51 protein-coding genes, 1 other RNA gene and 1 pseudogene (1 of these 53 running past the window's edge) are annotated in these 56,663 nt (G+C 64.0%); 33 read left to right on the plus strand and 20 right to left on the minus strand.

Annotated elements, in window-relative coordinates; genetic code table 11:
• Window positions 1–48 precede the first annotated feature (48 nt).
• The 3 genes and pseudogenes from G6N73_RS37920 to G6N73_RS12325 form a co-directional block, all read right to left on the minus strand.
• A pseudogene (locus tag G6N73_RS37920) lies at window positions 49–1,763 on the minus strand (SulP family inorganic anion transporter).
• Window positions 1,764–1,895: 132 nt separating this feature from the next.
• Window positions 1,896–2,168, minus strand: a complete 273-nt coding sequence (locus G6N73_RS12320; protein WP_165027911.1) for a helix-turn-helix domain-containing protein — start codon at window positions 2,166–2,168, stop codon at window positions 1,896–1,898.
• A gap of 109 nt (window positions 2,169–2,277) precedes the next feature.
• Complete coding sequence (locus G6N73_RS12325; RefSeq protein WP_165027913.1) at window positions 2,278–2,991, minus strand: phosphatase PAP2 family protein; 714 nt, start codon at window positions 2,989–2,991, stop codon at window positions 2,278–2,280.
• A gap of 163 nt (window positions 2,992–3,154) precedes the next feature.
• Between G6N73_RS12325 and G6N73_RS12330 the strand changes: the two genes are divergently transcribed.
• A complete protein-coding gene (locus tag G6N73_RS12330; RefSeq protein ID WP_165027916.1) occupies window positions 3,155–5,146 on the plus strand; it encodes a PhoX family protein in 1,992 nt (663 codons plus the stop codon).
• Between the two features lie 236 nt (window positions 5,147–5,382).
• Here the strand turns inward: G6N73_RS12330 and G6N73_RS12335 are convergent, their stop codons facing one another.
• On the minus strand, window positions 5,383–5,724 hold the full coding sequence (locus G6N73_RS12335; protein WP_165027918.1) for a hypothetical protein: 342 nt from the start codon (window positions 5,722–5,724) through the stop codon (window positions 5,383–5,385).
• A gap of 342 nt (window positions 5,725–6,066) precedes the next feature.
• Here G6N73_RS12335 and G6N73_RS12340 point away from each other — a divergent pair, with 342 nt between their 5' ends.
• The 4 genes from G6N73_RS12340 (at window position 6,067) to G6N73_RS12355 (ending at window position 10,788) form a co-directional block, all read left to right on the plus strand.
• Entirely contained in the window at window positions 6,067–6,771 is a 705-nt protein-coding gene (locus G6N73_RS12340) for an SDR family oxidoreductase (RefSeq protein ID WP_165027920.1), read from the plus strand.
• A 222-nt stretch (window positions 6,772–6,993) separates the two neighbouring features.
• Window positions 6,994–8,256, plus strand: coding sequence for a PQQ-dependent sugar dehydrogenase (locus G6N73_RS12345; protein ID WP_165028096.1), 1,263 nt, complete (start codon window positions 6,994–6,996; stop codon window positions 8,254–8,256).
• Window positions 8,257–8,407: 151 nt separating this feature from the next.
• Window positions 8,408–9,784 (plus strand): cytochrome ubiquinol oxidase subunit I, encoded by a 1,377-nt coding sequence (locus G6N73_RS12350; RefSeq protein WP_165027922.1) that lies wholly within the window; start codon window positions 8,408–8,410, stop codon window positions 9,782–9,784.
• Window positions 9,784–10,788, plus strand: a complete 1,005-nt coding sequence (locus G6N73_RS12355; protein WP_165027924.1) for a cytochrome d ubiquinol oxidase subunit II — start codon at window positions 9,784–9,786, stop codon at window positions 10,786–10,788. The genes G6N73_RS12350 and G6N73_RS12355 overlap by 1 nt, the downstream gene beginning before the upstream one ends.
• Window positions 10,789–10,940: 152 nt before the next feature.
• Here G6N73_RS12355 and G6N73_RS12360 read toward each other — a convergent pair whose 3' ends face one another.
• The gene (locus G6N73_RS12360) at window positions 10,941–11,888 is read right to left on the minus strand and encodes a homocysteine S-methyltransferase family protein (RefSeq protein ID WP_165027926.1); all 948 of its coding nucleotides are present in this window, start codon (window positions 11,886–11,888) and stop codon (window positions 10,941–10,943) included.
• 243 nt (window positions 11,889–12,131) lie between these two features.
• On the opposite strand from G6N73_RS12360, the gene G6N73_RS12365 reads away from it, so the two are divergent.
• Window positions 12,132–12,791, plus strand: a complete 660-nt coding sequence (locus G6N73_RS12365) for a TetR/AcrR family transcriptional regulator (RefSeq protein ID WP_165027928.1) — start codon at window positions 12,132–12,134, stop codon at window positions 12,789–12,791.
• Between the two features lie 931 nt (window positions 12,792–13,722).
• Here the strand turns inward: G6N73_RS12365 and G6N73_RS12370 are convergent.
• Window positions 13,723–15,696, minus strand: a complete 1,974-nt coding sequence (locus tag G6N73_RS12370) for a PatA/PatG family cyanobactin maturation protease (protein WP_165027930.1) — start codon at window positions 15,694–15,696, stop codon at window positions 13,723–13,725.
• Between the two features lie 208 nt (window positions 15,697–15,904).
• On the opposite strand from G6N73_RS12370, the gene lepA reads away from it, so the two are divergent.
• The 3 genes from lepA (at window position 15,905) to G6N73_RS12385 (ending at window position 18,769) form a co-directional block, all read left to right on the plus strand.
• Window positions 15,905–17,713: a translation elongation factor 4 gene (gene lepA, locus G6N73_RS12375; protein WP_165027932.1), complete on the plus strand. Its 1,809-nt coding sequence runs from the start codon at window positions 15,905–15,907 to the stop codon at window positions 17,711–17,713.
• A 415-nt stretch (window positions 17,714–18,128) separates the two neighbouring features.
• A complete protein-coding gene (locus tag G6N73_RS12380) occupies window positions 18,129–18,320 on the plus strand; it encodes a DUF2283 domain-containing protein (RefSeq protein ID WP_165027934.1) in 192 nt (63 codons plus the stop codon).
• Between the two features lie 305 nt (window positions 18,321–18,625).
• Window positions 18,626–18,769: a hypothetical protein gene (locus tag G6N73_RS12385; RefSeq protein ID WP_165027936.1), complete on the plus strand. Its 144-nt coding sequence runs from the start codon at window positions 18,626–18,628 to the stop codon at window positions 18,767–18,769.
• 132 nt (window positions 18,770–18,901) lie between these two features.
• Here the strand turns inward: G6N73_RS12385 and G6N73_RS12390 are convergent, their stop codons facing one another.
• The 3 genes from G6N73_RS12390 to G6N73_RS12400 form a co-directional block, all read right to left on the minus strand.
• Complete coding sequence (locus G6N73_RS12390; RefSeq protein WP_165027938.1) at window positions 18,902–19,225, minus strand: GIY-YIG nuclease family protein; 324 nt, start codon at window positions 19,223–19,225, stop codon at window positions 18,902–18,904.
• Window positions 19,226–19,686: 461 nt separating this feature from the next.
• Window positions 19,687–20,688 (minus strand): hypothetical protein, encoded by a 1,002-nt coding sequence (locus G6N73_RS36825; RefSeq protein ID WP_246251967.1) that lies wholly within the window; start codon window positions 20,686–20,688, stop codon window positions 19,687–19,689.
• A gap of 22 nt (window positions 20,689–20,710) precedes the next feature.
• Window positions 20,711–20,968, minus strand: coding sequence for a hypothetical protein (locus G6N73_RS12400; RefSeq protein ID WP_165027942.1), 258 nt, complete (start codon window positions 20,966–20,968; stop codon window positions 20,711–20,713).
• A 728-nt stretch (window positions 20,969–21,696) separates the two neighbouring features.
• Here G6N73_RS12400 and G6N73_RS12405 point away from each other — a divergent pair.
• The 10 genes from G6N73_RS12405 to G6N73_RS12450 all read left to right on the plus strand — a co-directional run bounded on the left by G6N73_RS12405 (window position 21,697) and on the right by G6N73_RS12450 (window position 33,155).
• A complete protein-coding gene (locus tag G6N73_RS12405; RefSeq protein ID WP_165027944.1) occupies window positions 21,697–22,296 on the plus strand; it encodes a hypothetical protein in 600 nt (199 codons plus the stop codon).
• An 85-nt stretch (window positions 22,297–22,381) separates the two neighbouring features.
• On the plus strand, window positions 22,382–24,403 hold the full coding sequence (locus tag G6N73_RS12410; RefSeq protein ID WP_165027946.1) for a hydantoinase/oxoprolinase N-terminal domain-containing protein: 2,022 nt from the start codon (window positions 22,382–22,384) through the stop codon (window positions 24,401–24,403).
• A 137-nt stretch (window positions 24,404–24,540) separates the two neighbouring features.
• A complete protein-coding gene (locus G6N73_RS12415) occupies window positions 24,541–26,754 on the plus strand; it encodes a malate synthase G (protein WP_165027948.1) in 2,214 nt (737 codons plus the stop codon).
• 255 nt (window positions 26,755–27,009) lie between these two features.
• A complete protein-coding gene (tsaB, locus tag G6N73_RS12420; protein WP_165027950.1) occupies window positions 27,010–27,693 on the plus strand; it encodes a tRNA (adenosine(37)-N6)-threonylcarbamoyltransferase complex dimerization subunit type 1 TsaB in 684 nt (227 codons plus the stop codon).
• 3 nt (window positions 27,694–27,696) lie between these two features.
• On the plus strand, window positions 27,697–28,179 hold the full coding sequence (gene rimI, locus G6N73_RS12425) for a ribosomal protein S18-alanine N-acetyltransferase (RefSeq protein ID WP_165027953.1): 483 nt from the start codon (window positions 27,697–27,699) through the stop codon (window positions 28,177–28,179).
• Window positions 28,180–28,205: 26 nt separating this feature from the next.
• Window positions 28,206–28,997, plus strand: coding sequence for a lyso-ornithine lipid O-acyltransferase (gene olsA, locus G6N73_RS12430; protein ID WP_165027955.1), 792 nt, complete (start codon window positions 28,206–28,208; stop codon window positions 28,995–28,997).
• Between the two features lie 55 nt (window positions 28,998–29,052).
• Window positions 29,053–30,462 carry a tRNA (N6-isopentenyl adenosine(37)-C2)-methylthiotransferase MiaB gene (gene miaB / locus G6N73_RS12435; RefSeq protein WP_425484078.1) on the plus strand — a complete coding sequence of 470 codons (1,410 nt, stop codon included), beginning with the start codon at window positions 29,053–29,055 and terminating at the stop codon, window positions 30,460–30,462.
• Window positions 30,463–30,536: 74 nt separating this feature from the next.
• Window positions 30,537–31,532 (plus strand): PhoH family protein, encoded by a 996-nt coding sequence (locus G6N73_RS12440; RefSeq protein WP_050898773.1) that lies wholly within the window; start codon window positions 30,537–30,539, stop codon window positions 31,530–31,532.
• Window positions 31,533–31,572: 40 nt separating this feature from the next.
• Window positions 31,573–32,058, plus strand: a complete 486-nt coding sequence (gene ybeY, locus G6N73_RS12445; RefSeq protein WP_165027957.1) for an rRNA maturation RNase YbeY — start codon at window positions 31,573–31,575, stop codon at window positions 32,056–32,058.
• A 26-nt stretch (window positions 32,059–32,084) separates the two neighbouring features.
• Window positions 32,085–33,155, plus strand: a complete 1,071-nt coding sequence (locus tag G6N73_RS12450) for a hemolysin family protein (protein ID WP_165027959.1) — start codon at window positions 32,085–32,087, stop codon at window positions 33,153–33,155.
• A 90-nt stretch (window positions 33,156–33,245) separates the two neighbouring features.
• Here G6N73_RS12450 and G6N73_RS12455 read toward each other — a convergent pair whose 3' ends face one another.
• Window positions 33,246–34,781: an MFS transporter gene (locus G6N73_RS12455; RefSeq protein ID WP_165027961.1), complete on the minus strand. Its 1,536-nt coding sequence runs from the start codon at window positions 34,779–34,781 to the stop codon at window positions 33,246–33,248.
• 329 nt (window positions 34,782–35,110) lie between these two features.
• Here G6N73_RS12455 and lnt point away from each other — a divergent pair, with 329 nt between their 5' ends.
• From lnt to trmB, 4 genes are all read left to right on the plus strand, one after another.
• Window positions 35,111–36,700 (plus strand): apolipoprotein N-acyltransferase, encoded by a 1,590-nt coding sequence (gene lnt / locus G6N73_RS12460; protein WP_165027964.1) that lies wholly within the window; start codon window positions 35,111–35,113, stop codon window positions 36,698–36,700.
• Between the two features lie 120 nt (window positions 36,701–36,820).
• Window positions 36,821–37,240: a helix-turn-helix domain-containing protein gene (locus G6N73_RS12465; protein WP_165027966.1), complete on the plus strand. Its 420-nt coding sequence runs from the start codon at window positions 36,821–36,823 to the stop codon at window positions 37,238–37,240.
• 186 nt (window positions 37,241–37,426) lie between these two features.
• On the plus strand, window positions 37,427–38,707 hold the full coding sequence (gene metK, locus G6N73_RS12470) for a methionine adenosyltransferase (RefSeq protein WP_165027968.1): 1,281 nt from the start codon (window positions 37,427–37,429) through the stop codon (window positions 38,705–38,707).
• A gap of 5 nt (window positions 38,708–38,712) precedes the next feature.
• A complete protein-coding gene (trmB, locus tag G6N73_RS12475) occupies window positions 38,713–39,411 on the plus strand; it encodes a tRNA (guanine(46)-N(7))-methyltransferase TrmB (protein WP_165027969.1) in 699 nt (232 codons plus the stop codon).
• A 59-nt stretch (window positions 39,412–39,470) separates the two neighbouring features.
• Here the strand turns inward: trmB and def are convergent, their stop codons facing one another.
• Window positions 39,471–40,001 (minus strand): peptide deformylase, encoded by a 531-nt coding sequence (def, locus tag G6N73_RS12480; protein WP_165028100.1) that lies wholly within the window; start codon window positions 39,999–40,001, stop codon window positions 39,471–39,473.
• Window positions 40,002–40,098: 97 nt separating this feature from the next.
• On the opposite strand from def, the gene G6N73_RS12485 reads away from it, so the two are divergent.
• The 3 genes from G6N73_RS12485 (at window position 40,099) to sugE (ending at window position 42,122) form a co-directional block, all read left to right on the plus strand.
• Entirely contained in the window at window positions 40,099–41,358 is a 1,260-nt protein-coding gene (locus G6N73_RS12485) for a DNA recombination protein RmuC (RefSeq protein WP_165027971.1), read from the plus strand.
• A gap of 88 nt (window positions 41,359–41,446) precedes the next feature.
• Window positions 41,447–41,575 (plus strand): hypothetical protein, encoded by a 129-nt coding sequence (locus G6N73_RS37925; RefSeq protein WP_281352871.1) that lies wholly within the window; start codon window positions 41,447–41,449, stop codon window positions 41,573–41,575.
• Window positions 41,576–41,807: 232 nt separating this feature from the next.
• Window positions 41,808–42,122, plus strand: coding sequence for a quaternary ammonium compound efflux SMR transporter SugE (sugE, locus tag G6N73_RS12490; RefSeq protein WP_165027973.1), 315 nt, complete (start codon window positions 41,808–41,810; stop codon window positions 42,120–42,122).
• A 15-nt stretch (window positions 42,123–42,137) separates the two neighbouring features.
• Here sugE and G6N73_RS12495 read toward each other — a convergent pair whose 3' ends face one another.
• Window positions 42,138–42,539: a DUF6481 family protein gene (locus G6N73_RS12495; RefSeq protein ID WP_165027975.1), complete on the minus strand. Its 402-nt coding sequence runs from the start codon at window positions 42,537–42,539 to the stop codon at window positions 42,138–42,140.
• A gap of 219 nt (window positions 42,540–42,758) precedes the next feature.
• On the opposite strand from G6N73_RS12495, the gene G6N73_RS12500 reads away from it, so the two are divergent.
• The 3 genes from G6N73_RS12500 (at window position 42,759) to G6N73_RS12510 (ending at window position 46,171) form a co-directional block, all read left to right on the plus strand.
• Window positions 42,759–43,817 carry an LLM class flavin-dependent oxidoreductase gene (locus G6N73_RS12500; protein WP_165027977.1) on the plus strand — a complete coding sequence of 353 codons (1,059 nt, stop codon included), beginning with the start codon at window positions 42,759–42,761 and terminating at the stop codon, window positions 43,815–43,817.
• Window positions 43,818–43,947: 130 nt separating this feature from the next.
• Window positions 43,948–45,093: an AI-2E family transporter gene (locus tag G6N73_RS12505; protein ID WP_165027979.1), complete on the plus strand. Its 1,146-nt coding sequence runs from the start codon at window positions 43,948–43,950 to the stop codon at window positions 45,091–45,093.
• A gap of 76 nt (window positions 45,094–45,169) precedes the next feature.
• On the plus strand, window positions 45,170–46,171 hold the full coding sequence (locus tag G6N73_RS12510) for an LLM class flavin-dependent oxidoreductase (protein ID WP_165027981.1): 1,002 nt from the start codon (window positions 45,170–45,172) through the stop codon (window positions 46,169–46,171).
• A gap of 105 nt (window positions 46,172–46,276) precedes the next feature.
• On the opposite strand, the gene G6N73_RS12515 is transcribed toward G6N73_RS12510, so the two are convergent.
• From G6N73_RS12515 to recR, 3 genes are all read right to left on the minus strand, one after another.
• Window positions 46,277–46,750 (minus strand): hypothetical protein, encoded by a 474-nt coding sequence (locus tag G6N73_RS12515; protein WP_165027983.1) that lies wholly within the window; start codon window positions 46,748–46,750, stop codon window positions 46,277–46,279.
• A 723-nt stretch (window positions 46,751–47,473) separates the two neighbouring features.
• Window positions 47,474–48,766 carry a lytic murein transglycosylase gene (locus G6N73_RS12520; RefSeq protein WP_343044604.1) on the minus strand — a complete coding sequence of 431 codons (1,293 nt, stop codon included), beginning with the start codon at window positions 48,764–48,766 and terminating at the stop codon, window positions 47,474–47,476.
• Between the two features lie 137 nt (window positions 48,767–48,903).
• Window positions 48,904–49,509 (minus strand): recombination mediator RecR, encoded by a 606-nt coding sequence (recR, locus tag G6N73_RS12525; protein WP_165027985.1) that lies wholly within the window; start codon window positions 49,507–49,509, stop codon window positions 48,904–48,906.
• Window positions 49,510–49,604: 95 nt separating this feature from the next.
• Between recR and G6N73_RS12530 the strand changes: the two genes are divergently transcribed.
• A complete protein-coding gene (locus G6N73_RS12530; protein ID WP_165027987.1) occupies window positions 49,605–50,114 on the plus strand; it encodes a GNAT family N-acetyltransferase in 510 nt (169 codons plus the stop codon).
• A gap of 139 nt (window positions 50,115–50,253) precedes the next feature.
• On the opposite strand, the gene G6N73_RS12535 is transcribed toward G6N73_RS12530, so the two are convergent.
• The 3 genes from G6N73_RS12535 to ffs all read right to left on the minus strand — a co-directional run bounded on the left by G6N73_RS12535 (window position 50,254) and on the right by ffs (window position 52,629).
• Entirely contained in the window at window positions 50,254–50,577 is a 324-nt protein-coding gene (locus G6N73_RS12535) for a YbaB/EbfC family nucleoid-associated protein (RefSeq protein WP_165027989.1), read from the minus strand.
• Window positions 50,578–50,592: 15 nt separating this feature from the next.
• On the minus strand, window positions 50,593–52,413 hold the full coding sequence (locus tag G6N73_RS12540; protein WP_165027991.1) for a DNA polymerase III subunit gamma/tau: 1,821 nt from the start codon (window positions 52,411–52,413) through the stop codon (window positions 50,593–50,595).
• Between the two features lie 119 nt (window positions 52,414–52,532).
• An RNA gene (ffs, locus tag G6N73_RS12545) (signal recognition particle sRNA small type) lies at window positions 52,533–52,629 on the minus strand.
• A 137-nt stretch (window positions 52,630–52,766) separates the two neighbouring features.
• Between ffs and G6N73_RS12550 the strand changes: the two genes are divergently transcribed.
• From G6N73_RS12550 to G6N73_RS12560, 3 genes are all read left to right on the plus strand, one after another.
• The gene (locus G6N73_RS12550; protein ID WP_165027992.1) at window positions 52,767–53,186 is read left to right on the plus strand and encodes an HIT domain-containing protein; all 420 of its coding nucleotides are present in this window, start codon (window positions 52,767–52,769) and stop codon (window positions 53,184–53,186) included.
• Between the two features lie 99 nt (window positions 53,187–53,285).
• Entirely contained in the window at window positions 53,286–54,233 is a 948-nt protein-coding gene (gene nudC / locus G6N73_RS12555; RefSeq protein WP_165027993.1) for an NAD(+) diphosphatase, read from the plus strand.
• 51 nt (window positions 54,234–54,284) lie between these two features.
• Complete coding sequence (locus G6N73_RS12560) at window positions 54,285–55,166, plus strand: bifunctional helix-turn-helix transcriptional regulator/GNAT family N-acetyltransferase (protein ID WP_165027994.1); 882 nt, start codon at window positions 54,285–54,287, stop codon at window positions 55,164–55,166.
• Between the two features lie 32 nt (window positions 55,167–55,198).
• Here the strand turns inward: G6N73_RS12560 and G6N73_RS12565 are convergent, their stop codons facing one another.
• A complete protein-coding gene (locus G6N73_RS12565) occupies window positions 55,199–56,065 on the minus strand; it encodes a prephenate dehydratase (RefSeq protein WP_165027995.1) in 867 nt (288 codons plus the stop codon).
• 12 nt (window positions 56,066–56,077) lie between these two features.
• A protein-coding gene (locus G6N73_RS12570) for a 3-deoxy-manno-octulosonate cytidylyltransferase (protein WP_165027996.1) crosses the window boundary here: on the minus strand, window positions 56,078–56,663 show its 3' portion. It continues 146 nt past the right edge of the window; the window shows 586 of its 732 coding nt (coding positions 147–732); the start codon falls outside the window, past its right edge — the gene reads right to left on this strand; it ends in the stop codon at window positions 56,078–56,080.

A 56,663-nucleotide genomic window follows, 5' to 3' on the forward strand; every position in this document is an offset into this window, starting at 1 on the left:
TAGGACGAACTATCAAACGGAAATCCGACAGCGCTGTGAATTTTTTTGTCAAACCCGCTCGTGGCGCAGCTGCTGCAGCGCGTTCTCGATCGTCGCCTTGTAGCGGACATGCGGCGGCTTCACCCCATGTGTAAACAGCATGCGCCGGACGTTGGGCGTCGCCCCGGTGATGAAGAAGCGCACGCCCGCCCTTTTCGCCTTGCGCACCGCGCCTTCCAGCACATTGGCCGCTGTCGAATCGAGGAACGGCACGCCGGAGCAGTCGAGGATGAAGCTCTTGCGCTGGTCGGCGATGCGATCAAGCACCGTGCCGACAGTCGTGGCCGCGCCAAAGAAGAACGCCCCCGATATCCGGTAAATCACTGTGTCCGGATCGCTCGCCTTCTCCGGATCGTAGCTCGTGCGGCGGCCATTGCGGTCGTCCGCGACATCGTCGCGCACCATCGGCACGTCCGTGTCGACCGCGATCGATTTCGACATGCGATCGATGAACAGCACCGAGCCGAGCGCGAAGCCGACCACTATGCCCTCGGTCAGGTCGCGGAATATCACCAGCGCGAAGGTCACCAGAAGCACCATGGCGTCGCCCCAGGACGAGCGGATGAGCGCGGCGAATGCGGTCTTCTCGACCATGTTCCAGGCCACCACCGCGAGCACGCCGGCAAGCGCGGCGAGCGGAATGTAGCTCGCCAGCGGCGCGGCGATCAGCATGAAGAGCAGCAGGAAGCCCGAGTGGAGCATGCCCGAAACAGGGCCGTGCGCGCCCGCCCGCACATTCGTGGCGGTCCGCGCGATCGTGCCGGTCACGCAGATGCCGCCGAACAGAGCCGAGCCTATATTGGCGAACCCCTGCGCCACCAGTTCGCAATTCGAGCGGTGCCGCCGCCCGGTCATGCCGTCGGCCACCACCGCCGACAATAGCGATTCGATCGCGCCGAGCAGCGCGAAGGCGACGGCGTCCGGAAACACCGCCTGCACTTTCTCAAGGCCGAATTCCGGCAGCGAAGGCAGCGGCAGCGAGCGCGGTATGCCGCCGAAGCGGGTGCCGATCGTTTCGACAGGCATGGCGAATGCAAATGCCGCGATGGAGGCCGCCGCAACGGCTATCAGCATGCCCGGCCAGGTCGGCCGCAGGCGCTTCAGCCCAAGGATGACGCCGATCGTCAGGGCAGCGACGCCGACCGCTGCCGGGTTCACCGTACCGGCGGCTTCGCCCAGCGCTACCAGCTTTTCAATCAGCTCGCCGGGCTCCTTGCCAGGCAGCGTCAGGCCGAACAATTCGCTGAGCTGGCTGGCGAAGATGATGACCGCGATTCCGGACGTGAAGCCGACCGTCACCGGATAGGGGATGAATTTGATGTAGGTGCCGAGCCTCAGATAGCCGGCGGCGACGAGAAATGCGCCAGACATCATCGTGGCCAGGATCAGCCCGTCCACGCCGTGCCGCGCCACGGTCGCGGCCACCAGCACGATGAAGGCTCCGGCCGGCCGCCGATCTGGAACCTGCTGCCGCCAAGCGCCGAGACCAGGAAGCCGCCGACGATCGCCGTATAGAGGCCGCGGTCAGGCGAAACCCCCGAGGCGATGGCGATGGCCATAGACAGCGGCAGCGCCACGATCGCCACCGTCAATCCCGCGAGCAGGTCGGCCTGGAACTGCGGCAGGCCGTAGCCTTCGCGCAGCACCGTCACCAGCTTGGGGGTGTAGAGCTCCCGGAATGTCGGCTGTCTCGTCGCCCGGCCGGAATTGAGATCTGCTTTCATGTCTGCCTTTCGCGGCGCGAAGGGCGGCGGGATCGTCGGCTGGGATGTGTCGGATCACCGGTCAGGCCGGCATCGCCCGATTCAACACCACCAAAATGTCGGCGTCGCCGTCGCGACTTTGGTCTGCCGGACTCAGCCGGATTGCCCGTTCTGCCCCGCGGGCTGGCGCAGGCGAACGCCCCTGCCGCCCTCGATGCTTGCCTGGTTGTCCGCGATCAGCTCCACGCCTGACATCTCCAGCGCGTGGATGACCTTGACCAGAGTGTCGACGACGCCCCTGACGACGCCGTCGCTCGCTTCCATCCGCTGGATGGTGGGAAGCGAAACGCCGGCGCGTTCGGCGAGCGTCTTCTGGTCTATGCCGGCCAGCGCCCGCGCGGCGCGCATCTGCGCTGCGGTGATCACGGACAGTGCTCCTGTCTGAGTCTGCGAGATGAATGTATCATACATCCATTATGATGTTTCAAGCATCATCTTTTGGCACCGCAGGAATGGAGCTCGGGAGAAAACCCCGTCAGGTGTCCGCCGGAGTAGAATTATCGATCTCTCCCGCCCGCCTGAGCATCAGCCGCGCGATCAGCCAGCAAAGCATTGCCCAGGCGGCTCCGGCGCACCAGCCGGCCAGCACGTCGGAAGGCCAGTGGACGCCGAGATAGACACGGCTGGCGCCGACCAGGAATGTCGCCAGCACGGCGACGCCGAGCACGTAAATCCTGAGAGCAGTGTTGGGCATTATCCGGGCCAGCAGCGCGCCGAGCGTCAGATAGGTCACGGCCGACATCATGGCGTGCCCGCTCGGAAAGCTCAGCGTGTGCACGTCGGCCAGATGCGACACGAGTTCCGGGCGAGGGCGGTCGACGCCGAGCTTGAGCACGCTGCTCAGCAACTGGCCGCCGGCGACGGAAACGAACACGAACAGGGCGGCCGCCGGTTTGCGGACGATCATCAGATAGAAGATGACGACTGCCGTGAAAAAAATAAGCACTGCGGCGCTTCCCAGGCTGGTCATGTCGCGCACCGCCTCCTCCATCCAGAACGGGCCGATCGGATTGTCGGGCTGGCCCGGCGTGCGGAAGGCGAGTAGGATGCGCGTGTCGAATGTGTGCGGTGTTGTCTCGCGCGCGATCTCCGCGAGTTCGACGAAACCATAGGCGCCGCCGGCAATGATCATCGCCGCCATCAGCACGGAAAACTCGATCCTCTTCAGGAAATCGGGAAAAAACGGCATGGGGTCTCTCGTTGAGGATGTGTGCGGGCGTGGTTCCAACCGCGCTAGACCTATAGGCCCCACGCCTTGGCCGGCAAGTCCGCCAGGCGCAAACTGTCATCCTCCTGTTATAGGGCGGCACTAGCCATCGCTCATCTCAAGCCGTCAGCCAGAGGTCAGTCCGATGAACGAATACGTCTCCCCCGAAACCAAATTCCGCACCAGCCTGCTCGAGGACAATGACGGTCCGGGCCACAATCCGACCGCCAACAGAACGATGGGCGAGATCATCGCCGCGCGCTTCTCGCGCCGCGGCTTTCTGAAGGGCTCGCTGGCTGTTTCGGCCATCGCGGCCACCGTCAGCCCGATCGCGCTGATAACCGCCGACAATGCCCGGGCCGCATCGGGTTCGGTCTTCAGCTTCGACGAAGTCGAAGCCGGCATCGACGACAAGCACCATGTCGCGGCCGGGTATGACGCCGACATCTTGCTGCGCTGGGGCGATCCGATCTTCGCCGATGCGCCGGAGTTCGATCCGGCCAACCAGACGCCGGAAGCCCAGGCCAAACAGTTTGGCTACAACAACGACTATGTCGGCTACATCCCGCTCGACGGTTCGTCAGAACACGGCCTGCTCGTGGTCAACCACGAATACACCAACGAGCATCTGATGTTCCCCGGCATCGTCACGATCTCCGAGGGCAAGATCAAGGTCAGCGACGCCGACCAGAAGCGCGTCGACATCGAGATGGCCGCCCATGGCGGCTCGATCGTCGAGATCAGGAAGGAAGGCGGCAAGTGGCAGGTCGTCAAGGACGGCAAGCTCAACCGCCGCATCACCGCCACCACGGAAATGCAGCTTTCCGGCCCGGTCGCCGGCCATGACCGTGTCAAGACGAATGCCGACGCCACAGGCACGAAGGTGTTCGGCACCGTCAACAACTGCGCCGGCGGTGTCACACCCTGGGGCACCTACATCCTGGCGGAGGAAAATTTCCACGGCTATTTCGCCGGCGAACTGCCGGCCGATCACAGCGAAGCCGCCAATTACGAACGTGTCGGCGTTCCGGACGGAACCTATCAGTGGGCGAATTTCTACGACCGCTTCGACGTGTCGAAGGAACCCAACGAGCCGAACCGTTTTGGCTGGATCGTTGAAGTCGACGTGCAGGATCCGAACTCGGTGCCGAAGAAGCGCACCGCGCTCGGCCGCTTCAAGCATGAGGGCGCCGAGTCGATCGTGGCGCCAGATGGCCGCGTTGTCTTCTATCTCGGCGACGACGAGCGCTTCGACTATGTCTACAAATTCGTCACCGCCGGCAAATTCAACCCCGACGACCGCGCCGCCAATATGGACCTGCTCGACGAAGGCACGCTCTATGTCGCCAAATTCGCCGAGGACGGCTCCTTTGAATGGCTGCCTCTGGTCCACGGCCAGGGTCCGCTGACCGCCGAGAACGGTTTTGCCAGCCAGGCCGACGTGCTGATCGAGACCCGCCGCGCCGGCGACCTGCTCGAAGCGACCAAGATGGACCGCCCCGAGGACATCCAGCCCAACGCCGCCAATGGCAAGGTCTATGTCATGCTGACCAACAACACCAAGCGCAAGGCCGAGCAGGTCGACGCCGCCAACCCGCGCGCCGAAAACGCCTTCGGCCACATCATCGAACTGATCGAGGACGGCGGCGACTTCGCTGCGACCAAGGGCAAGTGGGAGATCCTGCTGAAATGCGGCGATCCCGCGGTTGCCGACGTTGGCGCGTCGTTCTCGACCTCGACAACCGCCAATGGCTGGTTCGGCATGCCTGATAACTGCGCCATCGATGCCGCCGGCCGGCTCTGGGTCTCGACCGACGGCAACGGTCCGAAAGAAACAGGCCGCACCGATGGCCTGTGGGCGGTCGACACCGAGGGCGAAGCGCGCGCCACGTCGAAGCTGTTCTTCCGCGTGCCGATCGGCGCCGAGCTGTGCGGCCCGCTGTTCACGCCGGACGACCAGACGGCCTTTGTCGCCGTGCAGCACCCGGCCGATGGCGGCGAGGATTGGGAAGGCTTCGGCCGCCCATCCTACTACGAGGATCTCTCGACCCGCTGGCCCGACTTCAAGGACGACATGCCGGTCCGTCCCGCCGTCGTTGCCATTACCAAGCAGGGCGGCGGCAAGATCGGTGTATAGAGCAATCACCTAAGTCGGCGCCGCCTCTCACCCTTGCCCTCTCCCCGTGATCCTTCGACAAGCTCAGGACGGGGAGAGGGGTCGCCAGCGTTGCGGCCAGCCTCCTTCTCCCCGTCACTATACGGGGAGAAGTGCCCGGCAGGGCGATAAGGGGCAGCGCTAGCGTTAGATCGCCATCCTAAACTCAGCGCAGAAACTCCGTCCTGTGTCCGGCGAAGTAGAGTTTGCGAAGAGGCTCACCGCCCGCCGCTGATCGCCGGCCCGAGCGTAATCAACCCCACCGCCACGATCGCCAGCACGATGCCGCCGCTTTGCAGTGCGTTCAGCCGCTCGCTGAAATAGGCCAGCGCAATCACGTTAACCGCGACGAGCTGGATCACCGCCGAAAGGCTGAAGGCCGAGGCCATGCCGAATTCGCGCACCAGCCTGAGCATGATCAGGTTGCCGAGCGAATAGAGCGCCAGCGTCAAAAGCAGCTTGGGGATGCTCGGCGCCAGCGCCCAGTATTTCGCCACGGTCGCGGCAAGGAGGAAGATCACGGTCGAAAGGCCAAGCTGAAGCAAGCCGGATAAGGTCAAGGCAGTTTCTCCCCCGTCACGCGTTGCTGCCGGCAAGCGCAGGCGCGATCTCTCCGGCAAAGCGGCATTGCCGTCAAGATGGCGAGACGTTTCGACAGCCCCTTCTCCTCGTCCCGAGTTTGTCGAAATCCTGAGCTTGTCGAAGGATACGGGGAGAACTGCCCGGCAGGGCGATGAGGGGCAGCACCGACAGCGGTTGCCCGAACACTGCGGAGCAGTCGAGCTATGACTACCTGTTAGACCAGCGACTTGTCCTGCCGGGCCGGCGTGGCTAGTTCTCGTGATGGCTCGAATTATCGCGCAAGGTCCAGCGGGCGCTGACATGAGGAAAGGATCAAAAGAATGGCGGAACTCAAAACAGCAATCATCACCGCAGGCGGCAGCGGCATGGGCGCGGATGCGGCGCGCAAGCTTGCGGAAGACGGTTTTCAGGTCGCCATCCTGTCCTCCTCCGGCAAGGGCGAGGCGCTGGCCAAAAAGCTCGGCGGGATCGGCGTCACCGGCTCCAACCGCTCCAATGACGATCTGAAGCGCCTGGTCGACGCGACGATCGAGAAATGGGGCCGCATCGACGCGGTGGTCAACAGCGCCGCTCATGGCCCGCGCGCCCCGATCCTCGAAATCAGCGACGAGGACTGGCATCTCGGCATGGAGATCTATCTGCTCAACGCCATCCGCGTCGCCCGTCTGGTCACGCCTGTCATGCAGGCCCAGAAATCAGGCTCGATTGTCAACATCTCCACCTATGCCGCTTTCGAGCCCGAAGCGCTGTTCCCGACCTCCGGTGTGTTCCGCGCCGGGCTTGCTTCCTTCACGAAACTCTTCGCCGACAAATACGCGCCCGACAATGTCCGCATGAACAATGTCCTGCCCGGCTTCATCGACAGCCTGCCCGAAACCGGCGAGCGCCGCGAGCGCATCCCGATGGGCCGCTATGGCCGCGTCGAGGAGGTGTCGGAGCTCATCGCTTTTCTGGCCAGCGACCGCTCCAGCTACATCACTGGCCAGAACATCCGCATCGACGGCGGCATCACCAAATCGATGTAACAGGCGGTTGACGCTTCGCCGCCTGCAACAATGTTCCCTGCTCGCTGTTAGGCGAGAAGCGTGATCTCGAACCGAAGTCCCGCAGCGAAAAGTTACGAACCTTCCGGCCGGATCATGCGCCAGGACTTCATCGGATCGGAGCAGGCCGCCGTGAAACGAATCCTCATCGCCATCCTCATACTCGTCGTGCTTGCCATTCTGGCTGCCGTCGCCGTCTTCTTCATGTCGCGTGAGGAGGCCACAGTGCCGGTCGAGGAGGGCTACGGCGCCAATCCGACCCTGCCCGAGCCCAACCAGACACTCATCCCCACCATCAACATCGCTCCGGCCAGCCCTTGGCCGGAGGGCACGATGCCGACGCCGGCGCCTGGCTTCGCCGTCAACGAATATGCCGGCGATTTCGATCATCCGCGCTGGCTGCACGTCCTGCCCAATGGCGACGTGCTGGTCGCCGAAACCAACCGGCCGCCCAAGCCCGAGGAGGAATTCAGCCTGCGCGGCTGGATCATGGGCTTGGTCCTGACCCGCGCCGGCGCCGAGGTGCCGAGCGCCAACCGCATCACGCTTGTACGCGATGCGGACGGCGACGGCGTCGCCGAGACGCGCTCGACCTTTCTCGAAGGCCTGAACTCGCCCTTCGGCATGACACTGTTCGAAGACACATTCTACGTCGCCAACACCGACGCCATCGTCGCCTTCCCCTATACCGACGGCGCGACGAAGATCGACGCGCCCGGCGAAAAGATCGCCGACCTTCCGGCCGGGCCGATAAACCAGCACTGGACCAAGGACGTCATCGCCAGCCAGGACGGTTCGAAGCTCTATGCCACCGTCGGCTCCAACAGCAATGTTGGCGAAAACGGCATGGAGGCCGAGGAAAACCGCGCCGCCGTGCTCGAAATCGACCTGGCGACGCGCCAGACGCGCCTCTTCGCCTCTGGCCTGCGCAATCCCAACGGTCTGTCCTGGCACCCCGCTACCGACGAGCTCTGGGTCGTCGTCAACGAGCGCGACGAGATCGGCAGCGATCTGGTCCCCGACTACATGACGTCGGTCAGGGAGGGCGGCTTCTACGGCTGGCCCTACAGCTATTTCGGCCAGCATGTCGACGACCGCGCCCAGCCTCCGCGTCCCGACCTGGTCGAAAAGGCGATCGTGCCCGACTATGCGCTCGGCGCGCACACCGCCTCGCTCGGCCTCACCTTCTACGACGCCGATCTGTTCGGCCCGCAATTTGCCGGCGGCGCCTTCGTCGGCCAGCACGGCTCATGGAACCGACGCCCGCGCAGCGGCTACAAGGTCATCTTCGTGCCGTTCCAGAACGGCAGGCCGTCCGGTCCGCCGCAGGACATTCTCACCGGCTTCATCAGCGCCGACGACAAGGCGCTCGGCCGGCCGGTCGGCGTCGCCATCGACCGCCGCGGCGCGCTACTCGTCGCAGACGATGTCGGCAACAAGGTCTGGCGGGTGGTTCCGGCGCAATAACGGACTCCGCAACCGCAGGCTGCGACACTCCGCCGCTATCCTGAGCCTGCCGAAGGGCTGAGCCTGCCGAAGGGCTGCGCCATAGCGCCGCTTTGACCGCGCGCTCGCCGCCGCTTACCTTTCGGTTGCAACAGCCGGGAAGGCACAGGTCATGGAAGCAGACCCGCTCATCCTGTCGCGCGTCCAGTTTGCCGCGAACATCTCGTTCCACATCCTGTTTCCCGCGATCACCATCGCCCTCGGCTGGATGCTCCTCTTCTTCAAGCTTCGCTACAACTCCACTTCCGACCCTGCCTGGATGCGCGCCTATTTCACCTGGGTGAAGGTGTTCGCGTTGTCCTTCGCCTTGGGCGTGGTCTCCGGCGTCACCATGAGCTTTCAGTTCGGCACCAACTGGCCGGGCTACATGGAGCATGTCGGCAACATCGCCGGCCCGCTGCTCGCCTACGAGGTGCTCACCGCCTTCTTCCTCGAGGCGGTGTTCCTCGGCATAATGCTGTTCGGCTTCCGCCGCGTCTCCAACAAGGTCCACACCGCCGCGACCTTCCTGGTCGCCTTCGGCACCACCATGTCGGCCTTCTGGATTCTGGCGCTGAATTCCTGGATGCAGACGCCGGCCGGGTTCGAAATGCGCGACGGCGTCGCCCACGCCACGGATTGGTGGGCGGTCATCTTCAACCCGTCCTTCCCCTATCGCCTCGTCCATATGCTGCTGGCCTCCGGCCTGACGGTCTCCTTCTTCATCGCCGGGCTTTCCGCCCTGCGCTTCCTCGTCGGCGACCGCTCGGAATCGATGTGGAAGGCGCTGCGCACCGGCGTCTTCGCCGCCGCTATCCTGATCCCCATCCAGATCTTCGCCGGCGACCAGCACGGCCTGAACACGCTTGAACACCAGCCGCAGAAAATCGCGGCCATGGAGGCCAATTGGGAGACGCAGGCGAACATGCCGCTGATCCTGTTTGCATGGCCCGACGAGGCCGCCCGCGAAAACCGCTTCGAGATATCCATCCCCAATGCCGGCAGCCTTATCCTGACCCATCACTCCGCTGGCGTCGTTCCCGGGCTCAACGATTTTGTCGGCAATCATCCGCCGGTCGCGCCGCTATTCTTCAGCTTCCGCATCATGGTCGGCGCCGGCATTCTGATGCTCGTCATCTCCTGGAGCGCCGCCTACTTCCTGTGGCAGCGGCAGACCCTGCCTCGACTCCTGGCTTATCTTCTGGTGCCTATGACCCTCTCCGGCTGGGTTGCCACGCTCGCCGGCTGGTACACGACCGAGATCGGCCGCCAGCCTTGGCTGGTTACCGGCGTCATGAAAACGCACGAGGCGCTCGGCCCGGTCGCTGGCGGCCATGTGGCGATGACGCTCGCCGGCTATCTGATCCTCTATGCCGTCCTGATTGTTGCCTATCTCGCCACATTGGTCCATCTGGCGTTGAAGGCCGCGAAGGACGGCGACGAGTCTCCGCTGCCTTCCGTGCTTGGCCGGCCTTTGTCGCAACCGCTGCAGCATGAGGGAAAGATATGATGACCCTCGACTGGCCGATCCTTCTCCCGTTCATCTTCGCCGGCCTGATGGGCCTCGCAATCCTGATCTACGTCATCCTCGACGGTTTCGACCTCGGCATAGGCATCCTCTTCGCCTTTGCCGGCGACGAGGAGCAGGACACGATGATCGCGGCGATAGGCCCGTTCTGGGACGCCAACGAGACCTGGTTGGTGCTCGCCGTCGGCCTGCTGCTCGTCGCCTTTCCGCTGGCGCACGGCGTCATCCTGACTGCGCTTTATCTACCGGTCTTCGTGCTCCTGTTCGGCCTGATCCTGCGCGGCGTCGCCTTCGACTTCCGCGCCAAGGTGCCGGCCCACCGTAAGCAGCGCTGGAACCGCATCTTTTTCGCCGGCTCGCTCATCGCCTCCCTGGCGCAGGGCTATATGCTCGGCGTCTACGTGCTCGGCCTCGCAACCGGGCTGCCGGCCATGGTCTTCGGCGCGCTGGTGGCGCTCTGCCTTGCCGCCGCCTACGCCGCCATGGGCTCGGCCTGGCTCATCTACAAGACCGAAGGCGAATTGCAGCAGAAGGCTGTGCTCTGGCTGCGCTCCGCGCTGGTCTTCACCGCGCTCGGCATGGCCGCCGTGTCGATCGCCACCCCGCTCGCCAGCCCGCGCATCTTCGACCGCTGGTTCGTCCTGCCCGACATGATTTACCTGGCGCCGCTGCCCATCCTCTCGGCCGTGCTCTTCGCCTGGCTCTGGTGGCAGACCTTTCATCTGCCCAAGGCCAATGACCGCCACTCCCTGCTGCCCTTCCTGACGCTCGCCGCCATCTTCGCGCTGGGCTTCACTGGGCTCGCCTGGTCGTTCTACCCGTTCGTGGTGCCCGACCGGCTCACCATCTGGCAGGCAGCATCAGCGCCCGAGAGTCTGGCCATCATTCTCGCCGGCACGCTGTTCGTGCTGCCGGTCATCATCGGCTATTCCTTCTATGCCTACAGCGTCTTCGGCGGAAAGGCGTCGGACCTGCGCTACGATTGAGCAAATGACGATCCCCGGAATGTGCCGGGGATCGTCTTTCGCCGGCTTCAGTCGCCGCCGAATTCGGCCTTGAACGCCTCGAAGTCGATCTGCATGCCGTTCAGAACAGCGCTCCAGTGCCAGGTCAGGCCTGTTCGGTTGGCTCTTTCGCGCTACGCCGCCTGCGGCACACAGGCCTCGCAGATCGCAGCGACATGGCGATGGTCGGTGCCGCAGCAACCGCCCAGTATGCGCATCGTCGGAAACGAAGCCCTGAGCCCGCTGTAGCGCCGCCCGAGATCATCCGGGTCGCCCGCGTCGAGCGTCTCGGATTCGTCCAGTTCGGCATGGCTCTTGGCGGAGGCGTTCGCCTTCACGCCATAGACGCGGTCGAGCCATTTCTCGCCCTTCTTCAGCGCCTGCATGAAATGCGTCGGATGCGCGCAATTGATCATGTAGTAGGCCGGCGAGCCGTCCGTGGCCTCATCCGTCATGGTGATCGCCCGTTCAAGCTCCATTCCGGTCGCCAGCTTGCCGTCGGTCTCCACGGTGAAGGAGATCATGCAGGGCATCCGCGCCGCTTTTGCCGCGCTTGCGATGCCGATCGCCTCCTCGACAGTGTTCATCGTATAGGCCGCCACCATGTCGGCGTCGGTGCGCGCGAAACTCTCGACCTGCGCCGCGTGATAGGCCTGCGCCTCCCCGGCTTCCATCTGGCCGGCCTTGTAGCCGTCGCCGCGCGGTCCGATCGCGCCGCTGATCACGCAGGGCGTTTCGGGCGTTTCGAATTCCCGGCGCAATTCAAGCAGCAGCGCGATCGAATCCTCGTTGATGACGCGCAGCGCCTCCGACCCGTAGCCGAGCAATTTTCCCCAGTCGGGATTGGCCCGCCAGGTCGGCGTGTCGAGGATAAAGCCTGTCCTGCTCTGGCGGGCGATCGTCAGGTATCGGACATAATACTCCTTGAGCTGCTGCCGTCCTTTCGGGGTCGCCATCAGCGGGAAGGAAGCAAAATGCGGAAGATCGATGCCTTCGTGAAAGATGAGCGTTGTTTCCATGCCGCCATCGCTCAGGAAAGTTCTGTTGGCGAGTTGCGGCAGATTCTGGCGGTACTTGGCCATGCTTGTCTCCAGTGATAGGATAATTTCTGCGCCGTTGGTTGCGGCCGGTTCGGAATGGCTGTGTTTTATCCGCACGGGCCACCCGTGAACTAGAAAGCTTGTGGTCCGGTAGTTCCGCCGTAGCGGGGACCGCTGAAATTACAGACGGATAGCCGGACCCGATACGGTCCGCGTCATTGCCGGTTCACTGTTCGCCGGCCGGAAACCGTACCGCAGGTACAGTAAATTCGAGGGGATTTGGTCATGCGCAAAGGTGAGGAAACCCGCGAACGTATTCTGGAGATCGCCGAGTCCTCGGTGCTCGCCAAGGGGTTCGGCGCTACCTCCATCGAGGAGATTATCGCCGAAGCCGGCATAACCAAGAGCGGCTTCTTCTACCATTTCAAGGACAAGAACGAACTCGCCCGCGCTTTGATGCTGCGCTATGTCGAGATGGAAGATCGCATTTTCGACGAGGCATTCCATCGCGGCCGGCAATTGTCGGACGACCCGTTGCAGGCCTTCCTGATCACGCTGAAACTGCTGGCCGAACTCATGAACGACCTGCCCAACGGCCATCCGGGTTGTCTGGTCGCGACTTTTGTCTACCAGGAACGCCTGTTCGACCGCGAGGTGCGGGAGCTGACCACTGATACGGTTCGCAAGTGGAGCGAGCGCTTCCGCGCGGCCCTTGCAGGCGTAGCGGAAGCCTATCCGCCACGAGATACCATCGACATCAACGATGTAGGCGACATGTTCTGCTGCGTGGTCGACGGCGGCATCATCATGTCGCGCGCAATCGGCGACCCCGGCGTCCTGCAGCGCCAGATCCTCGCCTTCCGCGGCTTCGTGAAGGTGCTGTTCACTCCGGCCGCGCAAGCCGCAATGCCGCGCCCAGCCGCCGTCGCTGTAGCGGCGGAGTAGGCTGCCACAATTCATCCGCGGCGCATCAGCCAGAATTGCCGGGCGACGGGCTGATTATGCCCGCCGTTGAGTGTTGGGCGTGTGCGCAGTGGGCGGCATGGGATCCGCCCGCTGCGCTTGTGGCTCCGGCGAGGTTACGCCTTAGCACTGGCCGATATTCGGCACGCACACGCCGGCGCAGCCGCCGCCGAACGGCAGACACGCGCCCACGCAGCACCGGCCCGCGCCGCAGCAGTCGGAAGGTGCAATGCCTGCACTCTCATCGCGGGCCTTGCTCGTCTGCCGGGCAACCGGCCTGGCCTGGGTTGGAAACTTCATGGCAGTTCTCCTCTGGACCGGCTCGGGATGCGCGGTTTTGCTTCGAGACCCTACTGAGGAAGGGGTCTGGATATCGCCCCCGCAGCGATAAATTCAAGCTAGAGACAATCGATGCAGTCGCTTGCACCGAGGGCTGCGAAGCAGGCGATGCAGGCCTGCGGTCCCGCGGCACATGTGGCGACGCATGCGGCCACGGAGGCGGCGCACCTGATGGCCTTAAAGACGTCACATCCCGACGATCTTACCGCACCATTGAATGGATCGGCACTTCTGCCACGAACGACGGTCCGTGCTTGGTTAGGCAGTCTCATGGTTGTTTCTCCTTCTCGGTTTCATGCCTGATGCAAAATGCTGTGTGCTGGCGCCACGCTTCATCTGTTGCAGACTGCCGCGCAGAGGCTTTCGCAGATCGACTGCAGGTGGCCTCCGATCCGGCTGCATGCGAGAAGACATCGCGTGCAATCTACGTTTGATGCGCCCACGTGCATACGGAATGGGTCGGCAGTGACGCCCCGAAACACCGGTTGAAATTGGGCGGGCAGCCGCGTGGCAAGGCCGCTTCGTGGGGCGGCCTTGCGCGGCGTGCGGCGTCGTCTGGCGTTCTGCGCGGACATCACGCCCTCCGCGTCCAGCTGCGCACAGCGCCGACGGTGACGGGGATGACGTCGCTCACGTCCACCGTGAAGCGGAAGACCCTGTTGGCGACGTTGGTGTTGTTCGGATTGAAGAACGACAGTTCCACGTCGTAGCAGTCCGAATCGGGACGGCAGACCGGGCTCTTCTTCACGGCCAGCCGGTCGAGGTCGAGCTGGTCCCTGGTCGTGCTGCGGATCACGTCGGCGATCTGCACCGCATTGGTCGCCGAATAGTTGATCGCGCGCTCCTCGCCGGTCACGCCGAGATTGCGCAGATCGTAGTAGACGCGGTCGAGGAAGTTGGTGAGGCCCGCCGAGAACCGCTCATAGGTCTCGCGCTCGGCCGCCGCCTTGGGCGCTTCACCCAGCACATGCGTCACCAGCGGCTGCGTCGCCCAGCTGTACATGCCGCGGATCGCCGGAACGATGATCGGCACCACCTGGCCGGATTGCAGCCGCATGCTGCCGGAGATCACGCCCGGCACCGAGATCAGCTCGACGCCTTCGTTGAGTTGCGCCCTGAGCGCCTCGCGCAGGCGCTTATAGGCGTCGGCCCCGAACGGCCCCATCGGGACGATGGCGTAGATCGGCGTCGCGTCGAGATTGAGCGTCCAGATCACCGCGGACGCGTCGTAGGGAGCGGCGTCGAGATAGGCGAGCAGATGGTCGGGCAGCAGCGGATTGTTGGCTTCGCCGGACATCGCCTGCGCCAGCGAATCCCGGCGCGCTTCGGTGCCGAAATCATAGCCGAGCTTGCCGAGCGCATAGACGAGTTGCGGCTTCTTGGCGTCGCCACCCTTGCCGCCGCAACCGCATCCGCAGTCCTTGTGCTCCTCGCCGTTCTTCTTGCCCGCGCCGCCGCAACCGCAGCCGCAGTCAGACGGCTCGATCTGTCCGGACGCCGTCACGGCAGGCGGTTGCGGGAACTCCTCCGCCGCTTCCGGCGCGTCCTCGCTCGACATCGCGATCGCGCCGCCCGCCGCCGAAAGTGCGATCGCCGACGGCCGGAAGGCTTCGGCCGGCGCCTGCGAGACCATGTCCCGCTCCGCGAAAATATCCATGTCGGTCTTCATGTCGTGTCCCCTTCCGAGGTCTCTGATGGTTGCTTCGATATCGATGCTGCCGGCCAGGAATTTTTCGCAGCCCATGGCCGCGCCTTCCGGGCAGGGTTTCGCGTTGCGCAGGATCGCTGCGCGTATCCCGTGCGGGTCGGGCGCTTCGCCCCTCGCCAATTGCGCCGCCGCGAGCAGGGCGCACACGCCCGAAACGTAGGGCGTGGCGAAGCTCGTGCCGCTCTTCGAAACCGTGCCGCCGCCAGGCGCCGCGCCCAAAACCGCCATGCCCGGCGCCAGCACGCCCTGCGCGAGATAGGCCGCGCCCCAATTGCTGGAGGCGAGCGGCGCGCCGAGATAGTCCATCGCGCCGACCGCCAGCACCGAGGGCGCGGCGGCTGGAATGTGCAGGCAGTCGCAGCCGTCATTGCCGGCCGCCGCCACGATCAGCACGTTGCGCCTGAGGCAGGTCTCCACCGCCTGCGCCAGAATCGGCTCGGCCTCGCCCGACGGCGTCAGCTGGCCGCCGCTGATGTTGATGATGTGCGCGCCGTGCTTGACCGCCAAGAGTATCGCCCGCGCCAGGTCGAGCTGCGATGAGGTCAGCCCGCTGCCGCCATCGCAGAAGATCGGCGCGTTCAGCCCGCGGCAGGCCGGCGCGATCCCCCGCACCGCGCTGCCCGGCTGGCCGAAGATGATACTGGCGACATGCGTGCCGTGCGCCAGCGCCCGCCCGCCGCCGCTTCCCGCCGCCAGCGTTTGCAGTTCCGTCAGCCGCGCGCCTGCAAAGCAGGGATGCGCAAGATCCACCGGCCCGTCCAGCACCGCGATCGTGATCCGCCCGTCGCCGCCGCCCGGCAGCGCCCTTTCCAGATCCGCATAGGCCTTCGACCCCTGCACGCGACCGCTCCCCTGGACCGATGTCCAACCCCGCCGCCATGGTGTTCCTCACTTAAGGGAAAGTCAACTATAGATTGCATTAGCATTTTGGATACAACCTATACGTCATGCGGCTGCCGCGCCCCCCTCATCCTGAGCCTGCCGAAGGGCTGAGCCCGCCAAAGCGCCGCGCTTGCCCGCGCATGTCGCCCCTGCTACATGCGCGCGAATGACAACGCCCCTCTCCCACATCCGCAATTTCTCCATCGTCGCCCATATCGACCACGGCAAGTCGACGCTTGCCGACCGCCTGATTCAGTCGACCGGCGGGCTCGAGCTGCGCGACATGAAGGAGCAGGTGCTCGATTCCATGGACATCGAGCGCGAGCGCGGCATCACCATAAAGGCGCAGACCGTGCGCCTGAATTACCGCGCCAAAAACGGCGAGGACTATATCCTCAACCTCATCGACACGCCCGGCCACGTCGACTTCGCCTACGAGGTGTCGCGCTCGCTCTCGGCCTGCGAGGGTTCGCTGCTCGTGGTCGACGCCTCGCAGGGCGTCGAGGCGCAGACGCTGGCCAATGTCTACCAGGCGATCGACAACAACCACGAGATCGTCGTGGTGCTGAACAAGATCGACCTGCCCGCCGCCGAGCCGGAGCGCATCAAGGAGCAGGTCGAGGAGGTCATCGGCCTCGACGCAAGCCAGGCCGTCTACATCTCCGCCAAGACCGGCCTCGGCATTCCCGACGTGCTGGAGGCGATCGTCAACCAGCTCCCGCCGCCGCGCGAAGGCGACATAAACGCGCCGCTCAAGGCCATGCTGGTCGATAGCTGGTACGACACCTATCTCGGCGTCATCGTTCTCGTCCGCATCATCGACGGCCGCCTGAAAAAGGGCCAGACCATCCGCATGATGGAGACCGGCGCGAAATATCTGGTCGAGCGCACCGGCGTCTTCACCCCCAAGATGGTCACCGTCGACGAGCTCGGCCCCGGCGAGTTCGGCTTCCTGACAGGCTCGATCAAGGAGGTGGCCGACACCCGCGTCGGCGACACCATCACCGAGGACAAGCGCCCGACCGCTGCCGCGCTTCCCGGCTTCAAGCCGGCGCAGCCGGTCGTGTTCTGCGGCCTGTTCCCGGTCGATGCCGCCGATTTCGAGGATCTGCGCGCCGCCATGGGCAAGCTGCGCCTCAACGACGCCAGCTTCTCCTTCGAGATGGAGACGTCCGCCGCGCTCGGCTTCGGCTTCCGCTGCGGCTTTTTGGGCCTGCTCCACCTCGAGATCATCCAGGAGCGGCTGGAGCGCGAGTTCAACCTCGACCTGATCGCCACCGCGCCGTCCGTCGTCTACCGCATGAACCTGATCGACGGCTCGGTGAAGGAGCTGCACAACCCGGCCGACATGCCCGACCTGGTCAAGATCGCCTCGATCGAGGAGCCCTGGATCCGCGCCACCATCCTGACCCCCGACGATTATCTCGGCGGCATCCTGAAACTCTGCCAGGACAGGCGCGGCGTGCAGGTCGACCTCTCCTATGTCGGCAGGCGCGCAATGCTCATCTACGACCTGCCGCTCAACGAGGTGGTGTTCGATTTCTACGACCGGCTGAAGTCGATCTCCAAGGGCTACGCCTCCTTCGACTACCAGCTCACCGACTACCGCGAGGGCGACCTGGTCAAGATGTCGATCCTGGTCAACGACGAGCCGGTCGATGCGCTGTCCATGCTGGTCCACCGCACGGCGGCGGAAAAGCGCGGCCGCGCAATGTGCGAGAAGCTGAAGGAGCTGATCCCGCAGCACATGTTCAAGATCCCGATCCAGGCGGCGATCGGCGGCCGCATCGTCGCCCGCGAAACCATCTCCGCCCTGCGCAAGGACGTGACGGCAAAGTGCTACGGCGGCGACGTCACCCGCAAGCGCAAGCTCCTCGAAAAGCAGAAAGAGGGCAAAAAGCGCATGCGCCAGTTCGGCAAGGTCGACATCCCACAGGCGGCGTTCATCGAAGCGCTGAAGATGGGCGACAATTAGCGCCTCTTACCCTCCCCCTTCATCCTGAGCTTGTCGAAGGAGAGGGGAGGGTCGGCCAGCTTTGCTGGCCGGGGTGGGGGTGGTGCGGCAGCGCGCCGGCGCAGTTCCTCGCCCCTCTGGGTGAGAGGTGTCGCGCGCGGCGCGACGGAGAGGGGTCCTGCCGGCAATGAAGAACTTGTCCTGACTGAACACGCCGAGGACGCCCTCATCGAGCGCGAGCTTGACCTGGACTGGATCGAGAGGGCAGTCCGCGATCCATCCTGGACCGTGCCCGACCCCAGGCGCCCCGGTGTCGAGCGCCGCTTCGCGCCATTCCCGAGTTTGGCGGACGCATCCTGCGGGTCGCCTGCTATGAAACAGCGAGTGAAATCCGTATAGTAACCGTCTTCTTCGATCGCAATGCGAGAAGGCCAGCATGACCCCGACCCTCAAATACCGGCCCAAGGACAATGCCGCCTATATCAGGCTTTCGGCCAAGGTGCTGGAAAGCGCCGAAGTCTCGCCGGACGTGATCTTCGACTATGACGATCAAGGCAGGATCGTCGGCATCGAACTGCTCGACGCCAAAGCCCAACTGCCGGCGGATGCGCTGAACGAAGCGGCCTGACGCCTCATCGCCGCAAACCGGCTCGTCATGCGCCAGGAGCGGCCGATGTACGACCTACGATCCGGGAGCCGACGCGGCCTACATTTATCTCGGCGCGGCAAGATCGTCGAAACCGCCGAAGCCGGGCCATTCATCTATGATATGCACGTCGAAGGCGCGGCATCGAAATCCTCTCCGCCAGCAAGGGCTCCCGGCGATTGGCCCGCCGGCCGGGAAGTGCCGCCGACGCCGCGGAGTGAGCTATGGCGGCGACCTCACCCGCAAGCGCAAGCTGCTCGAAAAGCAGAAAAGAGGACAAAAAGCGCATGCGCCAGTTCGGCAAGGTCGACATCCCCCAGGCGGCTTTCATCGAAGCGCTGAAGATGGGTGACAGCCAGCGGGCTGCCCGGCTCCTAGCGCCCTCGTGGTTCGACAGGCTCACCATGAGGGCTACTGATAGGCACCGCTAGTCTCCCCCGTCCAGTGAGCTAATCTCGCGAACGCCTGCCTATGAACTGGCATTTGCCACAGCGATGACGATTAACGCGACCATCCAGTAGCCCTCATGGTGAGCCTGTCGAACCACGAGGGCGCTTGGCACCCTACCCCGCCACCGGCGGCCACCGCCTCACATACCCACCACCCTGCCTGTTCCTCGCCAGTTCCGGCAACCCCTCATAATCCAGCGCTATCAGCGCTTCCTTCTTCGCCCGGCTCCATCCCTTGATCTGCCGCTCGCGCTCGATCGCATCGACGATCCGGTCATAGGTTTCGGTGAACACCAGCACCACCGGCCGCCGCTTGCGCGTATACCCGTCATAAATGCCCTCATTGTGCTCCCACACCCGCGCCTCGATCTCCTGCTTGGTCAGCCCGGTGTAGTAGGAGCCATCGGAACAGCGCAGAATATAGACGGTGACTTCCATGGCTGGCCCCAAACCCTCATGGCGGAGCGCGGCACCCCAAATCCCTCATCGCGCACTATGAAGCGCGGCGCCTCCCCAAACCTCATGGTGAGCCTGTCGAACCACGAGGTTTGGGGCAAGCGGAAAAATGCCGTTGGCGCCAAGCGCCCTATGGTTCGACAGGCTCACCATGAGGGCTACTGAAACGCCTCGCTCGCTAGCCGCCAACGTTCCAGGATGCAGGGGGAAAGGCCCCCGCCCCCCGGGGGCCTCAGAGTTATGGCGCGGCGTCTCCCCAAACCTCATGGTGAGCCTGTCGAACCACGAGGTTTGGGGCCAGCGCCTGCAAGCCGAAGCCGGCCGTTCATTTATGATGTGGACGCCGAGGGCAGGGTGATCGGCATCGAAATCCTCTCCGCCAGCAAGGTTCTGGCTCCCGGCGATTGGCAGAAAGCGCGCGCCGATTGCAGCCGGCTGGCCTTTTACCAAGGAGGTTCTAACCAATCCTCATCTGTGAGGTCGAAATCTTCGTTTTGGCCATCCGACCTTCGCCTAACGCGAGCGGCGAATTCGTTGTATGAGATCTCCGCGAATGCATAAGAGGTCAGCAGATCTTTATATTCATCGAAGCGTTCACGAGCTTCTGGAATCAATTTTGGAAGATTCTTTCCAATGAAGTTAAGTAGCGGCCCATCTGGTTCATTACCGAGTGAGATATCCGCAAACCCCAAAATCCGCTTGTGGCGAGCGCGTTCTGCGAGTTCGGCATCGGATGCCGGATATCGCTGACGCAGGGTCTCCCAAGTGATTAAACCACACCGTCGGAAGAGGTGTCCGGTCACATATGGAATGCGGCGCGCGATCAACACGGGTACAATGTCCAATGCTGCGCACTTTCGTAGCAGTTCAAGCAACTCATCCTGCTGTGGATAAACCCACGGACGGGTGCTCTTGACCTCGATTCCGACCCAAAGAGCGCCGTTGCCGTGGGCACGGACCAAAAAATCAAGCTTCTGCTTACCCGAAAGACACCGGGTCCCGATGTGTGAGGGAGGCTCTTCTTTTCTGTAGAGACTGCTGTCGTCGTGTTCGCTTAGGTCAATGAATCTACCGAAGTGGTCAAGGCCGGTCCCCGACTCAAGGGCGCGCTGGACAGCAATTTCAAGTGTCTGCCCGACTCGCTTCGTCAATTTGCCGCTTGTTATCTCACGGTATGTGGGTTCCTGCTCGGAATGCCTCTGAACGAGGTGCTCCTCCGGGGTGTCTGGCAGATGGTACCATGCTACTGCGCCTACCCTGCGCGCAGCGATCACGCCCGCTTTGACTAGGTAGTTTCGCGCCGCCGTGATCAGATGTGGATTGACTCTTTGGTTGTATGGCCCGGCGACAGCAATCTTCTGTTCGATTGTGCGTGCGACCGCGATGCCGTGCGTGCCGATGACGCTCACAAGGCGGGTTTTTGCGATCCCTAAACCGTGTTGCACGGGACATCCCGCCCGCTTCCTTTTATTTAGATATAGGAGTAGTGCCTGATCGTTCCTGCAAGGTTCGAATCCCCATTGGAGTCAAGCGATAGCGGCCGCGTCCAGTACGAGGATCCTTGTAGTATGTAGCCAAGCCGCGGCGTTCCAGCGTGCGATGGCTCACCAGATTGCGGATGACTTGGCTTAGCCGGTCATCCTTTCGGCCCTGAAGCTTCTCCTGATCTTCCTCGGTGGGTTCAATCTGTTCACGCAACCTAGTGGCCAAGTCGGCTGTGGTCATTCCCATCTCCGGATGCTCGGAATCCGCGAGTATCTGTAGTGCCGGGATTATTAAATCGTTTTCAAGAGTTCGCATTTAATGGCTATATTTCGCGATTCACCGTTCTCGAATCCATATATAACGGATGGAATCCGAAGAATCAACCGAATCCTAACTATATTTCTTTACCATTTTTGCGATAACTAAAGGGTCGATAGACACAATCGTAAATTGTGTCTATCGACGGCCCCATCCCATGAGGGGTGCTGCACGGAGTGCGATCCTGCAGGGGTGAACTCGGAGAGCTGCCTCACGGGTCTGAGACGCCTGCATTCCTTCCAACACCCCGCTTGGCGTTTCGCGCCAATCTCCCTTCTCCCTCAAGGAGAGAAGGGAGAGCCGATCCCTGATCGCTTCTGCCAATCGCGACAGTGGAGCGGGGGAGGACCGGCGCCTCCGTTCCACGGCCGACGAAGCCATGGGGCCGGGGAGGTCCCGTCCAGTGGTTCCCCTCGGGACAATACGGTCCCGGCGTGCTGGAGGAGCACACAGGCCCTGAAAGCCGCAAGGTTTTAAGGGTGCAGCGGAACGGGCGGGGACAGAAATCGCCGGACGGGCGGTCGCGAGATCGCACATACATAAAGATGAGCGATCCCGCGACCGCCCGTCTTCCCGGACCTTTTTCACCAACTCGGCCTCACGGCGCGGGAACGGAGACGCTTGTGCAAAATCACCCCAGGAGCAAAAACATGACCGACGATAAAACCCAGCCGCTTCTCTCCCAGGCCGGCAACCCGTTCCCGCCTCACCTGACGCCGGTCTTCGTGGATATGACCCCGGCGCGCGGCGTGCCGCCCGAAAGGATGTGGCCGCGTCCGCTCACGGAAAAAAGCGCGCTGGCGGACCACAGCGGCTGCGTCACCATGAGCGAATATCTCTACGAGACGCTGGACCCGCGCTGGCCGAGCTTCAAGCTGCGCCTCCAGCCACAGGGCAACGAGACCGACGCGCAATATGCGGCCTACCGGCGCGACATCGAGCACCACACGGTGGTCCACGCCATCTATCTCTGCCTGATGCACCAGATCTGCACCGTGATCGGCAACCACGAGACCTGCGCCGTGCGCGCCTGCCGCCGGCGCGGCCGCTGCTCCGGGCGCCGCGACGAGGATAAGATTGCAATTTCCTTCGCAATCTTCCCGCCCTGCATACCGATCGACATCGACATCATCGAAACCTATCGCGTCGCCGCGCAGGAGGCATTGAAATGGATCTGTGAGACCCGTTCGGAGGATGAGGAGCAGGTCGCGGAGACCACCGCGCGCAAGGAGACTGCCATGGCCGAATAGCGCGGCTGGCCGGTTTCCATTCCGGCGGCGGGTAGTCTAAAGGGCGCGGGAGAAAAATATCCACGCCCTTGGAATGCCGCCTAGAATGATCGCCCGGAAAACACCGCCCGCCCCGCCGCTCTTCCTCGGCATCGACACAGGCGGCACCTACACCGACGCCGTGCTCTGGTCCGAGGCGGCGGGTGTGGCCGCCAAGGCCAAGTCGCTGACCACGCGGCACGATCTGGCGGTCGGCATTTCCGGCGCGGTCGGCGCGGTGCTGGAAAAGGCAAAAGTCGACCCGGCGGCTATCAAATTGGTGTCGATGTCGACCACGCTCGCCACCAACGCCCTGGTCGAGGGGCAGGGCGGGCGGGTCGCGCTGGTGATGATCGGCTTTTCCGAGGCCGACCTTGCCCGCGACGGGCTGAAGGCCGCGCTCGGCGCCGACCCTGTGGTGTTCTGCGGCGGCGGCCACGACGTCCACGGCAACGCCAAACCGCTCATGCTGGAGGAGCTGGAGGCGGCGCTGCCGGAACTGGCCAAGGGCGTCTCGGGCTTCGCGGTCTGCGCCTATTTCGCCACCCGCAACCCGGCCCACGAGATCGCCGCCCGCGATCTGATCCGCGAAAGGACCGGCCTCCCCGTCACCGCCAGCCACGAGCTTTCCGCCAAACTCGGCGGCCCCCGCCGCGCGCTGACCACGCTGCTCAACGCCCGGCTGATCTCGATGATCGACCGCCTCGTCGCCGCCACCGAAGGTTTTCTCGCCGACCGCAAGATAAAAGCCCCGCTGATGGTCGTGCGCGGCGATGGCGCGCTGGTCTCTGCCGCCTTCGCGCGCGCGAGGCCGATCGAGACCATCCTGTCGGGCCCGGCCGCCAGTCTCGTCGGCGCCCGCCACATGACCGGCCTCGACAACGCCGTCGTCTCCGATATCGGCGGCACCACCACCGACGTCGCCGTGCTGGACAAAGGCCGGCCCCGGCTTGATCCGGAAGGCGCGACTGTCGGCGGCTACCGCACCATGGTCGAGGCGGTCGCCATGCGCACCTTCGGCCTGGGCGGCGATTCCGAAATTTCGCTGGAGGATGGCGGGCTGCGCCCGCGCCTCCTGCTCGGCCCCCGCCGCCTCGTGCCCTTGGCGCTGGCCGGAATGGTGCATGGCGAGGTGGTCACCAGCCAGCTCGAACGACAGCTGCGCGCGCCCAATCCCGGCCGCATGGATGGCCGCTTCGCGATCCGAACCGGCGTGCCGGAACGGCTTGCTGCGGGCCTTTCCGGGCCGGAATCCAAGCTTTACGAGTCGATCGGCGCGCAGCCTCTGCCGCTCGACGCCTTGCTCACCTCGAACGCGCAGAACGCAACGCTCAACCGCTTGGTCGCGCGGGGGCTGGTGCATGTCGTCGGCTTCACCCCGTCCGATGCCGCCCATACGCTCGGCAGGCAGTCCAACTGGGACGCCACCGCCGCCCGGTTGGGCGCGGAACTGTTCGCCCGCAAGCGCGACGGCCGCGGCCAGCCGATCGCGGCGAGCCCGGAGGCTCTATCGGAGCGCGTGCTGGCCGCGCTCACCCGCTGGTCGGCGGAAGTGATCCTCGAGACCGCCTTCGCCGAGGACGGTCTCGACGGCGCGGCGACCGTCGCGCATGCGCTGGTGCAGCGCTCGGTCGACGGCCATGAAGGCATCGCCCGGCTCACCGTCGCGCTCGATCGTCCGGTGATCGGTCTCGGCGCGTCGGCGCCGCTGCATTATGCCGGGCTGCCGCAGCTGGTCGGCAACGCCTGCGTGGTGCCGGAGGATACCGACGTCGCCAACGCGCTCGGCGCCGTCGTCGGCCAGGTCCGCGTCTCGGCCGAGGCCGGGGTCAGCCAGCCGAAGGAGGGGCTATTCCGGGTCTCGTCGGGCGACACCGTGCGCGATTTTACAAGCGAGGCCGAGGCGATCGCGGTTGCGGAAGCCGATGTGCGCGAGATCGCAGCCTTGCGCGCCAGGGCCGCCGGCACCGACACGGCCGAAATCGAGGTGCTTCGCGAGTTCCGCACCTCGACGGTCGAGGGCCAGCGCATGTTCATAGAGGCGCAGATTCTCGCCGTCGCCACCGGCCGCCCGCGCATCGCGGTGTAGCCGGCGATTTGTCCACGGGGTGCGGTCCCGGCGTTATCCTGTGCGTATCCGGAACTTAGGGTGAATTGACCCGTTCCGCCCGGCATGGTCAAAGGCGCGAAAATCATGAAGTCCCGATGCCTTTTGGAGAAGAGATGATGACCGATCTGGTCGAGATCGCCGGTTTGCGGATTGCGCGCCCGCTGCATGATTTCGTGGCGCGCGAAGCGCTGCCCGGCTCGGGGATCGACCCCGCCGCCTTCTGGGCTGGCTTCTCCGCCATCGTTCACGATCTCGCCCCGAAAAACCGTGCTCTGCTTCAGAAACGCGATGATATCCAGGAGCGCATCGATCACCGGTATCGGGAAAACGGCGCGCCGGTCGACATGACCGCCTACAGACGGCTCCTTGAAGAGATCGGCTATCTCCTGCCTGAGGGGCCGGATTTTCAGGTGACGACAGAAAATGTCGACCCGGAAATCGCAATCGTCGCCGGGCCGCAACTGGTCGTGCCGGTGATGAATGCGCGCTATGCGCTCAATGCCGCGAATGCCCGCTGGGGCTCGCTTTACGACGCGCTTTACGGGACCGACGCGATTTCGGAAGAGGGCGGCGCCGAACGGGGCAAGGGGTACAATCCGGCGCGCGGCGCGAACGTGATCGCCTGGGCGCGCAAATTTCTGGACGAGGCCGTCCCGCTCGAAGGCGCTTCGTGGAGCGCGGTGACGAGGCTCGAAGTGGCGGACGGCGCGCTAGTGCTCGGCGCCGGCACGCCTGTTCAGCGTTCGGTCGGTGACGGCGAGGAGGAGCTGCAGCAGATCGCGCTTGCCGACCCGACGCAGTTTGCCGGCTATCGCGGCGATCCGGATTCCCCCTCGGCAATCCTGTTGAAGAAGAACGGCTTGCACATCGAGATCGTCATCGACCGCACCAGCGCGATCGGCAAGACGGATCCAGCCGGCATTTCCGATGTAATCCTGGAATCGGCGCTGACCACGATCCAGGACTGCGAGGATTCGGTCGCAGCCGTCGACGCAGAAGACAAGGTTCTCGTCTACCGCAACTGGCTCGGCCTGATGAAGGGCGACCTCGAAGAAGAGATAGAGAAGGGCGGCAGGACCTTCGTCCGCAAGCTCAACCCTGACCGGACCTACATCGCGCCGAACGGCGGCGAGCTGACGCTGCCCGGCCGTTCGCTGATGTTGGTCAGGAATGTCGGTCACCTGATGACCAACCCGGCGATCCTCGACCGCGACGGCAACGAGGTTCCGGAAGGCATCATGGATGCGATGATCACCAGCCTCATTGCGCTGCACGATGTCGGACCGAACGGCCGGCGGAAAAACTCCCGCGCCGGCTCGGTCTATATCGTCAAGCCGAAGATGCACGGGCCGGAGGAGGTCGCCTTCGCCGTCGAGATCTTTTCGCGTGTCGAGGCGGTGCTCGGCATGACGCCCAACACGCTCAAAATGGGCATCATGGACGAGGAGCGCCGCACCACCGTCAATCTGAAGGAGTGCATCCGGGCGGCGAAGGAGCGGGTTGTCTTCATCAACACCGGCTTCCTCGATCGCACCGGCGACGAGATCCACACTTCGATGGAAGCCGGGCCGATGATCCGCAAGGGCGACATGAAGCAGGCGGCGTGGATTTCTGCCTATGAGGCGTGGAACGTCGACACCGGGCTCGAATGCGGCCTCTCCGGCCATGCCCAGATCGGCAAGGGCATGTGGGCGATGCCCGACCTGATGGCGGCGATGCTCGATCAGAAGATCGCCCACCCCAAGGCCGGCGCGAATACGGCCTGGGTGCCTTCGCCGACTGCGGCCACGCTGCACGCCACGCACTATCACAAGGTCGACGTCCAAGCGGTGCAGGAAAGCCTGAAAAGTCGGCCCAAGGCGAAGCTCGACGATATTCTTTCCGTGCCGGTCGCCGTTCGGCCGAACTGGACGCCAGACGAGATCCAGCACGAACTGGACAATAACGCGCAGGGCATCCTCGGCTATGTCGTGCGCTGGATCGACCAGGGCGTCGGCTGCTCCAAAGTGCCCGACATCAACGATATCGGTCTGATGGAGGACCGCGCCACGCTCCGGATCTCCTCGCAGCACATCGCCAACTGGCTGCATCACGGCGTCTGTACGCAGGACCAGGTGATGGAGACGATGAAGCGCATGGCCGACGTGGTCGACCGCCAGAACGAGAGCGATCCGTTTTACCGGCCGATGGCGCCGGATTTCGACAACTCGATCGCCTTCCTCGCGGCCTGCGATCTCGTCTTCAAGGGCCGCGCCCAGCCGAATGGCTACACCGAGCCGGTGCTGCATGCGCGGAGGTTGGAGCTGAAGGCTGCGGAGAGGGTGGGGTAATCGCGTAGTGGGCAGCGCTCATAGCAATTCCTGTCTGAGCGGTAGCAAAGGTACGGCTACGCCCGACGTTGCCCCCCTCTGTCCTGCCGGACATCTCCCCCACAAGGGGGGAGATTGCTCCTTCATCTATGCCCGGTCTCAATTTCCAACGCTGCCACGTAACGCGCCGCGCCGCGGCAGTCCGATCTCCCCCCTTGTGGGGGAGATGGCCGGCAGGCCAGAGGGGGGCGCGAAGGAACGCCGGCGCTTCAGGATATGAAACTCCTCGCCATCGATTGCTCGGCAAGCCTGTGCGCCGCTTGCGTCTATGACGTGCAGGCTGACAAGGAACTCGGCCGCGCGGCGCTCGACCTCGGCAAGGGCCATGCCGAAAAACTTATGGCGGTTGTCGGCGATGCGCTGAAAAATGCTGGAATCGCTTTCCCTGACCTCGGCGCGGTTGCCGTCTCGGTCGGGCCGGGCTCCTTCACCGGCGTTCGCGTTGGCGTTTCGGCCGCACGCGGCTTCGCGCTGGCGCTAAAAGTCCCGGCGATCGGCGTCACCACGCTCGAAGCGCTCGCCGCCGAGGCGCGGGACGTATTCGGCGCGCGGGCCGTGCTTAGCGCGCTCGATGGCGGGCGCGGCGAAATCCAGGCCGCTGTTTACGATGAATTCGGAGCGTTGGTGTATGCTCCCGCCGTGATCACATTGTCTCAAGCTGCCGACCTGGCCACGAAATTTTCACCGGTGCTTGCGGGCACGGCGGCGAACATCATTGCCGGCGCGGTTCCGTCGCAGGCGTTCGACACCGGGCCGCTCGGCGCCACCGCCGATATCGCGGTCTATGCGCGCGTCGCGGCGCAGAAGGGTGCGGCCGGCAAGGAGCCGGCGCCCGTCTATCTGCGCGAGCCGGACGCCAAGCCGCAGGCCGGCTTTATCCTGCCGAGGAGCGGCGTTTAGCCAATGCGCATCCCCTTCATCACGCCGCGCCGCCGGGAATATTCGCTGGAGCCGCTGACCGTCGCCGACAGCGCGGCCGTCGCCCTCCTGCACCAGGAGGATTTCGTGCGGCCCTGGTCCGACGGGGAATTCGAGGCGCTGCTCCAGCAGGACACGGTTTTCGGCTATGCGGCCCGCGAGATCGGCCACGGTAATGAGAACCCGGTCGGCTTCGTGCTGGCGCGGCTAGTCGCCGGAGAGGGCGAGATACTGACCATCGCTGTCGCCCGCGGTCACCGCCGCCAAGGGCTGGGCTGGCAACTGCTCGATGCGGTGCTGCGCGAACTGCACGCGCAGCGCGCCGAGGCGCTGTTCCTCGAAGTCGACGAAGCCAATATAGGCGCGATCGCGCTCTACCGGCGCATGGGCTTTCGGGAGGTCGGCAAGCGGCCGGGCTATTACCAGTCCGACCGAGGCGCGCTTGTCATGCGCCGCGACCTCCGCTAGCCGGAAGTTTTTGCGGGGAAGCGGCGATGATCGGCAGGATCCGCATTTTTGTCGCGCTGCTCTTCGTCGCCATATCGACACTCATCCTTGTCCCGCTTCAGCTTCTTTCGATGAAGACAGGGCTCTACCGCGAAAACCTGGTCCTGCGCCTCTGGCACAGGATGATCCTCGCCGCGCTCGGAATCCGGGTCCACGTGAGCGGAGCAATGGCGGAAAAACGCCCGCTCCTGATCGCCTCCAACCATGTTTCCTGGACCGACATCATGGTGCTCGGCTCCATTGTCGACGTCTCCTTCATCGCGAAATCCGAAATGGCCGGCTGGCCTCTGATCGGCGGGCTGTCGAAACTTCAGCGCACGGTGTTCATCGAGCGCGAGCGCAAGCGCAAATCCGGCGAGCAGGCGAGCGAGATCGCCGCGCGCCTGGCGCGAAACGACGTGATGGTGCTGTTTGCCGAAGGCTCGACCGGCGACGGCAATCTGCTGCTGCCGTTCAAGAGCACGCTTTTCGGCGCGGCGGCGATGGCGATCGGCGAGGGCGCGGTCGAACATGTGTTCATCCAGCCGGTGGCGATCGCCTATACAAGGCTGCACGGCCTGCCGATGGGCCGTCAGCACCGTCGGGTTGCGGCGTGGATCGGCGACCAGGATCTGGTGCCGCATATCGGCGAATTGCTCGCCGAGGGCGCTGTCGACGTGGAAGTCCGCTTCGGCGAGCCGCTCGAATTTTCGGCCGGCACGAGCCGCAAGGCAGCCGCAAAGCTTGTCGAGCAGCGCGTCTCCGCGATGATGCAGGATGCGCTGCGCAGCCCGCACTGAGCGATACGGGCAGAATCGTCTGTTTTTTGCCACTGAAAGGCGTTAGAAGCCCCGCATGGATTTGAACGACATCTCTCAAGCGACGGCGAACAGCCTGCCGGAAGAGGCCATGGTGGCTTCTCCGGCGGCCAAGAAGGTTTTTGTCAAAACCTATGGCTGCCAGATGAATGTCTACGATTCCCAGCGCATGACCGATGCGCTGGCGGCCGACGGCTATTCCCCGACTAGCGAGATCGGCGACGCCGATCTCGTGCTGCTCAATACCTGCCACATCCGCGAAAAGGCGGCGGAAAAGGTCTATTCCGAACTCGGCCGCATCCGCGATATCAAGGCGGAAAGGGCTGCTTCCGGCCGCGAGACGCTGATCGGCGTCGCCGGCTGCGTTGCCCAGGCTGAGGGACGCGAGATCATTCGCCGCGCGCCGGCCGTCGATCTGGTCATCGGGCCGCAGACCTATCACCGGCTGCCGGAGGCGCTGAAACGCGCTCGCGGCGGCGAAAAGATCGTCGAAACCGACTATGCGCTCGAGGACAAGTTCGAGCATCTGCCGAATACGGCGCGGACCGAGATCATCAAGCGCGGCGTCACCGCGTTCCTGACCGTGCAGGAAGGCTGCGACAAATTCTGCACCTTCTGTGTTGTACCCTACACGCGCGGCTCGGAAGTCTCGCGCCCCGTCGCCCAGATCGTCGCCGAGGCCGAAAGACTGGCCGAAGCCGGGGTGCGCGAGGTGACGCTGCTCGGCCAGAACGTCAATGCCTGGCACGGCGAAGGGCCGGACGGCGGCGAATGGGGTCTCGGCCGGCTGCTGTTCCGGCTCGCGGAAATTCCGGGTCTGGCGCGGCTCCGCTACACGACCAGCCATCCGCGCGACATGGACGACGCGCTGATCGCCGCGCATCGCGATCTGCCTGCGCTGATGCCTTATCTGCACCTGCCGGTGCAGTCGGGATCGGACCGCATCCTGAAGGCGATGAACCGTCGCCATGCGGCCGCCGACTATCTGCGCCTGATCGAGCGCATCCGCACCGCCCGGCCCGACATCGCCATGTCCGGCGATTTCATCGTCGGCTTCCCGGGCGAAACCGAGGCCGATTTCGAGGCGACGATGCAACTCGTCCGCGACGTGCGATACGCCCAGGCCTTCTCGTTCAAATATTCGCCGCGGCCCGGCACTCCGGGCGCGGAAATGAAGGCTCATGTCGCGGAAAGCATCAAGGATGAGCGGCTGCAGCGCCTGCAGGCGCTGTTGATGGAACAGCAGGGCGCTTTCGCCGTTAGCCTCGTTGGCGGGACGATCGATGCGCTCATCGAGAAGCCCGGGCGCCAGGCTGGCCAGATCGTCGGCCGGTCGCCTTGGCTTCAGCCGGTTATTCTTGATGAAACCGCCGGCGAAATCGGTGACATTGTAAAGGCGCGAATCATCAAGGTTGGACAGACCAGCCTGTTCGCGGAGCCGGCCTGAGCGCCGGTCGGGATGAGGAGAGACGGTTGAGCGCTACCGCAGACCTGAAGAACCAGCCCTCCGGGGCCTCCGACATGGCGCACATCGTACTCACCTTCGACAACAACAAGCTTGCCAGCGCCCTTTACGGCCAGTTCGACGAAAATCTCGCGCGGCTTGAGCAGAAGCTCGGCGTAGACATCAATTCGCGCGGCAATCAGGTCACCATCAAGGGCAGTTCCTCGGTGGCCGAGCAGGCGCGCCGCGCGCTCGATCATCTCTACGGCATCCTGCAGAAGGGCGCCGACATCGGCCAGTCCGACGTGGACGGCGCGGTTCGGATGGCGATCGCCGCGGACGACCAGCTGACGCTGCCGACGCTGGAGCGCAAGGGCAAGATGGCCGCCGCGCAGATCGCGACGCGCAAACGCACCATCTATGCCCGCTCGCTCAACCAGGACGCCTATATGCGCGCGCTGGAACGCGCCGAACTGGTGTTCGGCATCGGCCCGGCGGGCACCGGGAAGACTTATCTCGCGGTCGCCCATGCGGCGATGCTGCTCGAACGCGGCATGGTCGAGCGCATCATCCTGTCGCGGCCGGCGGTCGAGGCCGGTGAGCGCCTGGGTTTCCTGCCCGGCGACATGAAGGAGAAGGTCGATCCCTATCTGCGGCCGCTCTATGACGCGCTCTATGACATGATGCCGGCCGACAAGGTCGAGCGGGCGATCGCCGCCGAGGTCATCGAGATCGCGCCGCTGGCCTTCATGCGCGGACGCACGCTGGCGCATGCCGCCGTCATCCTCGACGAGGCCCAGAACACCACGCCGATGCAGATGAAGATGTTCCTGACACGTCTCGGCGAGAATTCGCGCATGATCGTCACCGGCGATCCGACGCAGATCGACCTGCCGCCGAACACCAAGTCCGGGCTGGTGGAGGCGCTTCGCATTCTCGACGGCGTTACGGGCGCGGTAACGGTCCGCTTCAATGAAACCGACGTCGTCCGCCATCCGCTGGTTGCCGAGATCGTCAAGGCCTACGACCGCGATGGCAAGATCGCCCGCGGCCTCGACGTATCGGAACACTGACCGGCCGGACGTCATGAGCGGAAGATCCAATGGAAGGGGCATGTCGGCGCCGCCTCCGGTCGAGATCGATCTGCTGGTCGAGGGCGGCGACTGGGCGCCCGAGGCCGAGCTTGAGACCATGGTGCATGAGGCGGTCGCCGCGGCCATGGCCGAAACGGGCGCGGTTGCGAAAGAGGGCACAGAACTCAGCGTCGTCTTCTCCGACGACAAGCATGTAAGAGAGCTCAACGCGCAATGGCGCGGCAAGGACAAAGCGACCAATGTGCTGTCCTTTCCGGCCTTTCCGCCGAAGCGCGGCGCGCCCCTGCCGCCGCTTCTCGGCGATATCGTGATCGCCTTCGAAACCGTGATCCGCGAGGCGGCACTGGAAGGCAAGGAGGTCCGGCATCATATTACGCATCTCCTGATCCATGGCTTCCTGCATCTGTTGGGCTATGATCACGAGACCGGCGAAGAGGCGGAAGAGATGGAAGCGGTGGAGCGCCGGGCGCTCGCGAGGCTTGCCATTCCCGATCCCTACGCGTAACAGAGAACGATAACCGACGGACGATGATGAACGAGATACCCGAGACCGCCGCAAGGAATGACGCAGGCGGTACCCAGTCGCCCTCCGACAACGCCGAAGACGGACCTAGTCCCAGTACGGCCTATGGCGCGGTCGCGCCCGAACCTCCTGCCGAACGACCTTCGCTGCTGGCGCGCCTCGCCAGCCTGTTCAGGCCGCGCAACGGATCGAGCCTCCGCGACGACCTGACGGATGCGCTCGCCGAGATAGAAACCGGCGCGGCTTCCTTCTCGCCCGCCGAGCGGGCCATGCTCCACAACATTCTGCGGCTGCGCGAAGTTCGCGTCGAGGACGTGATGGTGCCGCGCGCCGATGTCGAGGCGGTCGAAATCACCACCACGCTCGGCGAACTTATGGTCCTGTTCGAGCAGTCGGGGCATTCGCGCATGCCGGTCTATGCCGAGACGCTCGACGATCCGCGCGGCATGGTCCACATCCGCGACGTGCTGGCCCACATCACCAAGCTTGCGCGCACCCGGAAAGGTCGGCAGCCGAAGAAGCCCGCCCCGGTGCAACTCGATTTCGCCAATGTCGACCTTTCCCGCACCATCGGCGAGCTGAACCTGATCCGCACGGTCCTGTTCGTGCCGCCTTCCATGCTGGCTTCGGACCTCATGGCCCGCATGCAGGCCTCGCGCACCCAGATGGCGCTGGTCATCGACGAATATGGCGGCACTGACGGCCTGGTTTCGCTGGAAGACATTGTTGAGATGGTCGTCGGCGACATCGAGGACGAGCATGACGAGGACGAGCCGCTGATCACCGAGGCCGGCGACGGCGTCTTCGTGGTCGACGCCAGGGCCGAGATCGACGATGTCGCCAAGATGATCGGCAACGACTTCGCCGCCGGCGAGCATGGCGAATATGTCGACACGATCGGCGGCATGATCTTCAACACGCTCGGCCGGGTGCCGGTGCGCGGCGAAGTGGTTCAGGCGATACCCGGCTTCGAATTCCACGTGCTGGACGCCGATCCGCGCCGGGTCAAGCGCGTCCGCATCGTCAATGTCCAGAAGAGCGACCGCCGCCGCCGGGCGGTCAGGGCTGAGCAGGCCTGACGCGCGCCGGGTGATGCGGCTGCCCTGAGCCGCAGGGTGGCGCAGCAACTCACATGGTGATCTCGTCGAACCACATGCGCCAGCAGCGCGCTACTCGCCATGATCCGCGCCGACTTCGATGTGCCGCAGCATCATTACGGCTGCAACTGACGCTACCAGCGCGACCACCACGCTGATCGCCGCCGCCGACTGCAGACCCTGGACGAAGGCGTCGCGCGCTGCCTCGATCAGTGGCCCGGCGAGGTCGGCGGCCAGGCCTTCGGCCACTCCCACCGCGCCGCCGAGCGTGTCTCTGGCGATCTCGATCAATTCCGGCTCGACGTCGCCCGGCGGGTCGGCGGCCATGCGGCTCCGGTAGATCGCAGTGCCGACGCTACCGAGCACTGCGATGCCGAGAGCGCCGCCGAATTCCGAACCGGTCTCCGAAAGCGCGGCGGCCGAGCCTGCCCTTTCGGGCGGTGCTGCGCCGACGATCATGTCGGTCGCGAGCGTGATCACCGGCGCCAAACCCATCGAGAATATGATCGATGCGGCGACCAGCACAGCCAGTCCGTTGTCGCCGCCGATCTGCGTCATCAAGCCGAACCCAACGGCGGCGGCGACAAGGCTGGCGCCCATCACATAGGCTGGGCGGACCCTGCGCAGGATCGCCGGCGTCGACATGGTGATAGCGATGAAGCCGATGGTCGACGGTAGCGACCAGAGACCTGCCTGCAGCGGCGGCAGGCCGATGACCAGTTGCAGATACTGCGCCATGAACAGGAACGAGCCGAAGAACACGAAGAACACCGAAATGTTTACGCCAAGCGACGTGCTGAAGGCCGGGCTCCGGAAAAGCGCAAGGTCGATCAGCGGGTCGGCCAGTTTCCGCTGACGGTGCAGGAAGACGAGGCTGAGGACCAGTCCGGCCAGGATCGATATCGCCGGCAGCGATCCGAAACCGTTCTCGGCTGTCTGCTTGAGGCCGAAGATCACAGCCAACACGGCCGCCAGTGACAGGGCGGCGCTTAAGAGATCGAGCCGCCCGGCGTCCGGGTCGCGGTATTCTGGCAACAGCACAGGGCCGAGTATCAGGAGCAGGACCATAACCGGCACGGCTACGAGAAAGACCGAACCCCACCAGAAATATTGAAGCAGGATGCCGCCGATCAGCGGCCCGAGCGCGCCGCCGACCGAAAAGCTGGTGATCCAGACGCTGATGGCCACGGTGCGCTGGCGCGGGTCGAGGAACATGTTGCGGATCAAGGACAAGGTGGAAGGCGCAAGCGTTGCGCCGGCTACGCCGAGCATTGCCCGCGCTGCGATCAGCATTTCGGCGCTGGTGGAGAAGGCCGCAAGCACCGAGGCGAAGCCGAACGCGACAGCCCCGATCAGGAGCAGCCGGCGTCGGCCGATCCGGTCGCCCAGCGTGCCCATGGTGATCAGCGACCCGGCGATCATGAAGCCGTAAATATCGACGATCCAGAGCAGCTGCGAGGCGCTCGGCGTCAGATCCGCGCTGAGTTGCGGCACGGCGAGGTTGAGGACGGTCAAATCCATCGAATAGAGCATGCAGGGAAGCGCGATGATCGCAAGGCCGATCCATTCGCGCCGCGTCGCCTGCGGTTCGGCTGCCAGGGCAGTCATGCCAAATCTCCATGCCCATCGCGGGCTTTGCTTCGGTTGTGTCGCCGTAGGCGCGGTACTCTCGTCTATTGACGTTTGAGCGAGGCCCAAATCGACATGAGCGCTGAACTATCGACGTTCGAGAACCCGAAAGGGGATTCCCTCCTTCGATCGTGAGAGGCACATTCGCACATCTCTGCTGACAGCCCACTGTCAGGAGGCATGTCTTGACGTAAGGCCGGTGCGGCCCTGTCATGGGACGCTGGTCGGTTGTTCCAAGCGCCGGGTTTGGAGCAGAAGCTTCGTCCTGTTAGAACGTGCCGGCGTGATTCTGGGACGAGGGGCTGTGCATGGAGCGCCTGGCGGGGCGGATTATCTTGCTGTGGGGGTGGCGTCGCGCCCTGACGGCGTTTCTTGCCGGCGCGCTCGCCGTGCTTGCCCAGGCGCCCTACGATTTCTTCGCCGCCTGCTTCGTCTCGTTCCCGGTGCTGGTCTGGCTGCTCGACGGCGCTGCCGTTTCCGGCCCGGCCGGGCTGTTCAGGCGCCTGGCTCCGGCCTTCGCCATCGGCTGGTGGTTCGGCTTCGGCTATTTCCTCGGTGGTCTGTGGTGGATCGGCAACGCGCTTCTTGTCGAGGCAGAGGCCTTCGCCTGGGCGCTGCCGCTGGCGGTGGTCGGCATTCCCGTCCTCATGGCCTTGTTCTACGGATTTGCGGCGGCGCTGGCTCGCCTGCTCTGGAGCGACAATATCGGCCGCATCGCGGCGCTGGCCTTCGGCTTTGGCGTCGCCGAATGGCTGCGCATGATTCTGTTCACCGGCTTTCCATGGGCGGCAATCGGCTATGTCGCCATGCCGGTGCCTCTGCTCATGCAGAGCGTTTCGGTGGTAGGCCTGATCGGCATGAATGCGCTTGCCGTATTCGTCTTTTCAATGCCGGCCCTGCTCGCCGGAGGAGGCGGCGCCCGCCTGGGCTTCGCCCTGGCCGCTCTGATAGTCGCCGCGCACATCGTCTTCGGCTATGTCCGGCTTTCCGTGCCAATGGGACCTCCTGAACGCACGCTGGCAGTGCGCATCGTGCAGCCCTCGATTGCCATGACGGAAAAATGGGACGCCGCTGTCGCTGACCGCGTCTTCGGATCGATCGTCGAACTGAGCGGCGCGCCGCCGGCCGGCGGCGATACAAAGCCGCAATTCATCCTGTGGCCCGAAACCTCGGTGCCATTCCTGTTCACCGATAGGCCGGATGCCTTGGCGGCGCTGGGCGAGATGCTGTCGGACGGCCAGATCCTGATCGCCGGCGCCGTCCGTTCCGAAGGCGCCGGCGGCCAGGAAGGCACGCGCTACTATAATTCCGTCGTGGCGATCGACGGTAGCGGCGAGATCGTCGATGCAGTCGACAAGGTGCATCTCGTCCCGTTCGGAGAATACCTTCCCTTCGCCGACTGGCTAAGCAGGCTGGGGCTTGAAAAAATCGTCACCGGCCCGATGGATTTCACGGCCGGCAGCAAAAGGCATTCGATAGCCTTGCCAGGCGGTATCCGCGCCCTTCCGTTTATCTGTTACGAAATAATCTTCCCCGACCTGGTGGCCGTTGACCTTGCGTCAACTGATATTATTGTGAATGTCACAAATGATGCATGGTTCGGCGACACACCCGGCCCGTATCAGCATTTCCGGCAGGCTCAGGTCCGTGCCGTGGAGACAGGGCTACCGCTCGTGCGCGCCGCCAATACGGGCATTTCCGGTGTCATCGACGAGCGGGGCAGTGTCGTCGATGCCTTGGCGGTCGATGCGCGGGGTGTAATAGACGTGACCATCCCGTTCCGGTCGCCTGACACGGTGGCCCGTCTTCCCTCCCGCTTTATCGGTGTCGGAATTTTGTTTGGTTTCGCGGCTTTGGCGCTTGGAATGAAACTCCGGCAGAAGTTCCGTTCGAATTGACAGAATGTATATTAGAAACTCATACTGTAAGCGTCGCATTTGCCCGTCGAAGGTCATCTGAACGGGAGTTCCCGGCGCCAGCGACTCGAAATTCGTTAGCCGGGAGACGGCGAGGAAGAAATGGACAAGGAAAACAAAAAAAAGCCGAACCCGACCGATGTTCACGTCGGAAGCAGAATCCGCCTCCGCCGAAACATGCTGGGCATGAGCCAGGAAAAGCTCGGTGAAAGTCTTGGCATAACTTTTCAGCAGATTCAGAAATATGAAAAGGGCACCAACCGCGTCGGCGCCAGTCGCCTGCAGGCGATCTCCAACATACTCGGTGTGCCGGTTTCTTTCCTGTTCGAGGACGCGCCCGGCCAGCCTGCCACGGCTGGCAAGGGTTTCGCCGAAGACCAGGCGGCGAGTTTCACGCTGGATTTCTGCAGCAGCACCGAAGGCCTGCAACTGAACAGGGCGTTCGTGAAGATCCAGGATCCGAAGGTGCGGCGCAAGGTCATCGACCTGGTCAAGGCGCTCGCCGCCGACGACGGCGAATAGGCGCGAAGGTTCCGGCCGAAACCGTCGCTGCGAAAGCGTCGCCGGCAGGCCTCACAGTGCGCGAAAGCGGAAGCCAATGCGATATTGAGGCAAGCTGTGTCTTGACGACGGGCGTGCCGCTTCGCTAACACCTGTCCCGCCTAGGTTCGGCATTCTGCCGATCAAAGACTTCGAGAGGGGACACCCGTGACGCGGCAGAATTATCTTTTCACTTCGGAATCCGTTTCCGAAGGCCATCCCGACAAGGTTTGCGACCGTATTTCCGACGAGATCGTCGATCTGGTATATCGCGAGGCCAAGAAGACCGGAATGAATCCGTGGGACGTCCGCGTCGCCTGCGAGACGCTGGCCACTACCAACCGCGTGGTCATCGCTGGCGAGGTCCGGGTTCCGCCGACACTGCTCAAGACCGATAAGGTCGGCAAGCCGTTGCTCGACGCCCGGGGCCATGTCGTCGTCAATCCGTCGAAATTCCGTTCCGTCGCCCGGCGCGCCATTCGCGACATCGGCTATGAGCAGGACGGCTTCCACTGGAAGCATGCCAAGATCGACGTGCTGCTGCACGCGCAGTCCGCAGATATCGCGCAAGGCGTCGACAAGGCGTCCGACGGCAATGCCGAAGGCGCGGGCGACCAGGGCATCATGTTCGGCTATGCCTGCCGCGAGACGCCGGAACTTATGCCGGCGCCGATCTACTACAGCCACAAGATCCTGGAAGTGCTCTCGGCGGCCCGCCGCACAGGCATTGGCGATGTCGGCAAGCTCGGACCCGACGCCAAGAGCCAGGTAACGGTCAGCTATGTCGACGGCAAGCCGGCCTCCGTCACCTCGATCGTGCTGTCGACGCAGCATCTCGACGAAAGCTGGGACTCCAAAAAAGTCCGCCAGGTCGTCGAACCCTACATCCGCGAGGCGCTGGGCGATCTGAAGATCGCGCCGGACTGCCATTGGTACATCAATCCCACGGGCAAGTTCGTCATCGGCGGGCCCGATGGCGATGCCGGCCTGACCGGCCGCAAGATCATTGTCGACACCTATGGCGGCGCGGCCCCGCATGGCGGCGGCGCGTTTTCGGGCAAGGACACCACCAAGGTCGACCGCTCGGCTGCCTACGCCGCGCGCTACCTCGCCAAGAATGTCGTCGCAGCGAAGCTCGCCGACCGCTGCACGATCCAGCTTTCCTACGCGATCGGTGTCGCCCAGCCGCTGTCGGTCTATGTCGACCTGCACGGAACCGGCAGGGTGGAAGCGTCGGCGATCGAAAGCGCCTTGCGCGAGGTGATGGACCTGTCGCCCTCGGGCATCCGCCGCCATCTCGACTTGAACAAGCCGATCTATGCAAAGACCACCGCCTATGGCCATTTCGGCCGCAAGCCGGGCCGCGATGGCTCGTTCTCGTGGGAAAAAACCGATCTGGTCAAGGCCCTCAAGGAAGCTGTCACCGTCAAGGAGCCGGTCGCAGCCTGACCCCAATGACGGGCGAGCGCCGCGAACGGTCGACGGAGGCTTTCTTCGGCCGGCGCCACGGCAAGACGATCCGGCCGGCCCAGGCTTCGGCCTTGGCGGCCGGCCTGGAGAAATACCGGATCGACCTCGATCAGCCGGCTCCGGCCGACCTTCGACGGCTGTTTCCGGTGGACGTGTCGAAGCTCCGGCTCGAAATCGGGTTCGGCGGCGGCGAGCACCTGCGCCATGCCGCCGCGGCCGATCCGGATACCGGCTTCATCGGGATCGAGCCGTTCATCAACGGCCTGGCCAAGATGATGGTGGCGCTGGACCGGCAGCCGCTCGCCAATCTGCGCATCTATGACGACGACGCGACCCAGGTGCTCGACTGGCTTCCGCCGGCCTCGCTCGACGGCATCGATCTGTTCTATCCCGACCCATGGCCGAAGCGGCGGCACTGGAAGCGCCGCTTCGTCAGCCCAGCCAATCTCGACCGCTTCGCCCGCGTTCTCAAACCGGGCGGAAAGTTCCGCTTCGCTTCCGACATCGACCATTATGTCAACTGGACGCTGCTCCATTGCCGGGCGCATGGCGCGTTCGAATGGCAGGCGCGCGACGCCGACGATTGGCGCCGGCCTTACGAGACCTGGGTGCGGACCAGATACGAGGCGAAGGCCATTCGCGAAAACCGCATCCCGGCCTATCTGACCTTCGTCAGGACGTAGAACGGGGCCTGGCGAGCGCTGCGGATTGACGACAGCTATCCGGTCGATCCGAAAATCGCCTACCCTACCATCCGGCTCGGCGGGCGGTCCTTGGCCAGCTTCTTGAACTTCTTCACCACCATGTCGCGCTTCAGCTTGGAGATATGGTCGATGAACAGCACGCCGTTGAGATGGTCGATCTCGTGCTGCAGGCAGGTGGCAAGGAGGCCTTCTGCGTCGATTTCTTGCAGCTTGCCGTCACGGTCGAGATATTTTACGCGAACGGTCGCGGGCCGCTCGACTTCGGCATAATAATCCGGGATCGACAGGCAGCCTTCCTCATAGACGGAACGCTCTTTGCCGGTCTCGACGATCTCCGGATTGATGAAGAGTTGCGGCGCGGGCTTCTCGCCTTCCTTGGCGAGATCGATCACCAGCATTCTGAGCGGCTCGCCGACCTGGATTGCCGCAAGGCCGATACCCGGCGCGTCATACATGGTTTCCAGCATGTCGTCGGCCAGCTTGAGCAGCGGCGCATCGACTTGGCTGACAGGCTTTGAAACCTGGCGCAGCACGGGGTCGGGAAGGATGATGAGGGGCTTGATCGACATCGTTTCCACGTAATCGCTCGCCTCAATCCCGTCAACCGCGACAGCTGCGCAAATGTTCATGTTTTGATCTATCGCCGAATCGCGTATCGTGCGCGGCATGAACGAACTCAGCTCAATACTCTCGGCTCCCGTTGCGCGACTTGGCGCGTCCACCGTCACGCTCGGCCAACTGCTCGCCGTCGCCGCCACGCTGTTCCTTGTCCTGCTGGTGGCGCTGATTGCTGCGCTGTGGCGCGCGGCGAATGCGCGTGCGGCGGCTGCGGCCGAAGCAGCCGACCATGCCCGCGACGCCGAAGCGCGCATGGCCGGCATATTGCAGGCGCAGGCCGAAATGCAGGGCCGGCTCGGCGCGGTCGCCGAGGTGTTCGGCGCAAGGCAGGCCGAACTCACCAAGTCCATCGGCCAGCGCCTCGACGCCATGACCGGCCGCATCGGCCAGACCATGACCGAGCAGACCAGATCGACGCATGAGAGCCTGGCGAAATTGCAGGAGCGGCTGGCGGTTATCGACACGGCGCAGGGCAACATCCAGTCGCTCGCCGGCCAGGTCGTGCAGCTTCAGGCGATCCTCTCCAACAAGCAGACGCGTGGCGCTTTCGGCCAGTCGCGCATGGAGGCGATCGTGGCCGACGGCCTGCCGCATGGCGCCTACGAGTTCCAGGCGACTCTTTCCAACGGCAATCGGCCGGACTGCGTCGTGAAAATGCCCAACGGTGCGCCGTCGCTGGTCATCGACGCAAAATTCCCGCTGGAAGCGTGGAACGCGATCCGTGCCGCGGCCGACAACGAAGGTTCCGAAGCGCAAAAGTACGCAGCGCAAGCCTTTCGGCGCGATCTCGAAGTGCATATCAAGGCAATCTCGGAAAAATACCTGATCAATGGCGAGACGCAGGACACCGCCTTCCTGTTCGTGCCGTCGGAATCGATCTTCGCCGAGATCCACGAGAATTTCGAATCGATCGTGCAGCGCGCGCACCGCGCCCGCATCGTCATCGTGTCGCCCTCGCTCCTGATGCTCTCCATCCAGGTCATCCAGGCGATCCTGAAGGATGCTTCGATGCGCGAGCAGGCGCATCTGATCCAGGGCGAGGTCATCCGGCTGATGGAGGATGTTTCGCGGCTCGACGACCGGGTGCGCAAATTGCAGACGCATTTCGGCCAGGCATCGAAGGATATCGACGACATTCTGGTCTCCTCCTCGAAGGTGACAAAACGCGGCCAGAAGATCGAGGCGCTGGAATTCGGGACGCCCGGTGCGGAGTCGACCGAGGCGCCGATCCCGGCCGCTGCCGTCCGCAGCGCCGATTCCAGAACCGGACAGTTGCGCTTGCGGGTAGTTGACGAGGCCGACGCATGACTGCGGCTCTCGTCGCACCTCAAGCGCCTCTTGCCCTCGTCCGATTCCCCTGTTTCACTCATCCGCCAGCCAGCCGGAGGAGCGAATCATGGCCAAGGGTCAATTGCGCAGCAACAAGGAAGCGAGAAAACCGAAGAAGGATGCCAAGAAGCCGGCGCCCGCGCCTGCGCTGAAGGCGGCGCCGGTTCCCGCAGCCAAGCTGAAGGAAAAGAAATAGCCTTCGGAGGAACCGAAGCGCGCGGCCGGCGCGACATCATGCCGGCCGTATTCGCGCTGCCTTGTCCCTGCCGCGCAAGAACGCTCGGGACTTGTGTTTACGCGTGATCTTCCGAACCGGTTTTTCGGAGTGATGTGCTGAAGGAGATGCCGGAATCCCTCTGGCGGTGCTGGGACGGCCCTGCATCTTGCGACAACGGCTGGGACGGCCCGCCGAATCCATGAGGGCCAAAATGGCTTGGACTTATCTTTTCTTCGCGGGACTTTTTGAAATCGGCTGGGCGATCGGCCTGAAATATACCGACGGCTTCACCCGTCTCACGCCGACGCTGCTTACCGTCGCCAGCATGGTGGTGAGCCTCGGCCTGCTCGGGCTCGCCCTGAAGACGCTGCCGGTCGGCACTGCCTACGCGATTTGGACCGGCATCGGCACCGTCGGCACCGCGGTGCTCGGCATATACCTGCTCGGCGAGCCGGCCACCGTCATCAGGCTGGTCTGCATCGGGCTGATCGTATCGGGCATCATCGGCCTCAAGCTGGTCGCTTGAGGCCCGGCTATGAGTTCAGCGCTTGCGCTGCTTGCGCGCCGCATAACGCGCGTCGCGCTTGGCCTTGCGTTCGGCTTCATCCGCCAGAAGACGGGCGATGCGCTCGTTCTCTTCAGCTTCCCTGGCCTTCGCCTCGGCCTGCGCAGCCTCTTCCGCCGCGATACGTGCGGCTTCCGCCGCCGCTTCGCGCTCGGCCCGCTCGATCGCTTCGCGCGCCAGCTTTTCCTGCCTCAGCTTTTCTTTCTCGGCGGCCCGTTTCTCGCGCGCCTCGAGGATAGCCTTACGTTCCGCCTGCTTGGCCAGCACCTGCGGGTCGTCCGGGGCCGGCTTTGACTTGAACCGCTCCAGCAGCGCCTTTTTTGCCTCGTTCGCCGCGTTGCGCCGCTCGAAAATGTCTTTCTCTCTATAGATAGCCAATGTCCGCCTTCAATTCTTGTCGTCGATTGCGCCGCTTACATACGCGCGATAGCCGAGAGTTCAAGCGTCAAATGGGCATGCCAGCCATGAAATGGCCCGCTATGTTGCCGCAGGGGAACGCTTTCGCGGCATCCTCGAAATGGACTGTTCACCGGATGGACACTGGCGACGCGCCCGCCGCGCCGCTACCTGTGGCGGGCAACATAGCGAGAAAAATCCATGGAACTCGGCCTCTACACCTTTGCCGACGTCAGCCTCGACAAGGGGCCTGGCGCTGTCACCCCGCACCAGCGCCTTCGCAACCTGATGGAGGAGATCGAACTGGCCGACCAGGTCGGGCTTGACGTGTTCGGCCTCGGCGAGCACCACCGGCCCGACTATGCCGCCTCCGCTCCGGTCGTGGCGCTTGCCGCGGCTGCGGAGCGCACCAAGCGTATCAGGCTGACCAGCGCCGTCACCGTGCTCTCCTCCGACGATCCGGTGCGCGTCTTCCAGCAGTTCTCGACGCTCGACCTCCTCTCGGGCGGGCGCGCCGAGATCATGGCCGGACGCGGCTCCTTCATCGAATCCTTCCCGCTGTTCGGCTATGACCTGAACGACTACGACACGCTGTTTGCCGAGAAGCTCGAACTCCTGCTCAAGCTGCGCGAAAGCGAGCGGATCTCATGGCCGGGCGGGAAGCACACGCCGCGGATCGAAGATCGCGGCGTCTATCCGCGCCCGTTCAAGGAAAGGCTGCCGATCTGGATTGCGGTCGGCGGCACGCCCAATTCGGTCGCCCGCGCCGGCGTGCTCGGCCTGCCGCTGGCGCTCGCCATCATCGGCGGCGAGCCGGCGCGTTTCGCGCCGCTCTTCGACCTCTACCGGCAGGCGGCAAGCCGCGCCGGCCATGATCCCGCAGCGCTCGCCACCAGCATCAACGTGCACGGCTTCGTCGGCGAGACCACCCAACAGGCCGCCGACGATTTTTATCAGCCGCAGGCCGAAGTGATGAACCGTATCGGCCGCGAGCGCGGATGGGGCCCGACATCGCGGGCGCATTTCGACCAGTCGCGGTCCCCAAGCGGCGCGCTCTTCGTCGGCAATCCGGAAGAGGTCGCCGAAAAGATCGTCGCCCACCATCGCATCTTCGGGAACGACCGCTTCCTGCTGCAAATGGCGATCGGCACCATGCCGCACGCCAAGCTGATGAAGGCGATCGAGCTTTACGGCACGAAAGTCGCGCCGCTCGTCCGCCGCGAAACGGCGGCCGCGAAGGCATCTGCGACGGCCGACTGAAAACGCTGCCGCCGACATAGCTCGCATTCACTTGCCGGCGGAACATCGGCTTTGGCTGCGCATTGTTGCGATGAAAGGATTTTCGCGCGGCCATGGGGGCCAGATACAGCGAAAGTCGGGGGACACCACCATGACGGCCCAGCCACCCGGTGAATCGACGCCGGAAGCCATTCGAACCGCTTCCGACACGAGGCTTATGCGTTCGCTGCTGATCGGCATCTTCATCTTCATGGCGGTCTATGCGCTCTATTTCGCCCGCGAATTCTTCATGCCGGTCATCCTCGCCTTCATGCTCGCTCTGATGCTGACGCCCATCGTACGTTTCCTGCGCAAGCGCGGCGTTCCCGAATCCATCTCCGCGACGCTTCTCGTTCTCCTGTCAGTCATCGGCATCGGCGGCACGGGTTATTTCATGAGCGGCCCGGTGATGGATCTCGTCAACGATGCGCCGGCGATCGGCCGCCAGCTGACCGAGCGGCTTGCGGAGCTGCGCCATCCATTCGACCGGGTGATGCAGGTTTCCCGCCAAGTCGAAGAAGTTGCCGAAACCGCACAGGAGCCGGGCGTGCAGAAGGTCGTCGTGGCTCAGCCAGGCATTGTCTCCCAGGCCGCCGGCAACCTACTGTCGGCCGCGACCACGGTCGCGATCACGTTCGTGCTGTCGCTGTTCCTGATGGCCTCCGGCACGATGTTTTACGAAAAGATCATCCAGTCCTTCGCCCTGATGAGCGAAAAGAAGCGGGCGCTGCGCGTCGTCTATGATGTCGAGCGCGAGATTTCCCGCTATCTGCTCACAGTCGCACTGATCAATGGCGGTCTCGGCGTCGCGATCGGCCTCGGCTTATGGGCGATCGGCATGCCAAACCCGTTTGTCTGGGGCGTCTTCGCAGCTCTTTTCAACTTCCTGCCCTATATCGGCGCGGTGATGACCATCCTTTTGGTCGCGGCGATCTCGATCATCAGCTTCGACAGCTTGGCCTATGCGCTGGCGGCTCCGGCCTTCGTCGCCTTGTGCAACATCATTGAAGGCCAGTTCGTCACGCCGCTGGTGGTCGGGCGCCGCCTCGAGATCAATGCAGTCGCCATCTTCATCGCGATTGCCTTCTGGTCGTGGCTGTGGGGCTTCGTCGGCGCGCTGATCGCGGTGCCGATCCTGGTCGTTATCAAGGTCTTCTGCGACCATTTCGAAAGCCTGCGCCATGTCGGCAATTTCCTGGCGGCGCAGCAGACGGTGGAAGAACCGGAGGAACAGTCGGAGCCTACCGGCGCCGGTTAGGTCGTTTGTTGGTCCAGGCTTTGCAGCAGTGGACCTCACTCCCCATATCCGGTTTCCGATCCCCGGAAGCCGTCCCATGATCCCCCTTTCCGTTCTCGACCTGTCGCCGATCACCGAAGGCGGCACCGCATCGCAATCACTCGCCAATACGCTCGACCTCGCCCGCCATGCCGAGCGGCTCGGCTACCGGCGCTACTGGCTTGCCGAGCATCACAACATGCCGGGCATAGCCAGCGCCGCCACCTCCGTGGTCATCGCCCATGTCGCGGCCGGCACCTCCACCATCCGCGTCGGCGCCGGCGGCATCATGCTTCCCAACCATGCGCCGCTGGTCATCGCCGAGCAGTTCGGCACGCTGGCGGCGCTTCATCCGGGCCGCATCGACCTCGGCCTCGGCCGCGCGCCGGGCACCGACATGGCGACGGCCCGCGCCTTGCGCCGCAATCTCGATGCCGGCGTCGACAGCTTTCCGCAGGATGTCGTCGAGCTGATCGGCTATTTCCAGCCGGCCGAACCCGGCCAACGCATCCGCGCCGTGCCCGGCGAGGGCCAGAATGTGCCGGTCTGGATACTCGGCTCGTCGACCTATGGCGCGCAGCTTGCCGCCATGCTCGGCCTGCCCTACGCCTTCGCTTCGCATTTCGCGCCGGCCGAGATGGAGCATGCGATCGACATCTACCGCTCGCGCTTCCAGCCCTCGGCGCAACTCGACAAGCCCTATGTGATGCTCGGCCTGAACGTCATCGCCGCGGCCACAGACGCGGAAGCCGAGCTTCTGTTTTCCTCGCTGCAGCAGGCCTTCGTCAATCTGCGCAGCGGCCGCCCGGGGCCGCTGCCGCCGCCGGTCGCCGGCTACAGGAGCCGGATCGAACCGATGGCCAGCGCGATGCTCGACCAGGCGCTGTCCTGCGCGATCGTCGGCTCGCCCGAAACAGTCCGCAGCGGCCTCGACGCCTTCATCCGCCGCACCGGCGCCGACGAATTGATGGTCACGGCGCAGATATTCGACCATTCCGCGCGGCTGCGCTCGTTCGAGATTTTGGCCGACGCGCACCGGGAGTTGTCGCAGGCGGCTTAGCTCAGGGGACGGTTTACTTTCTTGCCCAGGAAAAGCGTCGGCAGCGGAGAGTCCGCGCAAGGGGCAAAAGTAAACTGTCCCCGGCGCTTCCCCACCCATTTCGCCTCACCCCATCCGCGAAAACTTCATCACCCAGTTGGTTTCCCAGCTCTTGCCGCCGTCCTGCGAGAACGCCTGCTCCCAGCGCGGGCTTTGCGCCGACGGCATCCAGGTGAAACGCGCCCGCACCGTCCGGCCCTCATGCTCCTCGTCTCCGTAGAAGACGCCAATCCCGTTCTCGAAGCGGCCGACCATCGGCGGCAGCACGCGGTGGCGGTCATTGTCGGCCCAGTGGATCGACCACAGCCCGTCGGCGGGATTGAATATGCGCAGGGCCAGCCCGGCAAAGGCGCTGCCGGGGATGGTCATCTCCTCCAGATTGCCCGCGCCGTTCAGGATCTTGCGGCAGGTCGAAATGGCTGCGAACCGCGTCCACTCGTCGCTTCCGACAAACCGCTCCACCAGCCGCTCGTTCTCGATCGCCCAGCTTCCGATTATGAAATCGAAACCGGCCGCGCCGTCCTGCACTTGCGAATTCATGCTGTTCTCCCTCCCTGGCGCCGAAGTGCGCCTCCAATGACCATAGACTAGCAGGGGGCTCCTGACAGCTTTCTGTCAGGAGTAGTGGCAGCGAAAGCAGGGTTGTTTTCGTGCGGGACAAGCTTACGAGCGGCTAGTCCCGGAGCACCTGATTGGAAACGCCAAGGGGAGCGTTGGCATCTCAAAAGTGGATAAAATCCGCACTCGTTCTGGCCCGATCGAAGAAATCCGCCTTACGGATCAAGGGGATGCAAGATTCTTGAAAAATCTTTCGTCGACTTTTGTCCATCATCGCCTGCTTTGCCCGCATAATCCCCGGCAGTTTCTCCCGCGGGAACGCCGGTCATGACGGTGATTTGCGGGGAGGAACCGGTGTTCCGGGAAAGCGGCTAACGTGGCCGCGGAAGCGGAAGGTCGTCCAGAGTTTCCACGACTGTCCGCTAAGACGGGCACGAGGCGCCGTATATCGCTCGCGCTGGCACGGCAAACCACCGGCGCATGTCGGCAGGTCCGCAGGCTGGGAAACGGGGGGCTGAAAAATCACCGGCGGGGCGCGGAGTTCGCGCCACGTATAAAAACTAGGAAGGCGTTGGCCTCGCGCCCCGCTTCCCGACTTCTCCCTGCAAAGGGAGCGTTCTTTGACAATGGCCAGGGCGGAAACGCAGCGTGGCGATGATGAAACATGCGCCTCTCTCCTGTCTCACAAGGCGGAGAAGGAAAAGCTTATCTCAACGCCTCCACCAGCCCCTTGTCCGGAAAGCACGTCGCGGCGCGGCCGTTTTTCTCCTGCCAGTCACCGATCGAGCGGCGAGTCTTGAAGCCGGGCAGGCCGTCGGCGCCGCCGACATCGTAGCCAACCCGCTCCAGCCTGCGCTGCAGCGCGGCCACATCGGAACGATAGAGCCCGCCGACCTTGCCCCAGCGGCCGGCGAAATTCCTGTCGCCGCTGGCGATTCGGTCGGCGGCGTGGCCGATGAACAGCGCATAGAGATCGCTCTCATTGTATTTCTTGAGCACGTAGAAGTTCGGCGTGACGATGAAGGCCGGGCCGCTGCGACCGGCCGGCATCAACAAAAAGCCTTCGGAGCGGGCCTCATGCGCCGGAAACGGCTTGCCGCCGACGCGCGAAATCCCCATCGCCGCCCACTCGGATATTTTTCTCCCCCGATCCGGACCTTCGAGCGCGCAGGAAACGCTGTCCGGCACCGTCACCTCGAAACCCCAGTCTCGGCCCTTCACCCAGCCGTAATTGACGAGGTAGTTGGCGATCGAGCCCAGCGTGTCGGGCACGGAATTCCAGATGTCGGGCTGGCCGTCGCCGTCGAGATCGACGGCATGGTCGAGAAACGAGGTCGGCAGGAATTGCGGCTGGCCGAGCGCGCCGGCCCAGGACGACTTCATCGCCTTCGGGCTGGCAAGGCCGCGCTCGACCATGACCAGAGCGGCGATCACCTCCTTGCGGAACATCTCCTTGCGGGTCGACATGAACGCCTTTGTCGCCAGCACCTCGAAGGCGTTGTTCGGGATTTTTGCCGTGCCGAAGCCGGATTCGCGGCCCCAGATCGCCAGCGCAACCTCACCCGGAACGCCGTAGCGCTTCTCGATCGCGGCCAGCGTCTTCGCATGCTGTCCGGCTCGCGATCTGCCGCCGGACGTCACGCCGCCGATCGGGCCGAAATAGCTGCCGGGCGAGCCGAACTCGGCCTGGTGCTGCTTCTTCGGCGTCTTCGGCTTTTGCCCCGGCATCACCAGATCGGGCAGTTTGAGATTGGGTTTTATGCCGGCGAACGCTGCCTCGAAAGTCTGTTGCGAGACGCCGTTGGCGCTTGCCTGCGGCCACAGATCGTTCTGGAGCCATGCCCGGAACTGCTCGTCGATCTTTGCGGCGGATGCGGGTGAAGAGAATGCCAGAAATGTCAGCCCGACAAACGCCAGAACCTTTGCTTTCGATGCTCTATGTTGCCCCCCTCTGTCCTGCCGGACATCTCCCCCACACGGGGGGAGATTGGCTGTCATATCGGCTTTCGCCAATCTCAACGGGGGCCAAAAGAGAACTTTGGACCAAGCTGCCAATCTCCCCCCTTGTGGGGGAGATGTCCGGCAGGACAGAGGGGGGCAACGTAGAGTGCGGCGCATCACACCTCCAATCGGAATCAAAACACCGTGCGCGATTTCAGCGCCGCAGCCAGCGTTCCCTCGTCGAGATAGTCGAGTTCGCCGCCGACGGGCACGCCATGCGCCAGCCGCGTCACCCTGACGCCGAACTCGGCAAGCTGGTCGGTGAGGTAATGGGCCGTGGTCTGGCCTTCGACCGTGGCGTTGACGGCGAGGATCACCTCCTTGACCTCGCCCGCGGCGATACGGTCGACCAGTTGCCGGATGGTGAGCTGGTCCGGACCGATGCCGTCGAGCGGAGACAGCGTGCCGCCGAGCACATGGTAGAGCGCGTTCAGGCCCGTGGCGCGCTCCAGCGCCCAGAGGTCCGAAACATCCTCGACGACGATGATCGTCGACTGGTCGCGGCGCGGATCGGTGCAGATCATGCATGGATCGGCCGTATCGACATTGCCGCAATTCGAGCAGACCCGGACCTTCTCGACAGCTTCTCCCATCGCCGAGGCGAGCGGCGCCAGAAGCTGCTCCTTCTTCTTGATCAGATGAAGCGCCGCGCGTCGGGCCGAGCGCGGCCCGAGCCCCGGCACCTTGGCCAGGAGCTGGATCAGGCGTTCGATTTCGGGACCGGCGACTCGTTTCGACATGGCGTTGGTTTAGCGGGAAAGGTGGAAATTGGGTAGCGCCGGCTTTGCCTGGCGCTATGCTGATTTGCGTTGGCGGCAAGCGGGAAAGGCGGTTCATGAGTAGGGACAATATCATCATCCGCACGGCCACTCCCGACGACGAGAAGGTATTGTCGGACCTGCTGGCAGCCGCCTATGGCGAACTTGCTCAAGCTTCGTACGATTCCGAAGCGCTTTCGGCCGCGCTGCCGCTGATGTCGCGCGCAAATCCAACACTGCTGGCCAGCGGCAGCTACTATATCGCCGAAATCGACGGGGCGGCCGCGGGCTGCGGCGGCTGGACGATGGACAAGCCTGGCAGCGGCGAAATCGCGGAAGGCGTCGGGCATATCCGACACTTTGCCACGCATCCGGCCCATCTGCGCAAGGGCGTCGCCCGGCTGCGTCTGGAACACTGCCTTGCCGAGGCCCGCGCGGCGGGCATCCGCGTGATGATGAGCCAGTCGACCTTGCCGGCGGAGCAATTCTACGCAGCGGCGGGCTTTCGCCGGATAGGCTCGATCGAGGTCGAGATGGGGCCGGGCGTGGTTCTTCCGGCGGTCGAGATGCAGCGGCAGCTGAGTTAGGTGTATTGAGATTCAGGTCAGGCCGAGCCGAAAATGGCGGATTTCGAGAACCGGAACGGAGCGTACGTTCAGGTACGCGAGTACCGGAAGCGCAGAAAGCCGACATTTGCAGGCCGGCATCACCTGAATATCAATACACCTAAAATGGCAGCTTCATGCCGGGCGGTATCGGCAGCCCGGCGGTCAGCGCCTTGGTCTTTTCCTGCATGATCGCCTCGACCTTGGTCTTGGCGTCGTTGTGCGCGGCAAGGATCAGATCCTCGAGGATCTCGACATCGTCCTCCTTGAACAGCGACGGGTCGATCTTCAGCGATCTCATCTCGAACTTGCCCGAAATCGTCACCTGCACCAGGCCGCCGCCGGACTGGCCGGTGGCTTCGAGACCGGCGATTTCTTCCTGCATGGCCTGGAATTTGGCCTGCATTTCCTTCGCCTTGCCCATCAGGCCGATAAGATCCTTCATGGCGATATCCTTTGCTCAGTTCTCGTCGTCATCTTCGATAGCCGCTTCGGGCGGCAGGTCGGCGTCGATGTCGGGGATGTCCGGCGCGTCGGGGATGCGCACGTCGATGATCTTGGCGCCTGGAAACCGCGCCAGGATCGCGGCGACGGCGGGGTCGCTGCGCGCGTCCTGGAAGGCGTTTTCGCGCTTGCTCGTTTCCTGTTCGGCAAGCGTTTGCCCGCCTTCCTCGCGCGACAGCGAAACCAGCCAGTTGCGGCCGGTCCATGCCTTGAGCTTGACAGTCAGATCGCCGAGCAGCGTCTTCGGCGCATCGCCGGTCAGGCTCACATCAAGCCGGCCAGGCTCGATCTTGACCAGCCGCACGCAGCGCTTGACCAGCACCTTGAAGGCCATGTCGCGGTGCGTGTCGGCCAACGCGACCAGATCGGCGAGCGACTTGATCTGCACGGCGGGAGGCGGCGCGGCCTCGGCGACCGGTTCGGGTTTCGGCACTTCCGCCGGCGCGGGTTCGGCCGCAACCAGCCGCATCGTCTGGCCGCCGCCATTGCCGGCCGGCATGCGGCTCTGGGCGACTGCGTTCGCGCCATTGCCGGGTCTGGCAGGGGAAGCCGACGGCAGCGGCTGTCGCGGCGCGGCGGTCACGGAAGGCGACGGCCCGTCGCCAAGCGACTTCAACGCTTCGTCCAGCGTCGGCAGATCGGACGCATGCGCCAGGCGGATGAGCACCATTTCGGCCGCACTCACCGGCCGGTTCGAGGCCTGCACCTCGGGAATGCCCTTGAGCAGCATCTGCCAGCTGCGCGACAGCACGCGCACCGACAGCGCCTGGGCGAATTCGCGGCCGCGGCTGCGCTCCTCCTCGGAAAGCGAGGCGTCATCGGCCGCCGATGGCACGAAGCGCAGGCGGGTGACGAGATGATTGAATTCGGCCAGATCGGTCAGCACAGCGACCGGGTCGGCGCCGGTATCGTACTGGGCGCGGAATTCGTTGAGGGCGGCAGCCGCATCGCCCTTCATGACATGCTCGAAAAGGTCGACGATGCGGGCGCGATCGGCGAGCCCGAGCATCGAGCGGACCGCCTCCGCGGTCACCCTGCCGGCGCCATGCGCGATCGCCTGGTCGAGGATCGACTGGGCGTCGCGGACCGAGCCTTCGGCGGCGCGCGCGATCATCGCCAGCGCGTCGTCGTCGACCTCGATCTGTTCCAGGGTGGCAATGTTGCGCAGATTGGCGGTCAGCGTCCCGGCATCCACCCGGCGCAGGTCGAAGCGCTGGCAGCGCGACAGGATGGTGATCGGAACCTTGCGTATTTCGGTCGTAGCGAAGATGAATTTCACATGCGGCGGCGGCTCTTCCAGCGTCTTCAACAGGCCATTGAAGGCCTGCGTGGACAGCATGTGCACTTCGTCGATGATATAGACCTTGTAGCGGGCCGAGACGGGGGCGTAGCGGACCTGCTCGATGATGTCGCGAATGTCGTCGATGCCGGTGTGCGAGGCGGCGTCCATCTCGATCACGTCGACATGGCGGCCGTCCATGATCGCCTTGCAGTGCTCGCCGAGCGTCGTGAGTTCGATAGAAGGCTGATCGATTTCGGCCGTCTTGTAATTGAGCGCCCGCGCCAGGATGCGCGCCGTGGTGGTCTTGCCGACGCCGCGCACGCCAGTCAGCATCCAGGCCTGCGCGATGCGGCCCGAAGAGAAGGCGTTGGTGAGCGTGCGGACCATCGGCTCCTGGCCGATGAGGCCCGAAAAATCGGACGGACGGTATTTTCGCGCAAGAACGCGATAGGCGCCGGGAGCCTTGCCTGTCTGATTGTTTCCGGCTTCGCTCATTCGCCCGTTTTGCTCCACTGGCCAACTGTGCTCGGCCGATTCCAAGAAACGTGAGTGTCGCCCGCGCCGCAACGCGCCGTCAATGTCGCGGCGGCCTTTTAAAAGCGGTTTGCGAAGAGGTGGGAGGCTGGAACAATGACCCGTTCCGGGCTCGTTAGGGCTGCTTCCTTCCGGACCTGACCCGGTTGGCGAGTGGATCGTCCACCACCAACCTCCCGGGTTCCATATCGTCAATTACGCGGCGAATTGCAAGACCGGCGGCCGAATCGGCTGGGACAAGCAATTTGGACCATGATTCGCTTGCAGCGCCTCGGAAGGCGCTCTAGCCTTTCCAGAAGATCGAGGAAACGCCGATGCAGACTGGCCAAAAGGCCGGATTCGAGCTTGACACGCGGCTCGAGGCCGACAGCGAACAGCTGATGTGGCTCGGCCTGTGCGAATTGCGTGTCATGAACGACCGGCGTTGGCCGTGGCTCATTCTTGTTCCGCAGCGGCCGGGCGCCGAGGAGGTGCATGAATTGACGCCGCTCGACCAGGCTATGTTGACCTTCGAATCCAACATGGTCGCACAGGCGCTCAAAACCGTCACGGGCTGCACCAAAATCAACACCGCGGCGCTGGGAAACATAGTGCGCCAACTCCATGTGCACGTGGTGGCTCGGTCGGAAGGTGACCCTGGCTGGCCGGGGCCGGTTTGGGGCCACGGCATGCGCGAACCCTACAAACCTGACGACATCCGCCGCTTTTGCGAGAAAATCAAAGCGGCGCTGTAGCGAGCCGAGGGACAGTTTACTTTTTTCCGCCCGCATGAAATCTCAGCGGTCACTGCCTTTCTGCGGAAAGAAAGTAAACTGTCCCTGGAGCCAGACCTGATGCCGTTTCGCCTTTTCGACGCGCCCGAGCGCGAGCCCAGCCAGTTTGTCGGGTTCGCCGGCAACCGGATCGACCGGCAGTCGGAGAACCGCAGCGACGACTCCGTCGAGAAGGCATTGGAAGACCCGACCGCACGCGTGATGCTGATGCGCGAGGGCCGCCTGCTGTTGAAGCGCATCGAGGACCGCTTCGACGCGCATTTCCTGCTGGACGAATGCGATCCGCTCGAAACGAGGCTGGACGACGCAATCCTGCTCGGCTTCGACGAAAGCGGGCCGATACTTGCGGCGCCATGTGTCCTGGATCCCGAGAGCCTGCCCGAGACGATCAAGGCGATCGACCACCGCTCGATCTACATACAGGGGCTTATCGACCCGGCCGCGCTCGGCGCGCTGGCACAAGGCGCGGCGCTTCTGTCCTGGCACGCCAACCATGGCTACTGCGGCAAATGCGGCCACCGGACCGAAATGCGGGCCGGCGGCTACAGGCGGCGTTGCCCAGCCTGCGATATCGAGCATTTTCCCCGCACAGACCCCGTTGCGATAATGCTTTCCGTCACCGCCGACCGTTGCCTGCTCGGGCGGGGCAAGCATTTCGCGCCCGGAATGTATTCGGCGCTCGCCGGCTTCATCGAGCCCGGCGAAACGATCGAGGCGGCGGTGCGCCGCGAGACCTTCGAGGAGGCCGGCATCCGGCTCGGACGGGTGGTCTACCATGCGAGCCAGCCCTGGCCGTTTCCCTATTCATTGATGATCGGCTGCTTCGGCGAGGCGCTGAACGAGGACATTTCAGCCGACATGAACGAGTTGGAGGACTGCCGTTGGTTCTCGCGCGACGAAGTCCTGGCGGCGATTGGCGGGCGGCATCCGGGCGGCGTTTTCATCCCGCCCAGCGGCGCCATCGCCCACCACCTGATCCGCCACTGGGCGGAGAGCGAATTTACCTGATCAAAGTCAGATAATTCTTGCCTTGGCAAAATACCTGACTAAAGTCAGGCGATGGACAATTTGCAAATCGCACAGATCCGCAGCTTCAGCCGTGCGGTGACGCGTCGTGTCGGCGCGTTGGACGAAAGCTACCTGCGTCGCGGGCGCCCGCTCGGCGAGGCACGGCTCCTTTTCGAGATCGGACCGGAAGGCGCGGGGCTTGGCGCGCTCCGCAGCCGGCTCGGACTCGATTCAGGCTATCTCAGCCGCATGCTGCGTTCGCTGGAGGCGCAGGGCCTCGTCTCGGTGGAAAAGCTCGACGGCGACGCCCGCAGCCGCCGCGCGATGCTGACCGAGAAGGGCCGCGCCGAGCACGCAGCCTACGACGCCCTGTCGGACGAACTGGCGAATTCCATTCTCGAGCCGCTTTCGGCGGTAGCGCGAGACCGGCTTGTTGCCGCAATGGCGGATGTCGAGCGGCTGCTCGCCGCCGCATCGATCACCGTCGGGGAGGAGGCCGCCGACACGGAGGAAGCGCGGCAGTGCTTGGCGCAGTATTTCGACGAACTCGCCGAGCGCTTCGAGGAGGGGTTCGATCCGGGTAAGGGAAACACGGCGACCGGGGACGATTTCATCCCTCCCCAGGGCAGTTTCGTCATCGCTCGTCTAGACGGCAACCCCGTAGGATGCGGGGCGCTGCGGTTGATCGATTCCGAAACTGCGGAAATCAAACGGATGTGGGTCGCGCCTTCAGCGCGTGGCCTTGGCGTCGCCAGCCGCATGCTGCGCAAACTGGAGGCGATCGCCGCAAGCTTTGGAGCCAAGACGGTGTGCCTCGACACCAACCGCTCGCTCAAAGAGGCACAATCGCTCTACAGGCGTGAAGGATACGCCGAAATTGCACGCTTCAACGACAATCCTTACGCCGACCACTGGTTTTCCAAACGGCTGTAGCTGACGTACCAGCGCGTTGCCGGCCCTGTGCTTCAGTCCGCCACTTTCCATTCCTCGCGCGATTCGCTGCGCGGATAGACGCCGAGAATGCGCATTTCCCTGGAGAAAAAGCGGAGTTCGTCGAGCGCCAGCTTGACGTTGTTGTCGTCGGGATGACCCTCGATGTCGGCATAGAACAGCGTCGCCGTGAAGGCGCCGAGTTGGTAGCTCTCGAGCTTCGTCATGTTGACGCCGTTGGTGGCGAAGCCGCCCATGGCCTTGTAGAGGGCGGCAGGCACGTTTCGCACGCGAAAAATGAAGGTCGTCATCATCCCGGCATCAGGGGTCGGCCGTTCCACCCAGTTCTTGGATTTGGACAAGACGACAAAGCGGGTGACGTTGTTTTCGGTATCCTCGACATTCTCTTCCAGTATGTCGAGGCCGTAGAGGCTGGAGGCGAGGCGAGGCGCGAGAGCCGCCATCGTCCGGTCGTTCAGCTCGGCGACCAGCTTTGCCGCACCCGCCGTGTCGCCGGCGACCATCGGTTTCCAGCCGTTCTTGCGGATGTATTTGCGGCACTGGCCAAGCGCATGGATATGGCTGTGTATGGTCTTGATCTCCTGCCGTTTCACGCCCGGCAGCACCATCAGCTGGAAGTGGATCGGCAGAAAATATTCGCCGACAATGTGTAGTCGCGATTCCGGCAACAGATGATGAATGTCGGCCACGCGACCGGCGATGGTGTTTTCGATCGGGATCATCGCTAGGTCGGCCTTGCCGGTCTCGACCGCGTTGAACGCGTCCTCGAAGGTCGGGCAGGGCAGCGGCTCCATCGACGGGTAGACGTTGCGGCAGGCGGTGTCGGAATTGGCGCCCGGCTCGCCCTGGAACGATATTCTGTTGGTCTTTTCAGGCGGCATGGTCGGGCCTTCTCAAGCGCTGGTCAGGATTTCGCGGGCGCGGGCGAGATCCTCGACCGTGTCGACGCCGAGCGGCACCGATTGCACGATCTCGACGTCGATACGCATGCCTGCCTCGAGCGCCCGCAACTGTTCGAGCCGCTCGCGCTTTTCCAGCGGCGAGGGCGAGAGGCTGACGAAGCGTTCCAGCGCCGCGCGCCGATAGGTGTAGAGCCCGATGTGATGGTAGAGCGGACCGTCTCCCCACGGCGCGGTCGCGCGTGTGAAATAAAGAGCGCGGAGCCGTGTGTCGGAAAGCGGCGAGCCGACGACCTTGACGACGTTCGGGTTGGTCTTTTCCTCGTCGCGATGAATTTCGACGCAGAGCGTGGCGATATCCACCGCCCGATCCTCCAACGGCCGCAAGGCGGCGCGGATGGTTTCCGGATCGATGGTTGGCAGGTCGCCCTGGACGTTGATGACGGTCTCGACCTTGCCGCCGGGATCGAGCGCCGACAGGGCTTCGAATATCCTGTCCGAACCCGATTCGTGGTCCGTCCGGGTCATGACCGCCTCGAAGCCGTGAGCCTGCACCGCGTCGCGCACGGCCTCGGTGTCG

The organism is Allomesorhizobium camelthorni (assembly GCF_011045125.1).
Taxonomy (GTDB): domain Bacteria; phylum Pseudomonadota; class Alphaproteobacteria; order Rhizobiales; family Rhizobiaceae; genus Allomesorhizobium; species Allomesorhizobium camelthorni.

Coding starts and splice junctions, on each gene's coding strand:
- G6N73_RS12530 (WP_165027987.1), top strand. CDS start 49,605: ATGAGTAGGGACAATATCATCATCCGCACGGCCACTCCCGACGACGAG.
- G6N73_RS12505 (WP_165027979.1), top strand. CDS start 43,948: ATGACGGCCCAGCCACCCGGTGAATCGACGCCGGAAGCCATTCGAACC.
- G6N73_RS12550 (WP_165027992.1), top strand. CDS start 52,767: ATGCAGACTGGCCAAAAGGCCGGATTCGAGCTTGACACGCGGCTCGAG.
- G6N73_RS12340 (WP_165027920.1), top strand. CDS start 6,067: ATGGCGGAACTCAAAACAGCAATCATCACCGCAGGCGGCAGCGGCATG.
- G6N73_RS12540 (WP_165027991.1), bottom strand. CDS start 52,413: ATGAGCGAAGCCGGAAACAATCAGACAGGCAAGGCTCCCGGCGCCTAT.
- G6N73_RS37925 (WP_281352871.1), top strand. CDS start 41,447: ATGGCCAAGGGTCAATTGCGCAGCAACAAGGAAGCGAGAAAACCGAAG.
- G6N73_RS12535 (WP_165027989.1), bottom strand. CDS start 50,577: ATGAAGGATCTTATCGGCCTGATGGGCAAGGCGAAGGAAATGCAGGCC.
- G6N73_RS12390 (WP_165027938.1), bottom strand. CDS start 19,225: ATGGAAGTCACCGTCTATATTCTGCGCTGTTCCGATGGCTCCTACTAC.
- ybeY (WP_165027957.1), top strand. CDS start 31,573: ATGTCGGCGCCGCCTCCGGTCGAGATCGATCTGCTGGTCGAGGGCGGC.
- G6N73_RS12560 (WP_165027994.1), top strand. CDS start 54,285: ATGGACAATTTGCAAATCGCACAGATCCGCAGCTTCAGCCGTGCGGTG.
- tsaB (WP_165027950.1), top strand. CDS start 27,010: ATGAAACTCCTCGCCATCGATTGCTCGGCAAGCCTGTGCGCCGCTTGC.
- def (WP_165028100.1), bottom strand. CDS start 40,001: ATGTCGATCAAGCCCCTCATCATCCTTCCCGACCCCGTGCTGCGCCAG.
- G6N73_RS12565 (WP_165027995.1), bottom strand. CDS start 56,065: ATGCCGCCTGAAAAGACCAACAGAATATCGTTCCAGGGCGAGCCGGGC.
- G6N73_RS12385 (WP_165027936.1), top strand. CDS start 18,626: ATGCGCCAGTTCGGCAAGGTCGACATCCCCCAGGCGGCTTTCATCGAA.
- G6N73_RS12510 (WP_165027981.1), top strand. CDS start 45,170: ATGATCCCCCTTTCCGTTCTCGACCTGTCGCCGATCACCGAAGGCGGC.
- G6N73_RS12365 (WP_165027928.1), top strand. CDS start 12,132: ATGCGCAAAGGTGAGGAAACCCGCGAACGTATTCTGGAGATCGCCGAG.
- G6N73_RS12345 (WP_165028096.1), top strand. CDS start 6,994: ATGTCGCGTGAGGAGGCCACAGTGCCGGTCGAGGAGGGCTACGGCGCC.
- lnt (WP_165027964.1), top strand. CDS start 35,111: ATGGAGCGCCTGGCGGGGCGGATTATCTTGCTGTGGGGGTGGCGTCGC.
- trmB (WP_165027969.1), top strand. CDS start 38,713: ATGACGGGCGAGCGCCGCGAACGGTCGACGGAGGCTTTCTTCGGCCGG.
- G6N73_RS12355 (WP_165027924.1), top strand. CDS start 9,784: ATGACCCTCGACTGGCCGATCCTTCTCCCGTTCATCTTCGCCGGCCTG.
- sugE (WP_165027973.1), top strand. CDS start 41,808: ATGGCTTGGACTTATCTTTTCTTCGCGGGACTTTTTGAAATCGGCTGG.
- G6N73_RS12450 (WP_165027959.1), top strand. CDS start 32,085: ATGAACGAGATACCCGAGACCGCCGCAAGGAATGACGCAGGCGGTACC.
- G6N73_RS12350 (WP_165027922.1), top strand. CDS start 8,408: ATGGAAGCAGACCCGCTCATCCTGTCGCGCGTCCAGTTTGCCGCGAAC.
- G6N73_RS12455 (WP_165027961.1), bottom strand. CDS start 34,781: ATGACTGCCCTGGCAGCCGAACCGCAGGCGACGCGGCGCGAATGGATC.
- G6N73_RS12380 (WP_165027934.1), top strand. CDS start 18,129: ATGACCCCGACCCTCAAATACCGGCCCAAGGACAATGCCGCCTATATC.
- G6N73_RS12400 (WP_165027942.1), bottom strand. CDS start 20,968: ATGACCACAGCCGACTTGGCCACTAGGTTGCGTGAACAGATTGAACCC.
- G6N73_RS12515 (WP_165027983.1), bottom strand. CDS start 46,750: ATGAATTCGCAAGTGCAGGACGGCGCGGCCGGTTTCGATTTCATAATC.
- G6N73_RS12325 (WP_165027913.1), bottom strand. CDS start 2,991: ATGCCGTTTTTTCCCGATTTCCTGAAGAGGATCGAGTTTTCCGTGCTG.
- rimI (WP_165027953.1), top strand. CDS start 27,697: ATGCGCATCCCCTTCATCACGCCGCGCCGCCGGGAATATTCGCTGGAG.
- olsA (WP_165027955.1), top strand. CDS start 28,206: ATGATCGGCAGGATCCGCATTTTTGTCGCGCTGCTCTTCGTCGCCATA.
- G6N73_RS12415 (WP_165027948.1), top strand. CDS start 24,541: ATGACCGATCTGGTCGAGATCGCCGGTTTGCGGATTGCGCGCCCGCTG.
- G6N73_RS12500 (WP_165027977.1), top strand. CDS start 42,759: ATGGAACTCGGCCTCTACACCTTTGCCGACGTCAGCCTCGACAAGGGG.
- nudC (WP_165027993.1), top strand. CDS start 53,286: ATGCCGTTTCGCCTTTTCGACGCGCCCGAGCGCGAGCCCAGCCAGTTT.
- G6N73_RS12485 (WP_165027971.1), top strand. CDS start 40,099: ATGAACGAACTCAGCTCAATACTCTCGGCTCCCGTTGCGCGACTTGGC.
- G6N73_RS12520 (WP_343044604.1), bottom strand. CDS start 48,766: ATGACAGCCAATCTCCCCCCGTGTGGGGGAGATGTCCGGCAGGACAGA.
- G6N73_RS12410 (WP_165027946.1), top strand. CDS start 22,382: ATGATCGCCCGGAAAACACCGCCCGCCCCGCCGCTCTTCCTCGGCATC.
- G6N73_RS12405 (WP_165027944.1), top strand. CDS start 21,697: ATGACCGACGATAAAACCCAGCCGCTTCTCTCCCAGGCCGGCAACCCG.
- G6N73_RS12465 (WP_165027966.1), top strand. CDS start 36,821: ATGGACAAGGAAAACAAAAAAAAGCCGAACCCGACCGATGTTCACGTC.
- recR (WP_165027985.1), bottom strand. CDS start 49,509: ATGTCGAAACGAGTCGCCGGTCCCGAAATCGAACGCCTGATCCAGCTC.
- G6N73_RS12440 (WP_050898773.1), top strand. CDS start 30,537: ATGGCGCACATCGTACTCACCTTCGACAACAACAAGCTTGCCAGCGCC.
- G6N73_RS12330 (WP_165027916.1), top strand. CDS start 3,155: ATGAACGAATACGTCTCCCCCGAAACCAAATTCCGCACCAGCCTGCTC.
- miaB (WP_425484078.1), top strand. CDS start 29,053: ATGGATTTGAACGACATCTCTCAAGCGACGGCGAACAGCCTGCCGGAA.
- G6N73_RS12360 (WP_165027926.1), bottom strand. CDS start 11,888: ATGGCCAAGTACCGCCAGAATCTGCCGCAACTCGCCAACAGAACTTTC.
- lepA (WP_165027932.1), top strand. CDS start 15,905: ATGACAACGCCCCTCTCCCACATCCGCAATTTCTCCATCGTCGCCCAT.